Source organism: Pseudidiomarina sp. WS423 (genome assembly GCF_050750165.1).
Taxonomy (GTDB): domain Bacteria; phylum Pseudomonadota; class Gammaproteobacteria; order Enterobacterales; family Alteromonadaceae; genus Pseudidiomarina; species Pseudidiomarina fusca.
Window position 1 is genome coordinate 115,344 of sequence record NZ_JBOJLN010000002.1, and the last position, 57,671, is coordinate 173,014.

Below are 57,671 nucleotides of genomic sequence, written 5' to 3' on the forward strand. Positions count from 1 at the left end.
TAACAATGGTGCGATGGATAACGCCTCAGGCGTTGCTGTGATGTTAGAAACGGCACGAATGTTTGTGGAATCAGGCGTCGCTCCGAAGCGTTCGGTGTTGTTTTTATCGGTGACAGCCGAAGAGCGTGGTCTGTTGGGTGCGGACTATTTTGCGCATCAACCGACAGTGCCTTTGGCAAATATCGTAGCTAACGTGAACCTTGATATGCCGGTGTTGTTGTATGATTTTGCCGACGTCATTGCATTTGGCTCAACCCATTCAACCTTGGGTGAGACAGTGGCCAGCGCAGCCGGCAAGTATGGTATCGAGCTGAGCGAAGATCCGATGCCAGAACAGGCGATTTTTACTCGCTCAGATCACTACCCATTCGTGAAGAAAGGCGTACCAGCGGTATTTTTAATGACTGGCTTTACCGCTAAAAATGAAGATGAAAACGGTGGTGAAGTGTGGGGTAAGTTCTTTGCTGAGCACTATCATCGCCCTAGCGACTCGACCGACTTACCCATTAATTACGATGCCGGCGTGGTCTTTACCAACATCAACTATGCCATTGGCGAAGAAATTGCTAATCAGCAGCAGCGTCCGCGTTGGTTGCCTGAGTCATTTTTTGCCAAGCTCGATTAATGATGTAAGTTTAGCGAGCAAAAAAAGCGCGGGTCTTGGACCTGCGCTTTTTTGTATGTCGCCTTTACATAAGTTATACATATAGCGTAGCAAGCACAAATCAAGCCCGTCGTTAGTCGCTATTTTCCCGCTCTATAGCAAGAATATTCCGTTATTTACTTGTAATTTTATAAAGAAATTGGATACATTGAAGGTCAGTCATTGTTTTGCGACAGTGCTTCTGGCAAAAAGTTTCCTGACTTTTTGTTGATTACAAAAATAAAAAATGATCTGGAGAGATGATGAAAAATAGTCACATCGCCAAATCAGTACGTCTTGCTTTAGCCTTTGGTGCAGCCTCTACGCTGTTATCAGCTGGTGCTTATGCGCAAGATGTCACTGATCAAGATGAGAACGCCGATGCGGAAGAAAAAGCGGAACGTATTACCGTTGTAGGTTCGCGTATTCGTACCGACGGTATGGATAATCCTACCCCGCTTGAAGTTATTTCCACCGAACTAGCCGTTGAACAAGGTTTAAATACCTTGGGTGAATTGCTACGTACCTCTACTGTGGCTTCTGGTTCAAACCAGTTAACTGCAGCTATGTCGGTAGGTAGCGTAACCGAAGGTGGTGCTGGTAACGAGTCTATCTCAATGCGTGGTTTAGGTGCGAACCGTACCCTCGTATTGTTGAACGGTCGCCGTGCAGGGCCTGCCGGTACTCGTGGTCAAGTAGCTGCGTTTGATATGAACTCGATTCCTGTATCTGCCGTTGAACGAGTTGAAATCTTAAAAGACGGTGCGTCGTCTTTATACGGTTCTGACGCGGTAGCTGGTGTTATCAACATTATCACTAAAAAAGGTGATGAATCAGCGATTAACTTCAGTGCTAATCAGCCAACTGAATCAGGTGGTGAAAACTACCGTTTGAATGGTACTTACGGTCAAGCCTTTGATAAAGGTTCATTCCGTGTGGTTGCTGATTACCGTTTACAACAAGAATTGGCCCGCGGAGATCGCGACCACTTTGCTTGTGAACAGCGTTATTTGATCGATCAAGCCACTGGTGAGCGTGCTGATCCGATCGATCCACGTACCGGTAACTATCACTGTAACGATTTACCTTACGGTATGTGGTTATGGGACTACGGCGCAGGTAACTACCTGTCAACCATTCAGAACTACGATTACGATGGTTCTAAAACAGCAGCTGGTTTGCCAACCTACAACCCGGTTAACCCAGGTGACATTGGCGTACCAGAAGGTTGGTATCCAGTGGGCTACGACAAGCTTACTGATGGTTGGTTAGATGCCGATCACCCGTTCCAAGACTTGCAAACCATGGTACCACGTACTGAAGCATGGTCACTGTATGCGCAGGCCGATTATGATTTGTCTGACAACGTGCGTTTCTACTCAGAAATCTTGCACAGTGTGCGTGAAACTAAAATCAACAGCTATCGCCAATTCTGGGAACCCTTCATTCCTGCATGGGCTGGTTTGGTACCTGGTTGGGAAGGTGACGTAGCGTTAGATCCAACGGCTGTTACAGATCACTCTGGTAGTGTTACCACCATCGACTACACCCGTGGTGTGGTAGGTTTGGAAGGTTCACTAGGCTTCTGGAACTGGGATATTTCTTGGCAGCGCAGCTTAAGCAGCGGTACTTATGACACCAAGATTATCCTACAAGACGCGCTAGAAATGGCAGCTAATGCTATCTGGGGTGATCCATGTGAAGGTGAAGTATCACCTATTTCAAAACGCGCTTGTTATGCGATTGATTTCTTTGATCCAGAATACGTTCGCGGTAACTTTGACCAAGGTACCCGTGATTTCTTATTCGGTATGGACCATGGTAAAACCATCTACAAACAAGATACTGTTGATGCTTACATCACCGGTGACTTATTTGATTTACCAGCGGGTACCGTAGCCACTGCAGTTGGTGTGGCTTATCAAACTGACTCGATTGTGGACACTCCCGGAGAGCAAACCTTACAAGGTAACTCATGGGGTATGAGTAGCGCTGGCATCACTGCCGGTCGTCAAACCACCGTAGCTGCTTATGGTGAGATCCAGGTTCCAGTACTACGCGATTTACCAGGTGTGTACTCGTTAGATTTAACCGGTTCTGCCCGTTGGACTGACGTGAACACTTACGGTAGCGACACCACCTTCAAGATCAGTGCAAACTGGGCTATTACTGAAGATTTGCGCGTACGTGCATCACGTGGTACTTCGTTCCGTTCACCGGCGTTGTTTGAATTGTACTTAGGCGACCAATCAGCGTTCTTTGATCAGCGTAGCGACCCATGCTGGGATTGGGCAGCTCGTGAAGATGCTGGTACTATCAACGAGCGTGTGCTAGCTAACTGTCAAGCTGACGGTATCCCTGGCGACTACGCACAAGACTTCGGTTCTGGTACTGCCTACACAGGTGGTGGCGCTGGTACTCTGAAAGCTGAAACCTCAGTATCTGAAGGTGTAGGTATTGTTTGGAGTAGCCCAGAAGGTACGGTTGCAGCGTCAGTTGATTATTACCAAGTGCGTATCGACAACCAAGTGGACGATATCACTGGCGTAAGCATCCTAAACTTATGTTATCGCTCAGATGATTTCGAAAACGAACCGTTCTGTGATCGCTTTACTCGTAACGACGGTACTGAAACTGGTAACTGGGGTATCGATGAAGTTTACGGCGGTTACGTTAACGTTGCTAGCCAGTACGTACGTGGTGTGGATACCGTGTTAAGCTATCAAGACGATACCCCGATGGGTTATTTACGTCTGCGTTTAGACCACACTATCCAAATCGAGCGTACTTACCAGCAGTTTGCTGATAGCCAACCAGAGCAGTACGTAGGCTTGTTAGGTAACCCACGTCATTCAGGTACTATCACTGCGTCATTAGAGCGTGATACTTGGACTTATACTTGGGCCACTCGTTATGCTGGTAAAGTTGACAACTACGGTGAATACGTCAATGGTTCAGCAACTACCTATCGTGGTACTCCAGTGTACTTTAACGCTGAAGCTCCAACGACTTTCTACCATACTGCGTCAGTATCTAAGCAATTTGAAAACGATATTGATTTAACCGTAGGTATTACTAACGTGTTTGATAAGAAGCCACCATTAGGTAGCCCAGCTTACTCATACACTACCGGTAATGCGATGATGTACTCACAGTACGATCAGTTCGGTCGTCAAGTGTTCATCAACTTGAACTACTCGTTCTAATGGTATTAAGCTTGTTATAAGCTCTTGTAAAAGAGGCCAAGTCGGATAACGACTTGGCCTCTTTTTTTATGCCTGCTGGGTAGGTGAGACTCTTTAGATTGGCGAACCCGGTGGTAGGGCGGCAGCAGCCGGCACCGGCCAACGTTGATGCTCTAACAACTGCTCGAGTGCATACACCACATAGGCTTGATGGGCTGAGGCTGGCGCCTGTTGCCATTGCTGTTGCTGCTGTTGTAAAAACTGCCACAGCGGAGCTTTGACGACCGCACTGAGCTGTTGTTGCTGATAGACCTGAGCCACCGCAGTCAGTGTTTCAAAGGCTAACCGTTGCGTCAGGGTATCCGCCGAGGCGGCTTGTGCCGGAGTTAGGGTAGTGTCTGCTAGGGCCGCTAACAGAGTGCTAATGCTAGGGATACTTGGCGTTTTGCTATGCTGTTGCGCGAGGCGCTCAAGGCGTTGTGGCTGTAACAGCAAATCAAGGGTAAAACGGGCACTGCTGGCCGCCATACTATCGGTATCTGGTAATAATCCAGTAAGCCCAGTAAAGCGCTCACGGTCGTAGCCTTCGCCGTAGGCCGGTGCAGTGAGTAGTTCCTGTATTGCGGTGGGTAAACGCAAGGTATCGGCTTGTAGCGTCTTCATTAACACCTGCAGTGCGCGCTGTTGTTGGCTAGCATTGACCGCCCGCACGGGTCGGAAGGGTTCACCTTTTACGCTGTAATCGTAATGCACTCCAGCAAGCATTTTTACGGCGGCTTCTACTTGATAGCGATGCAGTAAATACACCGGGACTAACACATTTTGCAACTGGCTTAAGGGTTGGCCAGGGGCTAAGTTGGCCAGGCCAAATTGCTGCAAAGCGGTGGCGCGTACCGCGAGAATACGCTCTAGTTCGGTGACCGCATCGCTGCCGTTATCCCATAAATGGGCGTCAGGATGAGCGCCACCAGGAGCACGCGCATCACGGTCTGAGATAAAGCTTAAGCCCAACCGACGATTCTGCTCGAGCACCTTGGCTAAATCGCCGTCACCATAGCCGTAAGCCACCACTTGCTTATCCCAAATACCGAGGCCTTCGGTGTAGGCTCCGGCCAAGCTTAAACCTTGCTCATTGGTGCTTAAACTTACTAAAGGATGGGGGTAATCCATCACCGAAGCACGGTCATGGCTGCTGGCGGCAAAATTATGGGCAATCCCCAATGTATGACCGATTTCGTGGGCTGATAGCTGACGAATCCGGGCCAGCGCCATGGCCTCGATATCAGCAAGTAATTGCTGCTGTGAGGCGGTATCGGTGTGGTCTTGATAAGGTGCCAGTAAGCCTTGGGCAATCAGCATATCTTGACGGACGCGGAGAGAGCCGAGCGTGACATGACCTTTGATAATTTCGCCGGTACGGGGGTCGATAATTGACGCGCCGTAAGACCAGCCGCGAGTGGCACGGTGCACCCATTGAATGACGTTGTAGCGCACATCCATAGGATCGGCATCGGCTGGCAACTCGCGTACTTGAAAGCCGTCAGGGTAGCCAATTTCGGCAAAAGCTTCCGCCCACCACTTTGCTCCGTCAAGTAGCGCCGTACGCACCGGTTCGGGTACGCCGGGGTCTAGGTAATAGATGATCGGGTTGGTCGCGCTTAACCGATGGCGTGGAATGTATTGCACCGTGAGTGGTTGTCCTAATGGGGCTGCATAATCTTGGTGAGCCTCGCTCCAAAACCCACTTTGCGGATGAAAATGCCGCGGTTGGTAATTGGCATCAGGTAATCGAATAAAAGAGTGATGTAAATGCAGAGTCAGCTGATTGGCATCTGCGGCCACTTGGTTGACGTAACTGCCACTGGCTTGGCCACTAAAGGTGAGTTTAGCTTCGAGCTCGGTATTGTCGGCAAAAGCTTTACTGCGCGCAGGATAAATCACTGATTGAGCGCTGTTGACCTTATAGTTGCCCTGTTTGCTCTGAGCCAAGCGTTGCACCACGCCATGGGTATCGCTGAGTAAGAACGGCGTATAATCAATCAGCACTGCATCGGCATCGGCAGCGACTACTTTAAAACCCGCAATGACTGAACTAGCAAAGGCTTGCTCGATACTAGCGCGCTCAGCCGCATTGTCGCTATTAGCGCGAAACTTGGTATTATGTTGTTGCAACAACACTTTATCGCCTTCAATTAAAAAGCTTGCTAGCCGAGTAGCTCCTAATTGACCGCGGTCTAAACCTATGTCGTTAGAGCCTAAGCCCCACGGCAAACTGGTTTGAAAAATAAATTGGGTTTGCGCACGTGGCACCTTGAGGTAGATATTGCCTTGGTGCTGATCGTGATAAAAGCTAAAAAAGCCTTGGTGCTGCTGCATCTTTGCCGTAAAAGTAGCAATAGCCGAGTTTTGCTCATTGGTAGCTGACGAAGCTGTTGCCGCAGAAGGAGCCGAGGGCTGAGCGGGAGTTGCGATGGCGGTACTGCTGATCAAGCTCACAGCAATAAAGCCAGCTAAGCTAAGTACGCCTATTGAACGCCGAGATAAAGTTATACATTGCATGATAATCATCCACTGAAAAACGGAATACAAAATGTCAGACACAGGGTATACCAAAGCGCCAGCAGAAACTAACCTAAGCACGACTAACGGGCCAAAAGATGATGCCAATTTCAAGCTTGATGAACGTTTAGCGGCCGATAGCTTTTGGTTAGCAAGCTGGCCGTTGTGTGAGCTGCGACGGTTTGATGATCAACGCTACGCGTGGCTGATGTTGGTGCCGCGGCGGGCTGATATGACCGAGTTTGTTGATTTGCGCGAGGCCGACCAAGTGCAGTTGGCACGTGAGATCAAACGAGCAAGTGAGATGCTGTTACAGGATGCGCGGCAACGCCAGCAAAAGGTTAAGCTCAATGTCGGCGCGCTAGGTAATGTGGTGAGCCAGTTGCATATTCATGTGCTGCTGCGTCAGCCCAATGATCCTGCGTGGCCAGGGCCGGTATGGGGCCACTCAGCCGCGTTACGATTTGCCGCAGCCCAGCAGCAACAAGAGCTCACACGCTGGCAAGCTCTTCTTTAAGTTGCGCGCACCACTGCGCAATACGCTCATCGCTATACTGGTATTGGCTGTCTTCATCTAGCGCTAAGCCGACAAAAAATTCGTCGTTGTTGATGAGGGCTTTTGAGGCGGCAAAGTCATAGCCTTGGTTCGGCCAGAAACCTAATCGAATGCAGCCACGGGTATTGGCGTGGCTGGCGAGCTCATCGTGCAGCATGCCTAGTGCATCTTGAAACCAATCGGTGTAACCCACTTGGTCACCCATACCAAACAGCGCCACTTTTTTATCAGTGAGCTGCAACTGGCCGATATCTTGCCAATGGCTTTCCCAATCTTCTTGAATTTCACCAAAATCCCAAGTTGATAGGCCAAAAATAAGCACCTCGAACTGCTCTGCATGAGCCAGAGATACATCTTTGATATTAAACAGCTCGACTTCGCCCGGGGCAAACTGAGCTTGAATTTTTTCCGCTGCAATTTCGGTAAAACAGGTGGTGGATCCGTAGAATAATCCTATCGGTGTGGTCATTCTTCCTCACAGCATTGCGTTATCTCAATCAAGGTAGCACTAGTGTATCAGAAATGCCTTGGCTTATGGTATTCTTGCGCACTGCAACAGCCACGCCAACAGGTGGCTTAAGTAACGTTTGGGTGAAGGAAAGTAGGTGATGGCATCAGCAGAGTTTCAGCAATACGTGGAACAATTAGAAGAAGTTTTTGAGCGTGCGGTGGTGACAGGCACAGACGACGAACTGTTTGCCAGCGGCTACTTGCGCGGCCATTTTGATTTGGTGGTAGCGCAATTGGAATTGCAAGAGCTGGCCCAAACCACAGCCATTTTGCCGGCGGTGCGTGCTTCAGTAGAGCACGCCAAGCACGAATTAGCACCGGCCGACATGGTTCATATACAGGCTATGCTGGCGCAGCTTGAAGCCGTTGCGGAGCCAACCGCTGCAGCAGCTCAGTAGCCAAGGGCAGGGGTTCTTGCAGCCACTGGCTGACCAATATTTCTGCGGCCAAGGGCGCACTGGTAAACCCACGTGAGCCGAGCCCACCTAAGACTGCTAAGGTGGGAGTGAGCCAGCCGCAGGCGGGCAAATGATCGCGGGTGGTGTTGCGCTCGGCGGCACGGTCAGCGACAGCTTCTAACTGCTCGGCCCAAGCTCTGGCAGCCGGCCCCAGATTATCAATCAGGGTGGCTAAATTTTCCTGCTGATCGGCCGTTTGTGGTTGCTGCGCTAGGCTGGCTGGGTAGTTGCGAGCGTAGGTGGCGCCAACACAATGGCGACCGTCTTCGGCAGGCGTAAAGTAGCCCTTGTAGCAGATCACCGTTGGGCAGCTACTGCTGGTTGCTGTTGCCGCTACCTGAGTGACTTGGCCACGCACATTACTGAATTGCAACTGCCACGGCGCTAGCAACTGCTGCATGCCAGCGCCGGCGGCGACCCACAGCAGATCAGCGCGACCAACTAAGCTATCCCCACTATAGAGGTGCCAACCAGAAGCATGTGGCTTGATGGCGGTAATGGCTTGGTGCCCGCTACTTGGCTCTTTATCCAGTTCTTTTCCTAATTCAATGATGGTTAACAACTCGCCGCATTGCTGCAATAAATCAGCGACGAGTTTGGCCGGACTGACCCAACCGGCGCGCGGATAAAATAAGCTTGGCTGCGCTGGTAATTCCGCCCAATGTTGTTGAGTGGCGGCAGCGCTCAAGCCATGCACGGTTTCTGCATGGTACAGTTGGGCGGCTAAAAGTTTGTGTTGGCGTTGCTGGCGCTCCTGATTAAAGCCGAGCTGCAAGACTCCGCTTGGATGCCAACAGGCGGGTGCATACTGTGCATAAAACTGGCGAGCCTGATGAAAGGCACCGACAAAAAACTGTGCGAGCGGACTGAATTGCGCATGTAACAGAGGGTAGACTGCACCTTGCGCATTGCCTGAGGCGCCGCTAGCGATTCCGGTGGTATACAAGGTCACCGCGTGACCGCGGCGGGTCAGTGACCAAGCCAAGCAAGCTGCCGCGATACCTCCGCCAACAATGGCTAACCGAGGCGCCTCAGCAGTCGCTCTCGCAGCGCCATTTTGCATGGACCCTGTTGGTTCAGAACCTGTTTTCTCGCAAAGAACGCCGCGTAGCATCTCGCGTTTATGGCCAAAGCCTTTAACTTTGAGCACACTAAAGCCAGCTGCTTGTAAACCACGGCGAACGGCACCGGCAGCGGTAAAGGTAGCAAAAGTACAGCCAGCACGAGCATGACTGACCATGGCGTTAAATAATTCAGGTTGCCACATGGCTGGGTTCTTATCCGGGGCAAAGCCATCCAAAAACCAAGCATCTACGCTCTGTTGCGAAGGCCACGCCGGCAGCAGGTCGAGAATGTCACCAAACCACAGATCTAAGGTGACCCGACCTTGGGCAAATTGCAGCCGATGACACCCAGCCTCGGCCGCAGGGTAATGCGCCTGCAGTTGCGCTGCTAACTCTGCTAGCTCTGGAAAGTGGGCTAGCGCCCGCTGCAAATCAGCGCGGGCTAAGGGGTACTTTTCAAATGAGACAAAATGCAGTCGCAGCGAGCTAGGCGCCTGTTGCATAAAAGCATGCCAGCAGGCAAGAAAATTCAAGCCGGTACCAAAACCAGACTCGGCTACTACAAACAGCGGATGCGGATGAGTTTGCCAGCGTTGGGGTAGATCGTTATGCTGCAAGAATACGTAACGACTTTCGGCCAGACCATCGCTGTTGGTAAAATAAATATCATCAAAAGCGGTAGCGACCGGTAAACCATGGTCGTTGTAGCTGATTTGCGCAGGCTGCACCGGCTGAGGGGGAAGTTTACTCACAAAAAAGTCATCCAATCAGGTGGCTAATCTAGCGCATTAGTGTAACAATTTTTAGGTAAAAATACGGAAAGCAGACCACTTTTTTTCAGAAGTGGGCTACCATACAGCAGCGCTCAGCAAGACAGGACATGAGAATGAGAAGAGCAGTGATTACCGGACTTGGCATTGTGTCGAGTATCGGCGTGAACAAACAAGAAGTGTTGGAGTCGTTACAACAAGGACGCTCGGGCATTGAATTTTCTCAAGAATTTGCCGATATGGGGTTACGTTGTCAGGTTTGGGGGCCAGTACGGGCTAACCCAGCTGATCATATTGACCGCAAAGCATTACGCTTTATGGGAGATTCTGCCGCCTATGCCTACATGGCCATGGCGCAAGCGATAGCCGATGCCGGCTTAACCGACGAACAAGTGTCAAACCCACGCACAGGTCTGGTGGTTGGCTCCGGTGGCGCTTCTGGCGAGCACCAGGTTGCCGCTGCTGATATCATGCGTGAAAAAGGCGTGAAACGAGTGGGGCCTTACATGGTGCCTCGTTGCATGGCTTCTACCACGTCGGCATGTTTAGCAACGCCATTTCAGATCAAAGGGGTGAACTACTCCATCAGTTCAGCCTGTGCTACTTCGGCGCACTGTATTGGTCATGCCTTGGAACTGATTCAATTTGGTAAGCAAGACCGTGTGTTTGCTGGTGGTGGTGAAGAATTGCACTGGACCTTAGGCATGGAGTTTGATGCTATGGGTGCACTTAGCACCAAGTACAATGACCAGCCTACCAAAGCGTCGCGTACCTATGACGTGGATCGTGATGGCTTTGTGCCGGCCGGTGGCGGCGGTATTCTGGTGATTGAAGAACTAGAAACAGCGTTGGCACGTGGTGCTCATATTTATGCTGAAATTGTTGGCTATGGTGCCACTTCGGACGGCTACGACATGGTTGCGCCATCAGGCGAGGGTGCCGTGCGTTGTATGCAAATGGCCTTAGAGACTGTTGATACGCCGATTGATTACCTGAACACACACGGTACCTCAACCCCGGTTGGCGACACTAAAGAGCTGGAAGCTATTCGTGAAGTGTTTGGTGACACCACGCCAATGATCAGTGCCACTAAAGCGATGACTGGCCATGCCCTAGGTGCGGCAGGTGTCCACGAAGCTATTTACTCGTTACTGATGATGCAACATGGTTTTGTGGCGCCATCCATCAACGTGGAAAACTTAGATCCAGGTGCTGCTGGGATGAATATTGTCACCAGCCCAACCCCAGCTAACATTACGACGGCGATGTCGAATAGCTTTGGTTTTGGTGGCACCAATGCCACGCTGGTTTTGCGTAAGTATCAGTAACCTAGCTTGCTGCAAGCAGCTATCTTAACGGTAGCTGATGGTTTACAAAAAAGGTGCGCCAAGGCGCACCTTTTTGTTGTAAGCTAGCTCGTCTGTTTTAGTGAGCTATAAGTGGCCCATCTATGATCAATCTTCTCGCCGATGCCAGTATGCCGGCCCTGGCCCAACTAGTACGCGCCTGTCAGCAAGCTGGTATGGCGTTGCAGCTAGAAACTTTTAGTGGACGCCAGCCCGACGCTTTCCAACTAGCGCGAGCCCAAGTACTACTGATCCGCTCGATTACCCAAGTTACCAAGGAACTGTTAGATCAAGCTCCGCATGTGTGTTGGATCGGCACTGCAACCATAGGTACTGAGCATGTTGATGCGTCAGCTTGCCAGGCGCGGGGGATTAAGTTTGTCAGTACCCCCGGTGTGAACGCACAAGCGGTGGGTGACTACGTTGCCAGTGCCGTAGCCGCGTTAACCTTGGCGCAGGATGCAGCCTTAACCGGGCCAGTAGCGATCATTGGTGGTGGGCATACGGGCCAAGCTGCTGGGGCGCGACTGCAAGGTTTGGGCTATCAGGTGCATTATTATGATCCGCCTTTAGTGGCACAGGGGATAAGCCAACGAGATGGCATGCCGATTCATGCCAACTGGCAGCAGGTGTTAGCCAGTGCAGCGATCAGCTGCCATGTGCCACTCACGCGCAGCGGACCTTTCGCTACCTACCATTTGCTGGATGACGCCAGTATCGCTCAGTTACCTGCAAATTGTGTGCTGATTAACGCAAGTCGCGGGCCAGTAGTAGCAGAGTCCGCTTTGCGCGCCGCAGCTAACCGACAACAACCATTGCGAGTGGTACTCGATGTGTGGGAGCATGAGCCACAGATAGCTACGGATTTATTGCCCTGGCTGAGCTTAGCTACCATGCATATTGCTGGGCATAGCATGGCTGGCAAAGTGGCCGGCACCTTGCAATTACTGCAGCAACTGCTGTCTTGGTTGCCAAGTTCCGAGTTAGCCCAAGCCAGTGGCACCGCCATGCCCGTACATGAATTGCCAGACTTAATTGATTTATTGCAAGCTTGGCCGACAAGTGTACAGCCGCAGCTATGGCAGGCAAATGAGGCCCCTGATTGGCGAACACTAGCATCCTGGGTCTTGGCGATTTATGATATACGCCAAGATGATTTAGCGTTACGACAACAGCCTGCTAAACCGGCCGCTTTTGACCAACTGCGGCGTGGTTATGCGCATCGTCCTGAATTAAGTGTTGGACAGGTGCAAGGTGGTTCTTGGCTGGCCACAGAAGAATGGCGTAAGCGCCTAAAACAATTAACTTTTCAATTCAAATAAGGCTGCTAAGGCGGCCCACCAAAGCTAGGAGTGGTTATGTCACGTGCATTTAATGTTGCGGTATTAGGAGCAACCGGACTGGTTGGCCAACAGATGATTGAAATTCTAGAAGCACGTGGCTTTCCTGTGGCTGAACTGTTTCCATTAGCCAGTAGCCGTTCGGCAGGTACCCAGGTGCAGTTTCGTGGCGAAGAGATTACCGTGCAAGATGCCGACACCTTTGATTGGAGCCAAGTTGACATTGGCTTCTTCTCTGCCGGTGGAGCGATTTCTCGCATGTACGCACCACGCGCTGCGGATGCCGGCTGCGTGGTGATTGATAACACCTCTGAATTTCGCTACGAAGCAGATATTCCACTGGTGGTGCCAGAAGTAAATGCCCATGCGTTGGCCGATTTTCGCAATCGCAATATTATTGCGAATCCCAATTGCTCAACCATTCAGATGTTAGTCGCGCTGAAACCTATTTACGATGCGGTAGGCATTGAGCGTATCAACGTGGCGACCTATCAGTCGGTATCCGGCGCAGGTAAAGAGGCTATGGACGAGTTAGCCCAGCAAACGGCAGCGTTATTGAACGGGCGCCCGGTAGAAGTTGAAACCTTTAGCCGTCAAATTGCTTTTAACTGCATTCCACAAATCGATGTGTTTTTAGACAACGACTACACCAAAGAGGAAATGAAAATGGTGTGGGAGACGCAGAAGATTTTTGGTGATGAAAACGTACGCGTGAATGCCACGGCAGTGCGGGTACCCGTTTTCTTTGGCCATGCCGAGGCTGTGCATATAGAAACCATGCAGCCGATAGATGCCGAGCAAGCAAAACAGTTGTTGCGCGCTGCGCCCGGGGTTATCTTATTGGAAAATAATGAAGATTTTCCAACCCAAGTAGGTGATGCGGCAGGTCATGACAGTGTCTTTGTCGGCCGCGTACGTAATGATATTTCTCATCCGCAAGGGCTGAATTTGTGGGTGGTGGCTGATAACGTACGTAAAGGTGCGGCGACCAACAGCATTCAAATTGCGGAATATTTGATTCGCGATTATTTGTAGTCAAACCTCGTAGCATGGCTATCGATAATAATAACAAGAGTAAATGAGGGATCTAGTCAATGAAACGGAACATCAAGCGTAGCTTGTTGAGTAGTGTAGTAGCAGCGTTGGCAATCGCTGGCGTCGCGGCGCAGGCGAGCATCGTGCCAAGCTCTATTGCGCTTGCTGGACAGGCGCAGACCGCCTCTCGTTGGCAAGCTGAGCGCTTTGGCCCTATTGTATCGAGTGATACGCTGTGGACCATTGCTATGTATTACAGCGACAAGCGCGATCTCAATGTGTACGAGATGATGGACCTCATCATTGAAGCTAACCCGCGGGTGTTCCCGAATGGCCTTGCTGACCATATGTTGGATGGGTTTTATCTAACCATTCCCACGGATGGCATGGTTGCCACGACCGAGGTTACAGTCGCTAAGCCAAAGCCGACTGCGGGGGATAACTCAGCTCAGTCGGCAGCAAGCCAAACAAGCCAAGCCGCTGCTGCAGGTGGTTTAGCCCCTAGTGAACTGGCTGGATTACGCAATCAGCTGGCCCAGTCGATAGAGTTAATTGAACAACTGCAGCGCCAAAATCTTGAGTTGCAGGAGCGTTTGTTAGCGGTCACTGAAGAGCTCGGTGAGCTGCGCTTAAAAGTTAATGCAGAGCAACAAGCAGAAGCTGAGTTACAACAGCAAATCAGTGCGGAAGTGACAGCTCAACGACAAGAAAGTGCTACCACTGAAACTCCTGCAGATGCAACTGCAGCAGCGTTGCAAGCGGCGGCATCAGTAGCTGCGGAGCAATCAGAACAGGCCAATCAAGCTGTGCCCATCCAACAACAGCCACCAGCCCCAGCTAAACCAAGTTTATTGGCTTGGTTAATGCAGCCACTGCATCTGTTACTGGTGGTAGGGGTACCATTACTGCTGGTGTTGTTATTTGGCTATCGTTTTTATCGACAACGTCAACAGCAGCAATCGAGTCAGTATAAAGGTGCATTAGATGCTGCTGCCAGAGAGCAGCAATCGGCAGCGGCCGCCGACAGTGCTGCTGCGGCCAGTGCTGTGGCGGGGGGCACTGTTACAGATGCCGCAAGTTCGCAAGTGGCGCCAACCTTGGAAACTGTCCCCAGCGCCTTTGAAGAAGCCGAGCAAGCAGCGTTAGCAGCCGGAGTCACCGCCTTAGCAGCAGATGCAGCTCAAGCTGATGATGCAGCCGAGCCGGCGGCCGAGAGTGCTGATGAGAGTGCAGCTGAGAGTGCAGCTGAGCTGGCCAAAGAGCAGGCTGAAACTGACGCCGCAGAAACTAGCTTAGAACAGTCATTACAAGACTTAGATGCGGAACTAGAATTCACTCCCCAAGCAACCGCAGCGCAAGATTCATCAACAGCTGCCGAGCCTGATGCCGAGCTGGAAACCGAACTTGATGCCGAGCTAGAAACCGAACTCGATGCCGAGTTGGAAACCGAACTCGATGCCGAGCCTGACGATTTGGATGCGGAGCTAGAGGCTTTGTTTGCTGAGCAAGATGCGGTGCTTACGGCTGCGGCAGAGACTCGTGGTGAGGCTGAGCTAACTGCTGAATCTGCTGCGGAAAACCTCATTGAGTTTGAGTTGGAGGATTCAGATCTGTCGGCGACGAAGTCTGCGGAGCAGGAGCCCGATGACGGTAGCTACGTGGATCAAGAATTTGGTGATAGCGCCTATGCCGGAAAAGCTTATGGCGATGAAGCCTATAACGAAAACCAGTATCAACAAGAATACCAACCGGCCTCGCTCGTTGAAAGCGATGATGAGGATCTTGCTGCCTTGCTGGAACAAGCCGAGGATAGCAACGAGCCTAGCAGGCAAGATGACCCAGTAGGCCAAACTGAATACGATTTATCGCAACAAGATTCAGACGATGACTACTTAGCGATCGAGCAGCTCTTGGAAGAAGCGGAAGCCGAGGGTGCCAATGACTTTTCACACACCCTCTATGAGAGCGAAGCCGGCAGCTTGCCCACCGGTGAAGACACCGCACTGAATCACCTGGATTTAGCCCAAACCTATTTAGACATGGGTGATTTTGCTGCTGCGCGGGCTGAGTTATTAGCTATTGATGCCAGTACCGATGAAGATTTGCAGCGTGAAATCGCTATGCTGCAGCAACAGATAGATGAACAGGACGGTGCATGACCGAGCAAGGTAGTAGTAGCGGAACCAGCCGCATAGCCTTAGGGATTGAATACGATGGCAGCGCTTTTTATGGCTGGCAACGACAACGCGAAGTTATCTCAGTACAGCAAGTACTTGAACAAGCGTTAAGCAAAGTGGCTAATCATCCGGTTGAAGTCACCTGTGCCGGACGTACCGATGCAGGGGTGCATGCGACCGGACAAGTGGTGCACTTTGATTGCCAGTTCGAGCGCGCTATGCCGGCCTGGACCATGGGCGTGAATAGCAATCTACCAGCGACCGTGGCCGTGCGTTGGGCGCAACCGGTTGCGGATGATTTTAACGCACGCTTCAGTGCGACCGGACGGCGTTACCGCTATATTATTGCCAATGGCCGTTATCGGCCGGGTATCTTAGGCCAGGGCTTAAGTCATTATCACCAGCCGTTAGATGTAGCTCGTATGCATGACGCCGCGCAAGGGCTGCTAGGCGAGCATGATTTTAGTTCGTTTCGTGCCGCGCAATGCCAATCTCATTCACCGAATCGGTGTGTGACCCACATTCAAGTGCAACGCTTAGGCGACTTTGTCGTGGTCGATATTGCCGCCAATGCGTTCTTGCATCATATGGTACGTAACATCGTTGGCACCTTGCTGGAAGTAGGCAAAGGTAGCCAAGCGGTCGGGTGGCCAGCCCAGGTGTTAGCGCTAAAAGATAGAACCCAAGCTGCGGCTACAGCGAAGGCCGAAGGATTGTATTTGGTGCAGGTAGATTACCCCGCCCACTTTAACTTACCCCAAGTAGAGCCTGGGCCCTTATGGTTACCAAGTGCGGTGGTATGGGGCTGACGGCTAACAGTTAAGACCACTTTTTGCTAAACTAGTAAGCACGAATGTGCTTTAATAGCGCCATTAAATTATTGAGACAAGCGAATTACTATGAGCTGGATTGAGCGAATTCTTGCAAAACCAAAGAGCAGCAAAAAGCGTGAAATTCCCGAGGGAGTTTGGGCCAAATGCAGCAGTTGTGATGCCATTTTGTACAGCGCTGATTTAGAGCGTAGCCTGAATGTCTGCCCTAAGTGTGATCACCACATGCGGGTATCGGCGCGGATGCGGCTTAAGCACTTTTTGGATGAAGGTAAAGTTACCGAGATTGGTGCTGAGCTTGAACCGAAAGATGTGTTGAAGTTTCGAGACTCAAAAAAATACAAAGATCGTATTGCCGCTGCGCAAAAAGCTACGGGTGAGAAAGATGCCTTAGTTGCGCAAAAAGGTACCTTAAAAGGTATGCCGGTGGTGGCTGTCGCGTTTGAATTTGAATTCATGGGTGGTTCTATGGCATCCGTGGTTGGTGCGCGTTTTGCTGAAGCAGCCAAGGTGTGTTTGCAAGAACGGATTCCATTGGTGTGTTTTTCAGCATCAGGTGGCGCTCGTATGCAAGAAGCCTTACTGAGTTTGATGCAGATGGCAAAAACATCAGCGGCGTTAGCGCGCATGAGCGAAGCTGGTTTACCCTACATTTCGGTACTGACAGATCCAACCATGGGTGGCGTATCAGCTAGTTTGGCCATGTTAGGTGATGTGAACATTGCAGAGCCCAAGGCTCTGATTGGTTTTGCTGGGCCACGAGTGATTGAGCAGACGGTACGCGAGACGCTGCCAGAAGGCTTCCAACGCGCCGAGTTCTTACTCGACCATGGGGCTGTTGATATGATTGTTGATCGGCGCCAAATGCGAAATACCATTGCGTCCTTGTTGGCCAAGTTCCAAAACTTACCGGCTGTAGCCGACGAATATTAAGCCTATGACACAGCTTTCTGTTCCATCCACATCAGCCGGGCTTCATGCCTGGCTGACTTATTTAGAGCACTTGCATCATCAAGCCATCGACATGGGCTTAGACCGAGTGAAGCAGGTTGCTGAGCAACTCAATTTATTGCAGCCAAGCGCCAAAGTGATGACCGTTGCTGGTACTAACGGTAAAGGTTCGACGGTGCGTTACCTCGAAACTATCTTACGCGCGGATGGCTATCAAACTGGCGTCTATATTTCTCCGCATTTGCATCGCTATAACGAGCGCGTGCGTATTAATGGCGAACAACTCAGCGATGCTGAGCATGTGGCGGCTTTTGCGGCAGTAGAAGCTGCTCGGGGCGATATTTCGTTAACCTATTTTGAATTTGGCACCTTAGCGGCATTGTGGCTGATGCAGCAACGTAACCTCGATGTTTGGGTGTTAGAAATAGGCTTAGGAGGCCGCTTAGATGCGGTGAATATTATCGACGCGGATGTTGCTTTGCTGACCAGTGTGGGGATCGATCACGTTGGCTTTTTGGGGGCCGACCGGACTGGTATCGCACGAGAAAAAGCAGGTATTTTTAGACCCCATCGTCCGGCTATTTGCGGTGAACCTGATTTGCCAGCGGCCGTAGTAGAACAGGCTCAAGCCCAGCAAGTTCAGCTGCAGCGAGTCGGCTATGAGTTCTTCTACAAACCACAAGATGCGCAGCACTGGCAGTTCCGCAACAGTGAAATACAACTGCTTGATTTGCCGTTACCACAATTGCCTTTACCAAATGCAGCCACGGCAGTAGCTGCTTTAGCAGCGTTGCCGCTACCCGTTACTTTAACCGCCATTAAGCAAGGCTTAGAGCAGGCGCGTGAACCGGGGCGGTTACAGTTTTTAGCAGCCACGGCACAGCGCTCCGCGGATACCTTACTCGATGTGGCTCATAATCCCCATGCTGCCGCCTACTTAGTGGAAGTGCTGCGTCAGCGTTATCCTGAGCGCCCCGTGTTAGCCGTGGTTGGGATGCTGCAAGATAAAGATATTGCCGGCACCCTAGCGACCTTACAGCCGCTGGTTGCCCAGTGGTTCTTTGCCGATTTGAGCGAACCACGTGGTGCGCGAGCTGAGCAACTGCAACAACAGCTGCCGAGCACAGCTAACGTGGCTGGCTGTTTTGCCGATGTGGCAAGTGCCTATGCCGCCGCTCTAGCTGCCGCTGCACCCGCGCCCGAGGGGAGTAACCAACAACAACCGCTGGTATTGGTTTGCGGGTCGTTTTACACTGTGGGCAAAATAGCAGATACGGAGTAACTGATGGCGTCGCAATTGCAAAACCGGTTAGTGGGGAGCGTTATTCTGATTGCGCTTGCGGTAATTATTTTACCTGAATTGCTGGATGGCAAGCCACCGCAGCAACAAGAGCAATTTGAGACGATTCCGTTGCAACCCGAAGTAGCAGTCACCAGTACCCCGGTAGCGGAGATCCCAACGGAGCAATTACCACCCTCGTTGGATGATGTAGCGACCGTTGAGTTAACCGCCGACACGGCACCGACGCTCAACCAATCAGCACCGGCGAGCAGCACTCCAGCAGTGGCTCAACCACCCAGTGCCGCCGCATTAAAAGAGTCCGGTTGGGTTATTCAACTGGGAGCGTTTCGCAATCAGCAGTCCGTTGACCAATTGGTGGCTGAACTACAAGCCGCTGGTTACGCTGCTTATCGCGAGCAAGTGGCCGGCAGCCAAGGGCCTCTACATAAGCTTATGGTAGGCCCGAAGTTAGTGAAAAGTGAACTTGAACAAGATCTACCAAAACTCAAACAAATCACCTCACTCAACGGTAAAGTGGTGCGTTACCAACCCTAAGGCTACCGTTTAATAACAACAATAATGGCGCAAAACCGAATCAAATCTGGTATAATTCGCGCGCCAAAAATAGCTAAGGAATGCAGTTATGAATTGGTTTGATATCACCATTTTAGCCATCATTGGGCTGTCTACGCTAATTAGTCTTAGTCGTGGTTTTATTAAAGAAGCGATGTCGCTGGCAATCTGGATTGCCGCATTTTTCATCGCCAAATTTTTCTATTTAGATTTAGCAGTTTATTTCACTGGTATTGAAGATGAGATGCTGCGCAATGGTGCCGCTGTGGCTGCTTTATTTGTGGCTACGCTGATTGTTGGAGCGATTCTAAACAATCTGCTGGGGCGCTTAGTAGTAGGCACAGGTTTAAGTGGCACTGACCGTTTGCTCGGCGCCGTTTTTGGGGCGCTGCGTGGGGTGTTAGTGGTAGCGGCGTTATTGTTCTTTTTAGATTCCTTTACTGGTTTCGCCCAAGCCCAATGGTGGGTTGAGTCTTCGTTGATTCCTCACTTTGGCATTGTGATTGAATGGTTTTTTGAATACCTAGAGAAAACTTCAAGTTTTCTCCCCTAACTCAATAAATGAGCGCAGTAAATAGGCGCAATCAATGAGGTTGTTATAGCATGTGTGGCATAGTTGGTATTGTTGGTAAAGACCCAGTTAATCAGGCCTTGTACGATGGTTTAACGATGCTACAGCATCGCGGTCAAGATGCCGCCGGCATCATGACGGTAGACAACAACACCTTGCGCTTGCGCAAGGCGAATGGTTTAGTGCGAGATGTGTTTCACACACGCCATATGCACCGGTTAACGGGGCGGATCGGGATTGGTCATGTGCGTTATCCAACCGCAGGTAGCTCCAGCTCGGCCGAGGCTCAACCTTTTTATGTGAACTCGCCGTTTGGTATTGCCATGGCGCATAATGGCAACCTCACCAACGCGCAAGAATTACAACAGCAGTTGTTTGAGAAAGCTCGCCGCCATATTAACACCACCTCTGATTCTGAAATTCTTCTCAATATTTTTGCCCACGAACTGTACCAACAAGAAAGCCTACAACTGACCGCAGAAGATGTGTTTGCCGCGGTAAGCCGAGTGCATCGACAGATTCGTGGCGCTTATGCTGTGGTAGCCATGATTATTGGCCACGGCATGGTCGCGTTTCGTGACCCATGGGGCATTCGACCGCTGGTATTAGGTAAGCGTGATACCGCTAAGGGCCCTGAATATATCGTTGCTTCTGAGAGTGTTGCCGTAGACGGCACTGGCTTTACTTATGTGCGTGATATCGAGCCGGGTGAAGCTGTTTATATCAGCGAAGATGGCCAGTTGACCTCGCGCCAATGTGCGGATAACCCACAGCATTGCCCTTGTATCTTTGAATACGTGTACTTTGCGCGTCCTGATTCTTTTATTGATAAAGTGTCGGTGTATGCCTCACGCGTTAACATGGGTCGCAAGCTAGGTGAAAAAGTGAAACGAGACTATGCTCACTTAGACATCGATGTGGTGATCCCGATCCCTGAAACCAGTTGTGATATTGCGCTAGAGATGGCTAATATTTTGGACCTGCCGTATCGCCAAGGCTTTGTTAAAAACCGCTACATTGGCCGTACTTTTATCATGCCAGGGCAAACCCAACGACGTAAATCAGTGCGCCGCAAGTTGAATGCGATTAGCGCTGAATTTCGTGGGAAAAACGTGCTGTTGGTAGATGATTCAATTGTCCGTGGTACCACATCTGAGCAGATCATTGAGATGGCCCGTGAAGCTGGCGCGAAGAAAGTTTATTTTGCCTCGGCCGCCCCAGAGATCCGCTTCCCGAACGTGTATGGGATTGATATGCCAAGCGCCAATGAACTGATTGGCCATGGTCGTGAAGCTGCGGAGATCAACGATTTAATCAAAGCCGATGGTTTGATCTATCAAGAACTGGACGATTTAATTGCGGCAGTTCAAGAAGAGAATCCTGCCATTGAGCAATTTGAGACCTCGGTCTTTAACGGCAAGTACATCACTGGCGATATCAACCAAAGCTACTTAGATCGTCTTGATGCAGCCCGTAACGATATTGCTCGTGGTGGCGATAATAGTGCTGAAGATGCTAATTTAGAGCTACATAATGAGCTTGATGACGAGTAAGTGCTGATAACAAGTTCGAGAAAAAAGCCATGATGTTTCATCATGGCTTTTTTTATGGCTGCTGCTTAAACAGCTTGGGTTTAAACAGGTGCTACTTAACCAGATAGCCCTTACAACTGGAACGGATACACCGAGCCAAGTTTTAAGATTTGGGTGAGCTCATCTAACGCTGTCCGAGACTCGGTGAGTAACTGTGGATCACTTAAATCAGCCACACTCAGTTCATCGCGATAATGTTTATCGACCCATTGGTTCAGACGGGCAAATAGCTCATCGTTCATCAGTACCGCTGGGTTTACCGCCGCTAGTTCAGTATCATTCAAAGCAACTCGTAAACGCAGACAAGCAGGGCCACCGCCGTTGCGCATGCTTTGTTTTACATCAAAATAATGCACTTGGCGAATCGGGGTATTGCGGGTGACTAATTCTGCCAAATAAGCAGCAACCCGCGGGTTCTCTTGACACTCAGTTGGAGCAATAATAGCCATATGACCGTCTTGCATGGTTAACAGCTGGGTGTTGAATAAATAGGTTTGTACGGCATCTTCAACGGATACTTCATTGGTGCTAACTTCAATGAAATGGACAGGTTCGTCGCCAAATTTGCGCTGAATTTCGGCGAATTTCTGCTCTGTATCCAAAAACGCTTGCTGGTGATAAAAGAGCACGTTCTGGTTGCCCACTGCAATCACGTCATTATGGAACACGCCTTGATCGATAACGGCTGGGTTTTGCTGAATAAAGACCGTATTCTCGTCGCTTAATCCATGCAACCGTGCGATGGCTTGCGACGCCTCAAAGGTTTGCCGCGCCGGATACTTTTGTGGCGCTGGCTTGCTGCTATCAAAGGCGTACCGGCCAAAGGTGAAAATCTCCACTCCAGCATGACCGTAGTTACTGCACAAACGCGTGTGGTTAGCGGCGCCTTCGTCTCCAAAATGCTCGTTATCAGGCAAGTGAGTGTGGTGCTCAAAGTAGCGACCATTGTTAAACATCGCCTGTAAAATACGACCGCTGGTTTGAGGCTCTAAGCTGCGGTGAAATTTATTGGTTAAATTAGCCGGCGTAAAGTGTACCTTGCCATCGGCCGTATCAGCACCCGGCGACACGGTAGCGGCGTTGGCGGTCCACATGCTTGAAGCCGAGCACACCGCTTGGAAAATCTGCGGGGCTTGGCTGGCGGCACGGATTAACACCTCGCCATCTGAACCACTAAAGCCTAAACGTCGTAAGGTAGCAATATCAGGGCGTTCTTGTGGCGCCAGGACACCTTGCACCATACCCATATCGTGCAGCGCTTTCATTTTGGCTAAGCCTTGTTTAGCCGCTGATTTGGGGCTAGAGGTTGCTTTAGCATTGCTCAACGACGCCACGTTACCAAAAGATAACCCAGCGTAATTATGAGTGGGGCCGACGAGGCCATCGAAGTTTACTTCAACGTGTTTCATGCTTAACGAAACCTCCATTGCGGTTGCAAGTGTTCATTTGCGGAGTATTATACCCACTAAATAGCTTAGGTGTAAGTGCTGTAGCCCTTGAATTATCTGGCGTTTCGGGCTGTTTGCATGTTTATACTTAAAAAATGATTGTTTATTTAATTTGCATTCGGTGGTTGTGAAGTGAATGCGAAACGGATATATCTAAAAAAAGAACCCGGTAAATCACCAATACATAGAGAGTCGCATGGCAAAAGCGCTAGTTATTGTCGAGTCCCCCGCGAAGGCCAAGACAATTAATAAATATTTAGGGAATGATTTCATTGTGAAATCGAGTGTAGGTCACGTGCGTGACTTGCCCACTCGCTCGGTAGCCACGGTAAAAACTAAGCCGGCTGCAGAAGTTCGCAAAATGTCGCCTGAAGCAAAAGAAGCTTATCGCCAGCAGCGTGAGTTCGCCAAGTTGGTGGCGCGTATGGGTATTGACCCTGAACACGGCTGGCAAGCACACTATGAAATCTTACCCGGCAAAGAAAAAGTAGTTGCTGAGTTACAGAAGCTTGCCAGCAAAGCCGATGCAATCTATCTCGCAACGGATTTGGACCGCGAGGGAGAAGCCATTGCTTGGCACCTACGTGAGTTAATCGGTGGCGATAAACAGCGGTTTCAGCGGGTGGTGTTTAACGAAATCACCAAAAAAGCCATTCAAGAAGCGTTTTCGAAGCCCGCCGAGGTCAACGAAGATCGCGTGCACGCCCAACAAACCCGTCGCTTTTTAGACCGCGTAGTAGGTTTTATGGTGTCACCCTTACTGTGGAAAAAGATTGCCCGCGGCTTATCGGCCGGACGGGTGCAATCGGTAGCAGTGCGCTTGGTTGTGGAACGTGAGCGCGAAATCAAAGCTTTTATTCCTGAAGAGTATTGGGATATTTACGCTGATTTAAACACAGCTGCACAAGCTGAGCTGCGAATGCAGGTGCAGAAACACCTAGGCAAGGCCTTTAAAGTCGGTGATAAAGCCGCAGCCATGGCGGCAGTTGATGCGCTGCAAGGTGCGCAATATAAAGTGATGGAGCGTGAAGATAAGCCGACCAGCAGTCGTCCATCGGCACCTTTTATCACCTCTACGCTGCAGCAAGCCGCCAGTACTCGGTTGGGCTTTGGCGTGAAGAAAACCATGATGTTGGCGCAACGCTTGTATGAAGCCGGTCACATCACCTACATGCGTACCGACTCAACCAATCTAAGTAGCGAAGCGGTAGCGAGCTGTCGTAGCTATATCGAGAAACAGTTTGGTGGCGACTACTTACCAGCCAAACCTAATATGTACGGCTCCAAACAGAATGCGCAAGAGGCGCATGAAGCTATTCGTCCATCAAGCGTCACGGTTAAATCAGAGCAGTTACGTGATATGGAGCGCGACGCTCAGCGCTTGTATGAACTTATTTGGCGGCAATTTGTTGCCTGTCAAATGACTCCGGCACAATACGATGCGACTACCATTACGGTGGCCGCTGGTGATTATGAATTGAAAGCTCGAGGCCGCGTGATGAGATTTGCGGGCTGGACCAAAGTGCAGCCACCGGCAGCGAGTAAAGCGAATGATGATGCGTCGTTACCTGATGTTAAAAAGGGCGAAGTGTTAGCATTGCAACAGCTAGATCCACAACAACATTTCACCAAACCACCGGCGCGTTTCAGCGAAGCATCCTTGGTGAAAGAACTAGAAAAACGCGGTATAGGTCGTCCATCGACCTACGCTTCAATTATTTCGACCATTCAAGATCGCGGCTACGTACGAGTCGAAAACCGCCGGTTTTACGCTGAGAAAATGGGCGAAATCGTGAATGACCGGTTGGTGGAAAACTTCTCGCGGCTACTCAACTACAATTTCACCGCTGAAATGGAACAGGCGTTAGATGATATCGCTGAAGGCAAGCGCGATTGGACCGAGACGCTCGATAATTTCTACAAAGAATTTAAAGCCAAGTTAGAGCAAGCCGAATTAGATCCAGACGAGGGCGGCATGCGCACCAATCAGATGGTGCTAACGGATATCGACTGTCCAAGCTGTGGCCGCAAGATGGGTATTCGTACGGCGAGTACCGGAGTGTTCTTGGGCTGCTCAGGTTATGACTTACCTCCAGCGGAACGCTGTACGCAAACCTTAAACTTGTTACCAGGTGAAGAAGCAGTCAGTGTCAAAGGCGACGATGACGAAGCCGAATCGCTCGCCTTACGAGCGAAAAAGCGTTGTCCTAAGTGTGGTACTGCCATGGATAGCTACTTGATTGATAAATCACGCAAGCTGCACGTATGCGGTAACAACCCAGCCTGTGATGGGGTGGTAGTTGAGCAGGGTGAATTTAAAATCAAAGGCTACGATGGTCCGGTGTTAGAGTGCGACCGCTGTGGCAGTGAAATGCAGCTCAAAACCGGCCGGTTTGGCAAGTATTTTGATTGTACTAACAGTGAGTGTAAAAATACTCGTAAATTACTGAAAAATGGTCAACCAGCGCCGCCGAAAGAAGATCCGGTGCCATTCCCTGAGTTGCCATGTGAAGACTCAAGCGCTTACTATGTGTTGCGTGACGGTGCTTCTGGGGTATTTCTGTCGGCCAATACCTTCCCTCGTTCACGTGAGACGCGGGCGGTGAAAGTAGCGGAATTACAACGTTTTAAAGATCGTATTCCGAGTAAGTTTCATTATCTTACCGAAGCCCCAGCAAAAGACGATGAGGGGAACGAGGCGATTGTCCGCTACAGCCGTAAGAACAAAGAGCAGTATGTGATTACCGAAGCGGATGGCAAGCCGACTGGCTGGCAAGCCTTTTATCGTGACGGCACGTGGAGCGTACAAGAAGCGAAAAAGCGTAAGAAATAAACCCTAGGTAAATCATATATTTACCACTTGTTGGCAGCAAGCCCCTCAGCTACATTGAGGGGGTATCACAAACGGAGGTGATACGTTGCCGACAAGGAGGTTCCATGGTCTATGTACCATATCGGGCGAAAGTCCAACTGGTCGCCGCTGCATTCAGCATCATTCTGAGCTGTTTGTGGCCGGCGTCAGTAAACGCCAGTAGCTGCCCTAGCTACGCGTTTACGGTGGCACCACCCAATGCAGTTAATCATCCCTATTATCCAGCTCCTACTGGGGTATCCATGGTGTTTGCCGCGGGCCTAGTACGGCCGCAACTCGAGCAATACTTGATGGATTACTTTGCGGTGCGCTGGATTGACTGGCAAATTGCCGCCGATTATCGCTGGGCGGCCCCTTTTCAACTTCATGCTCCCGATCATCCGCAACTGCTTGAACAACTGCTGAGCTCAGCAGCACTGGCGGTTACCATTTTTGCCAATCAAGGAGCCTTGGTCAGCTATCAAACGCCGGCTGCTGCCGCTAATGCAGCGCCCCCGCGCTGGCCGCAACCGGCAGCACCACAACCCCGTCAATATTATGGCCGCACAGGAGTGCTACGATGAAATGGCTGATGTTAGGTTTAACCGCAGTGCTACTAAGTGGGTGTCAACTACCAGAAGATAACTACCAACAGCATAAGCAGCAGGCGTTGCAAGCTTTGGCGGCAATGGATGGACAGCAGTACGGTGGGCGCACCGCAGTTCAATACGGTAATCCCTACTACCCGATTCGTGAGTTGCCAACACCTTACCGGCAAGGACCTGTGGCTTATCCGGGCAATGGCTATCCGATGCCGGCTGGCAATCAACCGCCTCAGCCACCGCCCGGACTTGCTGGGCCTTATGCTGGACCCTATGCCGGGCCTTATGCCGCGTCCTCGGCTGGCTCTTTAATAGGTGCACCACAACAGCTGGTACCGGCGTGGCATAGTGCCCCCGTCACCTTGCGATCCAATGGCTTAACTGCCGCAGCAGTGATGCAGCAGGTGTTAGCTCCCCATCAGATTAGTGCACACTTTTTGGGGCCGGAGCTAGGTCAGCAGGTGGTCAAGCTTAATTATCAGGGCACGTTAGGTGGCTTACTGGAGCAGATGGCAGCGCATACGGGCTGGCATTTACAGCAGCAACCACGGCAAATTTTATGGAGTGAGTTTCAAGTTGAAGAGTTTGATGTTGCCTTTTTGGCGGGCGATACCAATTACTTTCTTGGTAACAAAGATGCTGAGCAAACCAGCACCAATAACCAAACCGCAGGAACCAACAGCAACAATGCCTTTAATGCCAGTGGCGGTAGTCAGCAATACTTGAACTTTAGCAGCCGCCAATTATCCGTTTGGAACGATCTCGAGCAAGCACTTAGCTTATTGCTCTCTGAACAGGGCAGCTTATCTATCAATCAAAGTTCAAGTTCGGTGTTGGTGCGAGATTATCCTCATCATGTTGCGCAAGTGCGGCACTACTTGGCACAGCAAAATGAGCGGCTAACCCGGCAAGTATCGATTGATGTGCAAATTCTGGAAGTGACTTTTAATGATACCGAGCAGTTTTCTGTAGATTGGCAAGCTTTGGTTCAGACCGCTGGTGGCGAAGGTATTTTAGGGCTTTCTAGCGCTAGCTTTGGCGGTGGCAACGGAACTCAATTAATGTGGCAGCAGCAACAGGGCAAAGCGGCAGGGTCGTCGGTACTTATCGAAGCATTAGAGCAGCAGGGCGTGGTGCGCATCAGTAATCATCCGCGCTTGATCAGCTTAAATAATCAAATCGCCAAAATTGTGCTGGAAGATAACGCCAGTTACTTAGCCGCGTCTGGGAGTACCAGCACACCAAACGTTGGAAGCTCACAAGTGTTGCAGCCAGGTTTAGTAACTACTGGCTTTGAGTTATACGTGTTGCCTAGCATCCGTGCCGGCGAGGTGATATTGCAGTTGTCTACCGAACTATCAGATTTAGAACGGATTGATGAAGTACGCTCGGGTGAGCAAATTATCCAAACACCTCATACCAATCGCAAAAAGTTCTTTATGAAAGCCATGATTGAAGATGGCAAAACCCTGTTGATGAGTGGTTTACGAAATGAGCGTAATAGCATTCAGCAGCAACAGAGTTGGTTGAGCCTAATGTTAGGTGGCGCCAATAGTAGCCAGCATCGCCGTAGCGAAACCATTGTGCTGTTAACACCGAATATTGTGCAGCGAGGTTACTAATGTTGGTGAGTGGCTGGCGGCTTGAGCTATGGCGTCGACAATCAACTGAGCAAGCGCGCATTTTACAATGGCTGGGTGAGGCCAGACAGCAGGGCTTTAGTCATTATGGGTTGTATCAAGTGGGGCAGTGCTATTGGTTAAGTTGTACCGGCGAGGCCAACGTAGGCGATGCCGTAGCTCATGTGCATCAGCAGTTAACTAGCACGCAAGACCCCAGTTGGGTGGTGCTGCAGGTGGTGGGTGAGCAGGTTTGGGTGATAGCTTGGCGCGAACAAACCTTACTGTGCGCTTTGGCGATTGATTTAGAAGCCAACCCGAATAGCTTTCTGTTTGAACTTACCGCTACCTGGTTAGCTACTGATGGCATGCAGTGTCAATTGATGTTAGCCGGTGAGATGGCGCAACAACGCTGGTTAACAGCACCCTGGCCGGTAAGCCCGCAGGTGTGCGATGAGTTGTTTAATCAAGCGCCAAGTAAAGGCCAGCAGCTGTTAAATATCCGCAAACCGCCACCTTGGCTACGGCGCAAAGTAGTGGTGCTTAGCGCCACCATAAGCTTGTGCTTAGCGCTGTTGTTGGGTTGGCTGTTATGGCCGACAACGCCGTCCGAAGCTGGCTTGGATAGCCATCCGCAAGCGCAACAGCGGCCGCCGATGGCGGGGGTGCAACTGGCTAGTATGGCAGCCTTGCCCCAGCAATTATTGCGTTGGAGCTATGTGGCTGGCTGGAAAGTACAGCAATGGCAGTTTAGTGAGCAACAGCAGCAACTGCATGTGCAGCAGGGGTATGCCTCGATGGCCGACCTGCGGCAACAGTTACAGCCGATTTGGTTTTATCAATTAGGTGCCGTTGCTGGCAGTGCCCAACCGGGGCTGTTACTGACCGCCAACGTCCCCAGTGCCTGGCAGCAAGAGCCAAGCTTGGCCAAGTTGGCGCCATCGTTGGCTTATCTGGAAAGCAGTTTAAGTGAACTACAGCAATGGTTTCCGCAGGCGCAATTTAAAGTGGCAGCGGTACAAACCGATGGCTGGTATCAGTGGCAGCAGGTACAGGTGCAAGTGTTAGGGTTTGACCCCTTATTGTGGAGCAGTGCCGGTGCTAAGGCGTGGCGGCAACTGCCCAGTGAGCTGAGGTTGGTAGCAGCCTCGGCCAAGGCCGATGGATTATTATGGCAACTGCAATTGGAGTTGCGCGCATACGCTCATGGAGGGCAAGCACATGGTAGGGATTACGATTAGTTTATTGCTGGCGCAACAATTGCTAACAGCACCACCATCGACAGCGACCACCAGCTCCGTTGATGCCGTTCACGTCGTTGAACCCGCTGAACCCACTGAAGCCTTTGATCCGGCTCCAGGCTTGATTGAGCAGTTGCGTTACAGCGAGTTAGAGCAACGGGTGGCCGAAACCGAAGCCAAACGATTGCAAACCCAGTTGCAAATCGAGAAAGCCAAGCATGCCATTGCCGCCTTACAAAAGCCCGCAGCTAACCCGGGTAATCGGGTTACTGAACAACTGAGTAGCATCATTTTGGTGGGCTTTATCGAAGCTGTGGATGGCGTCAAGGTGGTATTGCAAGAGCGTGGTCAGTGGTTGCTGTTAACCCCAGGTGAGCGAGGTGCCCATGATCTACAAGTTGAGGTGCATGAGCAGCAGGTGCGCTTAAAACGTTACGGCCACTATCGCGACATCCCACTACCGCAGGGGTGGTGAGCCATGTTAATGCTACCGGAAGATCAAGTGCTGCAATGTCAGATTTTCTTGCCCAGCTTAACCGAGTGCCTGCGTATCAGTGAGCGTCCGCAGCAACCGGATAACGCAGTGTTAGTTACCAACGAAGGGCTATTGCTATGCAGCCTCGTAGCTTGGCAAGAATCGGCGTTGGAGATCATTAACTTACTTCAATTTACCTATCATCAAGGCTTGCAAGTAAGGCTGCGGATGTTAGCACCGGCGCGAGCCATTCGGGCGGCTTTGCATGATGCCTTGGCGCAAACCCAGCAAACCAGTGCACATGCGAACCAGCCCTTGGATCAAACACGGGCGCAGCAGGCCCTCGAAGATTTAGTGCAACAGGCGTTGGTGATTTCGGCATCTGATATTCATCTGGTATTTACCCCATGCCAAGCTTTACTGGCGTTTCGCGTGCATGGGCGCTTGATTGGCCAGGCCGAACGCAACAGAGAAACCATGGCGGCCGCTATTGCGGCGTCGTTAAACACTCGCTCTGATGACTTTCGTGAACTGTTTGATGAGCAACGTCTATCGGCAGCCAGTATTTCTATTACCGTAGCGCATCAGAATCAGCCCCAACGGATCCGGTTGCGGGTGCAAAAATCGCCCACCCGCGATGGGTTTGCCGTGACCATGCGGTTGCAGAACGAACAGCAACGGGTAGTCGAGCTTGGGCAGTTGGGGCTCACCGCCAAAGTGCATCGACAACTGCTGGAGTTATTGTTGCAACCGGCTGGCATGATTCTGATTGCGGGGCCTACCGGGCAGGGTAAAACCACCACTTTGGCAGCTATCAATTGGGTGATCCCGCGCACGGCTAAGGTGATTTCCCTCGAAGATCCGATTGAGATTATTCAGCCTCACATTGAGCAAAAGCCGGTTATCGCTGACCACGCCGAACTTAACTTTGCCAATATGGTGAAGGTGGCCTTGCGGGAAGATCCAGACGTGATATCGATTAGTGAAATTCGCGACGCCGCAACTGCTAAAGCGGCTTATACCGCAGCACTGACAGGGCATTTAGTTACGGCAACGGTGCACGCCCACGATACCTTTGGAGTGTTGCAACGGTTACTGGATTTGGGCTTAAGTGCTGAGTCGCTGGCGCAAGTAGGGGTATTGCGTGGGATTCTGGCGCAGCGCTTGCAAAGTACCGTGTGTCAGGCATGCGTTGCGCATCCGCAAGCACCCTGTGCAGTGTGTCATGGTGCTAGGGTGAGTGGTCGGCAGCTGTTAACCGAGTTTTTGGTGATTGACGAAAAGGTGCGTTTGGCGCTGCGTCAAGGTGAATTGGAACAGTGTCGCAAACACTTGCTCGAGCTAGGCTGGTTGAGTTTAGAGCAACAGCTGGGCGAGACCCTAGAGGAGCCGTTATGCAACGCTTAAGCAGACCGCGACAGCTGGCTTTTCTCGAAGATTTTGCGTTAGGGCTAGCCGATGGTTTAAGCCCATTGCAAACCTGTATTGGATTAGCGGAAAACGCTAAGCAGCAAGGCCTACGGGCGGAATACCAACTGGTACAGCAAATCATCGCGCAACTGAATGCCGGCCAGCCACTAGGGCCAGCGTTGCAGGGTAGTTTTGCCCAAGATCTAGTGATGCTGATGGCCGTTGGCGAACATAGCGGCGTGTTAGATCAGTTACTGCAACGGCAACAGCAGTTTGAACAACAACGTTATGCCGCCCTACAAGCGTTCTGGAAGCCGCTCCTTTATCCACTAGCAATGTTGGCCTTGGCGCTACTGGCTTGCGTTTTTATTGGGCAGCAAGTGATGCCGAAACTAGCCGCCGCGTTACCCCCTGAGCAGTGGCCGCAACTGAGTGGATTGCTGTTGCAACTTAGTCATGGTCCGGCGGTGCCGTTACTCCTGCTAGCGGTGCTGTTGGTGTTATTGGCCTGTTGGGGCCCAGCGCTGCTGATTGATTTAAGCCGATGGTATTGGCGGGCGTTGGCGCAGAGAGGCTGTTTTGTTATTCGCCGCTATTTTGATGCGGTATTGCTGTTGCAAACCGTCACTGTGCTGTTGAAAGCAGGGATGAATCTGGATCGCGCTATCTTGGCGATGCAAGCCTATAGCAATAGCTCAATGGATTGGCATTTAGGCGTGATTCGGCAGCGCTTAGCCCAAGGTGAGCGACAGTTAGCAGTGCTGTTTGATACCGGACTGTTGTCGGCGCGCATGTTGTTTCGGCTAAGTAATGGCAGTCGCCAGGCCAGCGAACAAGGCACGTTGCTGCGGGTGGCTGAGTATGCCACCCAAGATGCGGTGCGGGCGTTGGGGCGGCTACGAGTACTGCTACTAGGATTTTGCTACGGCATGATTTTTATGGTGTTGGTGGTGGTACTAGGCGGTATGGGAGCCATGCTGATGACAGTATCCCAGCAGCATATCTAAGTTCATTAAGCAGGGTTACAGCGTGAGGAGGATAAGCAACAGGAACGGATAGCAACAACCATGAAACTATCAGATAAGCGCCAAGAACGTCCTTAAGGACCTTTGCGGTTTCGTTGAAAAACAAGGAGCAAGTGATGCGTAAGCAACAACAAGGATTTACTTTTATTGAAGTGTTAACCGTTTTATCCATTATTGCGTTAGCTACGGTGGGCACGCTCGCCTTGCGAGATTGGGCGGTGGGGAACTCACGCATTAGTGAGGCTAAGACTCAGATTATAACCATTCAGGCAGGTGCCCAGCTGTGGCGACCTCGTAGCGGCGATTTAACCGGCATTAGTTTGGCCGCCATGTCCGGTATTGCGGCAGTGCCGCAGCAGTGGGGCAGTGGTACTGCGATTAATCCTTGGGGTGGCGATGTGACAGTTGCTGTTGATGGAACTGATACCTCACGTTATGTGATTACTCTGACAGGAATTGATACGGATGCTGAAGGAGCTCGCCTAGCGCATGATTTTACTGAATATGCAGTTCAATCAACATTTACAAATGGAACATTAATCTTAGGTTTCCAAGGCTAACCCCATGCTAACCAGTCACCTGCGCAGCCATGGTTTTAGCATGATTGAATTGGTGCTGGCGCTAGCCTTGCTGGCGGTGCTTGCTAGTGCGGCAGTGCTGGGGCTGCAGCACTGGCGTCAAGCAGCGTTTAAGCAAGACCCGCCGTGGTCGGATGCGCAGCTGTTGCAGTTACAGCAACAGTTGCGCGCCCATCGCCAGTTTCTACTGGTGCGGGCGGCGTTGGTTGATCCAACCTAATCCCCAAGGAGTGCCACGAATGAAATCAACGGACTTGAACAGCGGCCCCTTAGCAGCGCCAATCCTCGGCGGCGCTGAGGTAATAGTAAGACTACCGCTGCGGGGCAGGTCTAGCCTTGGCTTTGTGCTGTTAGAGGTGATCATTGCGACCGTGTTGCTGGCAGCTAGTTTGCTGGTGTTTGCTCAGTGGCAGCAGGTGCAACAACAGCAACAGCAGCGCCATCAATGGTTAGCTGATACTGAACGCTTACAGCAAGCGGTACGCAGTTACTGGAGTGATACGGGGCAACCGCCGCCATCCTTTGCGCAGTTACAACAGCATGGGCACTTGCAGCAGCTAACCACGCCGTGGCAGCAGCCTTGGTTGCTACAGCCGCAGCAACGTTATGTGCAATTACGCTTAACCGCACCTAGTGCGGCCGCCGCGAGCTGGTTAGCTGGCCAAATCGTGGGTGCCAGCGCCAATGCCGAGCAGGTGCTGGTAACTGTGTGGCAGCCAGCGCAGAGCTACCATCCGGATAGTCCTTACCTTTATCGAGTGGCGATTGCTGATGCTCCGCAACTGAACCAAATGCATACGGATCTCGATCTTCGCCAGCATAACCTGCAGGGGATTGATCAACTGCGCGCCAGCGCTTGGTATGGGCAAAGCCTAAGCGCACCAGAGGCACAACTGGTGCAAGTGCAAAGTGAGCATGGCCATTTCACCATGGTGACAGCAGCGCAAGCGGTGATTGGTGGGATTAGTATGGAGCAGGTCTGGCAACGCATTACTGAGTATCAGCAACTATGGGAGTTGTGTGTGGCCCGCGGTGGCTGTCAGGGTTAGCCAGCGCCGTAACCAACCAGCAAGGAGGTAACAATGCGAACCAAGCAAACGGGGCAAGCCATGCTGGAGGCGCTGTTGGCATTGCCGATTATTCTCGTGGTGTTACTGGGGCTAGTACAACTGATTTGGGTATTCTGGACCATGCACACACTGCAAACCGGCTCTCATTACGTGTTGCGTAGCGGAGTCTTGCAACATGGCAGCCTGGATAAGATGAAGGATACCCTAGCGACGGTGATGGCGACCACTCAAATGCAGTATTTTGACGCGCCGGCTAGCGATAGCGAGGGTGCAGCGCCTGAATTTGACGACAATGACTTACGTTACGCAACCCTTACCGAAACCCTAAAAATGCGTGGCTACCTGGAGTTGGCGGCGCGCATTCAAATTCATAATCCTACTGCGGCGATGCAACGGCAATTGAGTGAACGCCGTTGGGACACGCGCAACTCGCGCTGGGTGCAAGAGATAGCTATTGATCATCCGCAAGTGCGGCTGGCGGAAGCGCGCGATGCGGAAGCTTGGCTGGCAGCGCGGCAGTTACAGATAGAAATTTGGTGGTGCATGCCGCTGGAAGTTCCCATAGTCGGCAGCATGATTGCGGCAACGGCCCAGTGGTTTCGTAGTGACAGCCAAGCCTTCTGTCGCTTACGGGGAATGGCTCTTGATAAGCCGATGTGGGCGTTAAAGGTGATGGCAGAAGGGCCTATGCTAACGGGTTTTCGCACCCGTTAGCAAAGCTGATAGACCCGCCGCTAACAGCGGGCTTTAGACTGTTATGCTGAGGTGGTTACCGGCGCATGCCAAGTGTCACAAGCTTGCAGGGTATTTTGCATCAAGGTTGCGACTGTCATTGGGCCCACGCCACCTGGTACTGGGGTAATGTAAGCAGCGCGAGCCGCGGCCGCAGCAAACTCCACATCGCCCACTAATTGACCGGAAGGTAGCCGGTTAATGCCGACATCAATGACCACCGCCCCTGGTTTAATCCAAGCACCCGGAATAAAGTTAGGACGGCCCACAGCAACCACGAGAATATCAGCGCGTTCAACATGGCTTTGCAAATCAGTGGTGAATCTGTGACAGACAGTGGTGGTGGAGCCGGCTAAGAGCAGTTCTAGGCTCATCGGTCGTCCGACAATGTTTGACGCACCAACCACAACCGCATTCTTACCATAAGTATCCAGTTGGATGGATTCGAGCAGTGTTATCACGCCGCGCGGGGTGCAGGGGCGTAAGGCCGGGTTTCGTTGCGCCAAGCGTCCCATGTTGAAGGGGTGAAAACCATCGACATCTTTAAACGGATTAATGCGCTCTAACAAAGCTTGTGCGTCTAATCCTTCCGGTAACGGCAGCTGTACCAAAATGCCATCCACCGAAGCATCTTCATTAAGTTGATCGATGAGAGCTTCTAACTCGGCTTGAGTGGCGCTAGCTGGTAGGTCATAGGCTTTAGAAATGATGCCTACTTCTTCACAGGCGCGGCGTTTGCTGCCCACATAAACTTCAGATGCTGGGTCGTTACCTACCAACACTACCGCCAGCCCCGGAGCTCGATAGCCAGCGGCTAGACGTGCTTGCACGCCAGCTTTTACTTGGTCACGAACCTGTTGGGCAACTTTTTTACCGTCAATATTTTGCGCTGTCATAGCTGCTGCAAACCCTTCTTTATTCAAGCGTGGAATGGTAAGATGTTTTGGTCATCGTGTTGGGCGGATATTTTCGCACGTTTTGACGTTAGGTTGTAGTAACTTATGTGGGCAGTTTATGTGCTTAAGTTACTGAAGCCAGCGGTTAGTACTTGAAACAGTAGCTAAGCTGGCCGAAACAAACAGAATTGCTGCTTTTGAATACAGATTGTCGGTATTTTCGGCAGTTGAATGCAGAACGCAAAAAAATGTTTGACGACTCTAAGAGCAACAGGTAATATTCGCCCCCGTTGTCAGGCCGCGTCCTGCACGGGTTTTTCAAAGATGTCGGCGAGTAGCGCAGCTTGGTAGCGCACTTGTTTTGGGTACAAGGGGTCGCTGGTTCGAATCCAGTCTCGCCGACCATTCTTTGTCAGGATAGAAATGCGCCCGTAGCTCAGCTGGATAGAGCAACGGCCTTCTAAGCCGTCGGTCGCAGGTTCGAATCCTGCCGGGTGCGCCAATACTGCCCTGGCATCAACAGTTTTGAGAAATGGTGGCTGTAGCTCAGTCGGTAGAGCCCCGGATTGTGATTCCGGTTGTCGTGGGTTCAAGTCCCATCAGCCACCCCATCTCTCCCTCAGTAATATATTCCCTGTTTGGTGTCGGCGAGTAGCGCAGCTTGGTAGCGCACTTGTTTTGGGTACAAGGGGTCGCTGGTTCGAATCCAGTCTCGCCGACCATTCTACTATGTCTATACTTCTTCGCTGAATTCTGCTAATACTCTTACATTGAGTTGACTTAACCGTTCGCGTTTAGCATCAAGTTAATGCTAACAACGGGTTGATGCACAGGAAGGCGCATGGCAGCTTCAGGAATAGCGACACAAAATCTCAGTCAAGCAACGAGTGATATTGCGCAACAGCAGTTCGGTTTGCTGATCTCGCAAATCAGTACGCAACTGATCAATAGTACCTCAGCAGAAACCCAGCAACACATAGAACAAGCTTTGGCTGCACTTGCTAGTGGCGGCCGTAAAGATCGCTGTTATGTGTTTTTGTTTGATGAACAGCTCACCACCATGAGCAACACCCATGAGTGGACTGCTCCAGGTATCACGTCTTTTAAAGCTGAGCTCCAAAATATTGATATTGCCGCCATGCCGTGGTTTTTTGAGCAGATGCGCAACCAGGGTCAAGTGGTGGTCGATGATGTCAAGCAACTACCGCCAGCGGCTATCGGCTTTCAGCAAGAACTCACTCGTGAGGGAATTCAAGCGATGATGGCCGTAGGCATGTATTTAGAGCATCGGCTGATGGGCTTTGTCGGCTGTGACTTAGTGCAGCGTCAGCATCACTGGAGCGCGGAAGATATCCAGCAGATGCAGTTGGTGGCAGACATGATCAGTAACACCATCGCGCGGCATCGCACTGAGACGAGGTTACGGCAAGTTGAAGCCGAGTTGCGACTGGCTAATGAGCAATTATTAGCGTTAGCGCATCAAGATAGTCTAACCCAAGTTGCTAACCGGCGCGCTTTAGATAAAAGCCTGAAAGACGAGCTACAACGTGCCAGCCGCATGGGCCGTGAACTCACTTTATTTATGGTTGATATTGATCATTTTAAGCAGCTTAATGATACCTATGGGCATCGTTTAGGCGATTCTGTGCTGGCTGATGTGGCAGAGATTTTAGCGACCCAGTTTAGGCGTAGTGGCGAGCTTGTAGCCCGTTACGGTGGCGATGAATTTGTTGTCATTAGTCCGTTAGTCGACGCCGCCACTGCCCAGACCCTCGCCGCTGCGGTGCTGTATCGTGTACGCGCCCTAAGCTACCCCGAAGGGGCGCAAATAACCGTGAGCATTGGGGTCTATCAATGTATTCCGCAAGCACCTGTGGGAGCTGATAATTTATTACAAGAAGTAGATGCCGCAGTGTATCAAGCGAAGCTAACAGGGCGTAACCTAGTGGTGTTTGTTGCCAATTAGTAACCATTTATTCTCGACTTGAGTAGATCGCTTCGCTATAATGCGGCGTCATTTTGAAGGGTCCCGAATCGTAGTGGGCTCAGGCCAATAGTGAAGCCGAGGTAAAAAAGCAATGCAGGTTTCTGTAGAGACAACCCAAGGATTAGAACGCCGTGCCACTATCACCGTGCCGGCTGAAACCATCGATAAAGAAGTAAAGCGTCTGCTTAAAGACGAGTACCGTAACCGCCGTATCAACGGTTTCCGTAAAGGGAAGGTACCACCGAATGTATTGCAAAAACTGTTCGGCAAAGAAGCCCGTGCACGTGCTGCATCTAACTTGATGCAAAGCAAATACTTCGAAGCAATGATGCAAGAAAAATTAAACCCAGTGGGTGCGCCTGCAATCGAGCCAAAAGTTAACGAAGAAGGTAAAGACTTCGAATTCGTGGCTACGTTTGAAGTGTATCCAGAAGTTAAGGTTGCTGATTTAGATAAATTAGCCATCGAAAAACCAGAAGTAGAAGTGACTGACGCTGACGTTGACACCATGATGGAAACGTTGCGTAAGCAGCACGCTACTTGGAAAGAAGTGAAGCGTAAATCGAAGAAAGATGACCAAATCACCATCGATTTCACTGGCTCGATTGACGGTGAAGAATTTGAAGGTGGCAAAGCATCTGATTTTGCTTTGGAATTAGGCCAAGGCCGAATGATTCCTGGGTTTGAAGATGACATCATTGGCATGAAAGCCGGTGAAGAAAAAACCATCGAAGTGACTTTCCCTGAGGATTATCACGCAGAAAACTTGAAAGGCAAAAAAGCATCTTTTGTGATCGTTGCCAAGAAAGTTGAGACGCGTGAACTGCCTGAGCTAAACGACGAGTTCGTGGCTCTGTTCGGTGTCAAAGAAGGTGGTGTTGACGCATTGAAAGCTGAAGTGCGTAAAAACATGCAGCGTGAACTGAAAAATACCGTTCAAGCGAAAGTGAAAGAACAGGTATTGAAAGGCTTAGTTGAAAGCAACGAAGTGGACGTTCCAAAAGCTATGTTGAGCCAAGAAGTTGACGTATTACGTCGTCAGGCCATGCAACGCTTTGGTGGTAACCAAGCTCAATTACCACAATTGCCAGCCGAATTGTTTGAAGAACAAGCAAAAGAGCGGGTGAAAGTAGGTTTGTTGTTGGGTGAAGTTATTCGTGGCAACGAATTGAAAGTTGACGAGCAAAAAGTTGAAGAAATCATCGACAACAATGCCTCAGCCTACGAAGATCCAACTGAAGTTGTAGCTTACTACAAAGGTAACGAAGAATTGATGCAACAAGTGCGCAATGTTGCCCTTGAAGAGCAAGCAATTGAGTTCATCCTTGGTCAAGCCAAAGTAACGGCGAAAAAGGCCAGCTTTGACGAGTTGATGAACCCAAAAAAATAAGTAAGTGATAGGAATACCGTTAGAACATCATTGACGGCATCCCTAACAACTTGGTTTAATGGCTCGTATATGCTTATACGAGCCATTTTTATTTCAGGAGTCGTAAAATTATGTCGGATATGGCGCTAGATCCAATGGCCCAATTGGTGCCCATGGTAGTAGAACAAACAGCAAAGGGAGAGCGCTCTTACGATATCTATTCGCGCTTACTTAAAGAGCGCGTGATTTTTTGCTGCGGTCAAGTTGAAGACCATATGGCCAACTTAATTGTGGCTCAGTTGCTGTTCTTGGAGTCAGATAACCCAGACAAAGATATTTATCTGTACATCAACTCACCTGGTGGTGCCGTTACGGCAGGTATGGCGATCTATGACACCATGCGTTTTATTAAGCCAGACGTAAGTACCGTGTGTATGGGCCAAGCGGCCAGCATGGGCGCATTCTTACTTGCTGGTGGTGCCAAAGGTAAACGGTTCTGCTTGCCTAATTCACGGGTGATGATTCACCAGCCGTTAGGTGGGTTCCAAGGGCAGGCGTCGGATTTTGAAATTCACGCGCGGCAAATCTTGGATATCAAAGATAAGCTGAACCGGATGTTGGCAGAAAACACTGGCAAAGACTTAGAGCAGGTCGCTAAAGATACCGACCGTGACTACTTTATGTCGGCTGAAGAAGCTGTTAACTACGGCTTAGTTGATAAAGTACTGACCCAACGAGGCGGAGAATAAGATGACGGATAAAACTGAAGGTAAAGGCGAAAAGCCTTTGTTTTGTACCTTCTGCGGTAAAAGTCAGCACGAAGTTCGTAAGCTTATTGCGGGACCATCGGTATTCATCTGTGATGAGTGTGTGGAGCTGTGTAACGATATTCTGGATGAAGAAATTCAGAACATTGCGCCTAAGGATGCACCTAAGCAGTTGCCTAAGCCCCATGAAATTCGCGCCCACTTAGATGAATATGTGATTGGCCAAGAATTAGCGAAAAAGGTCTTAGCAGTAGCTGTTTACAACCACTACAAGCGCTTACAAAGTGCTGCTGTGGGTAAAGACAAGGATGCGGTTGAGCTAGGTAAAAGTAATATTTTGCTGATTGGCCCAACGGGCTCAGGCAAAACCTATTTAGCTGAAACCTTGGCGCGGTTTTTAGATGTGCCCTTTACGATGGCTGATGCAACCACTCTTACCGAAGCTGGCTATGTTGGTGAAGATGTTGAAAACATCATCCAAAAATTACTGCAGAAGTGTGATTACGATGTCGAAAAGGCTCAACGTGGCATCGTCTACATAGATGAAATCGATAAGATTTCGCGTAAGTCAGATAACCCGTCAATTACCCGTGACGTGTCCGGTGAAGGGGTTCAGCAGGCGTTACTGAAACTGATTGAAGGCACGGTTGCAGCGGTGCCGCCACAAGGTGGGCGTAAGCATCCGCAGCAAGAGTTTGTGCAGGTTGATACGTCGAAGATTCTGTTTATCTGTGGTGGTGCTTTTGCTGGCTTAGATAAAGTGATTGAACAGCGTATTAACGAGCATTCTGGGATTGGTTTTGGGGCGGAAGTAAAAAGTAAGAAGCCCAAAGCGGAAGGCGCGGTGATGGCTAAAGTTGAACCAGAAGATTTGGTGAAATTTGGTTTGATCCCTGAATTTATTGGCCGCTTACCGGTACTAGCAACGCTGACTGAACTGGATGAAGACGCCTTGGTGAAAATTCTGAGCGAGCCGAAGAATGCGCTAACCAAGCAATATTCAGCGTTATTCAATATGGAAGGCGTTGACCTAGAGTTTCGTGAAGATGCGTTACGCTCCATTGCACGTAAAGCCATGCAGCGAAAAACCGGTGCACGTGGTTTGCGCTCGATCGTCGAGGCGGTGCTGTTAGATACTATGTACGATCTACCATCAGTAGATAACGTCGAAAAAGTAGTGATTGATGAGTCGGTGATTAAAGGCGAGTCCGATCCTATTTTTATCTATGCGAACAAAGCCGATGAAAAACAGGCTGCTGGTGAATAAAGTTAACATTTAGTCTGAAAAATATGCAAAAAGGGCCATTTAGGCCCTTTTTTTCTGCAAACCATTGAACTTTCGCTGGAGCACCACATATAAAGGGGTAAGATAGAGTGAACTATCACGAACCGGTTACCTGGAGAAGTTTATGAGTGAAGAACGGGTGGAACGTTTAAGTATTCCTGTGCTGCCGCTGCGCGATGTGGTCGTGTATCCGCACATGGTGATTCCTTTGTTCGTGGGGCGCGAAAAATCAATTCGTTGTTTAGAAGCGGCCATGGAGCAAAACAAGCAGATCTTTCTTGCGGCCCAAAAAGATGCAGCAGTAGATGAGCCAGAGCAAGGCGATATCCACCGCATTGGTACGGTAGCGACTATTTTGCAGTTGTTAAAGCTGCCTGATGGTACCGTTAAAGTGTTGGTTGAAGGTAGCCAGCGGGCAGAGATTGAGAATTTTGAGGGCGAGCAGGACTTCTTCCGTGCGCAGGTTCATTACCTTGACTCTGAGGCGATGGATGACAAAGAAGAAGAAGTGATGATCCGCTCGGCGGTGAATCAGTTTGAGGGCTACGTTAAGCTCAACAAGAAGATCCCACCGGAAGTATTGACCTCGTTGTCTGGTATTGAAGAAGCCGACCGGCTAGCCGATACCATGGCCGCGCATATGCCGTTGAAGCTCAACGACAAACAAAAAGTACTCGAGATTACCGATGTGCGCGAACGCCTGGAATTTCTGATGGCGTTGATGGAAGGCGAGATTGATTTACTCCAAGTTGAAAAACGCATCCGTACGCGGGTGAAAAAACAAATGGAGAAGAGCCAACGCGAGTATTATTTGAATGAGCAAATGAAAGCCATTCAAAAAGAATTGGGCGAAATGGAAGATGGCCCTGATGAATTTGAAGCCTTGCAGCGCAAAATTGAAGAGGCGCAAATGCCAGAAGAAGCCGAGAAGAAAACTCGCGCTGAACTGCAAAAATTAAAAATGATGTCACCCATGTCTGCCGAAGCCACCGTGGTGCGCGGCTATATTGACTGGATGGTATCGGTGCCATGGAAAAAACGTTCGCGGATCAAAAAAGATCTCGCTAATGCAGAGAAGATCCTAGATGCCGACCATTACGGCCTAGAAAAGGTGAAAGAACGCATTCTTGAATACCTCGCGGTGCAACAGCGTACCAACAAGGTTCGCGGCGCGATTTTATGCTTAGTAGGGCCGCCAGGTGTGGGTAAAACCTCGTTAGGGCAGTCCATCGCCAAAGCAACCGGGCGTAAATACATTCGGATGGCCTTAGGTGGCGTGCGTGATGAGGCTGAGATTCGTGGCCATCGCCGCACTTATATTGGCTCTATGCCAGGTAAGCTGATTCAGAAAATGGCGAAAGTAGGTGTGCGTAACCCGCTGTTCTTGTTGGATGAAATCGACAAGATGGCCTCGGATATGCGCGGTGATCCAGCATCTGCATTGCTCGAAGTGTTAGACCCTGAGCAAAACGTTAATTTTAACGACCACTATTTAGAAGTGGATTATGATCTATCGGATGTGATGTTCGTGGCTACCTCAAATAGCATGAATATCCCCGGCCCGCTGTTAGACCGGATGGAAGTGATTCGCCTGTCGGGTTATACCGAAGATGAAAAGCTCAACATTGCTAAACGGCATTTGTTGCCCAAGCAAATTGAACGGGCGGGCCTAAAAGCTAAAGAAATTGAGATCACCGATGCTGCTATTACCGGCATTATTCGGTACTACACCCGTGAAGCTGGGGTTCGTAACTTAGAGCGTGAAATTTCGCGGTTGTGTCGCAAAGCAGTGAAGCAACTGGTGCTAGATAGCAGCATTAAACATGTGGCGATAACCGGTGATAATCTTGCTGATTACTTGGGCGTACAGCGCTTTGACTTTGGTCGCGCCGAAGAGAACAACCAAGTGGGGCAGGTGACTGGTTTGGCTTGGACCGAAGTAGGTGGAGACCTATTGACCATTGAAGCTACCAATGTTGCAGGTAAAGGCAAAATTACCTCAACCGGCTCTTTGGGTGACGTGATGCAAGAATCTATCCAGACCGCTTTAACTGTGGTGCGTAGCCGTGCTAACAAATTAGGCATTCCGGAAGATTTTCATGAGAAACGGGACATCCACGTGCACGTTCCTGAAGGCGCTACGCCGAAGGACGGCCCCAGTGCTGGTATCGCCATGGTAACCGCGTTGGTGAGCTCGTTAACTGAGATTCCGGTACGTGCTGATGTGGCCATGACGGGTGAAATCACATTGCGCGGTGAAGTGTTAGCCATTGGCGGCTTAAAAGAGAAGCTGTTGGCTGCACACCGTGGTGGGATTAAGCATGTGCTAATTCCTAAAGACAATGAGCGTGATTTAAAAGAAATTAGCGATGCGGTGAAAGGCGACTTGCTGATTCAACCGGTACAGTGGATTGATGAAGTCTTGTCAGTAGCTTTGGAGCGAGTACCACAATCGTCATAATTGGCGAATTTATAGCCGATTTACGTAAAGATGCGGGCTAGACGCAGAAAATATGCCAGCAGCCCGCATTCTTTCGTTAAAAAAAACGTGAAAAAGGGTTCTCAATCTAAAATCTTGTGGTAGCCTAGAGTCAAAGTGATTGGTCAGACGCTCACAACCATAGACTCTGACATGCCACTTGGCGATGGGTTAATATGGAAGCAGTCTGCTAACCTATCGCAATAGCTTGAACATTTTGTTCTAGCTTGTTATAACCTTGTGTAGCCCCCAACAAAAATGCACATACAACGCATGGGACGCTAACAAATTTGATAATAACAATCTAAGGGGATGATACTGTGAACAAGTCTCAGTTAGTTGATAAAATTGCAGACGGAGCAGATATTTCAAAAGCGGCAGCTGGACGTGCTCTCGATTCTTTCATCGAAGCAGTTACTGAAGCTTTGAAAGGTGGCGAGCAAGTAGCTCTAGTTGGTTTTGGTACTTTCAGTGTTCGTGAGCGTTCAGCTCGCACTGGTCGTAACCCACAAACTGGCGACACCATTCAGATCGCTGCTGCTAAAGTACCTTCTTTCAAAGCCGGTAAAGCACTGAAAGATTCAGTAAACTAATAAAAGTGGAGCGGTAGTTCAGCTGGTTAGAATACCGGCCTGTCACGCCGGGGGTCGCGGGTTCGAGTCCCGTCCGCTCCGCCAGCTTTAGCTGAAAGTAACCCGAAGCCTGTCTTCGGGTTATTTTTTTTGTGCAAGAGCAGATATAATACCCGCCCAGACACTGGGAAAATTTGAGGTTAAGTGGATTATGTTGGATAGGATTAGAGAAGGCTCGCAAAGTTTTGTAGTGAAAGCCGTCTTAGTGCTGATAGCCTTAACGTTTGCACTTGCAGGTATTGGCGGTTATATCAGTAATGCGCCAGAGCCAAGCGTAGCGACGGTTAATGGTGAGGATATTACTCGGGTTGAGTTTGACCGTGCTTTAGAAAATGAACGTGCGCGCCAACAGCAACAGTTGGGCGATTTCTACGATACGTTAGCCACTGATCCGAGCTTTAATCAGCGCTTACGTAACCAAGTGGTCAACGATTTGGTCAATCAAAAACTGGTTGAGCAATATGCGCGTGACAACGGGTTGCGGGCATCAGACGAGCAGGTGCGTGAAGCTATTCGTGCTATTCCTGCGTTTAACGTCGCCGGTCAGTTTGATAACGACACTTATCGAATCACCCTGAACAGCCTAGGTTATACGCCAGAAGGCTTTGCCGAAGCGTTACGTAAAGATTTAGCACGCTCGCAAGTGTTAGAGGCGGTCGTGAATACCGAATTTGCACTAGCAGCAGAAGCCGTGGCGATTCAAAAGTTAGTGAATCAGCAGCGTAGTGGTGCTTATCGTACCTTTGCACTTGATAGCTATTTAGCTCAAGTTGATGTTTCAGACGACGAAATTCAGCAGTGGTATGACAATAACTCTAATTTATTTGCGGTGCCAGAAAGCGTGCAAGTTGAATTTGTAGCGCTAGATGCCGGCGCCATTGCCGAATCCGTCACTATTGATGAGCAGATGGTGCGTGAATGGTATGAAGGCAATCGCAGTGCTTACGAGTCAGCGGCTCAGTATCGCTTCTCGCACATTCTGATTGAAGGTGATGATGCCGCGGCGCGCAATAAAGCCCAAGAAGTGGTCGATAAGTTGTCTGAGGGTGCCGATTTTGCCGCACTCGCTGGCGAGTATTCGGATGACACTTTCTCGGCTGAAAACGGCGGTGATTTAGATTTCATCCAGCCTGGTACTATGGATCCTGACTTTGAAGAAGCGGCCTTTGCCCTTGCTGAAGTAGGCGACGTTAGTGGTGTGGTCGAAACCAGTTTTGGTTTCCATGTGATCAAGTTAACCGACAAGCAAGAAGGTAGCGTCACGCCATTTGCTGAAGTACGCGACGAGATCATCGCTGACATGCAAGATGAGCGAGTCAAACAAGCTTATTATGAGCAGCAGCAAAAAGTAGCAGAGCTGGCCTTTGAAATGCCTGATACGTTGCAGCCCGTAGCTGATGAAGTGGGTTTGCAGGTACGTAACAGCGATTGGTTTAACCGCCAAACGGCGCCATCAGCCTTGAACCATCCGGCGGTATTACAGCAAGTGTTTGGTGATACTTTGCTGCAGGAACGTCTGAACAGCGACTTGATTGAAGTGAATGATACGCAATCGGTAGTGGTTCGCGTAACTGATTACCGTGCTGCCTCAATTAAGAGTCTGGATGAGGTTCGTGAGCAAGTGGTGAGTAACTTGCAGCAAGAGAAAGCTCAGCAACTGGCGCGCGCCGACGCTGAAGCAGTCATTGCCGCCCTCCGTGCTGGTGAAGCCGTTAGCGGCCTTACTGAGCTAACTGCTATCGATCGTCGTAATGCTGATTTGCCACGTGCTGTTGTGCAGAGCTTATTCGAGCAGGCTGCTCCAGCAGCAGGTGCTGTGCAAGCTGACGTGGTAGAAATGAATAACGGTGGTTTAGCTCTAGTTCAGTTGACTAGTGTAAGCGCCGGCGATGTAGATGAGGCGACTCAGCAACAGATGCAAGAACAGCTGGAAAATAGCTTTGCGCAGCAAAGTTATGAGGCTTTCTTAAGTGCGTTACGCGACCAAGGTGATGTTGAAATTAGCTTAACTAGTAGTAGCAACAACTAAACGGTGCGTTCCCCAATAAAAAGCCTTGAAGTTGATCACTTCAAGGCTTTTTTATTGGGTGGCATATGGCATTATCAAGGTGTTAGTGCTTACTGCGGATAAAGTGCTGGTAAGACGTTCTGCTGTTGCTTGGTTTTGCTGGATTTCACGTGGTTCTTATAAGCCGCTTGTAAACTTCTCAACAGGGCCTTGCCTTCTTGCCAGGATGGTTGGTCAGGAGCCGAGGCGACGCTGTGGTGGCCAAATCGACAGCTTAATAAGTGGTTAATTTGGCTGGTTAGCGGCGGGTGAGCAAAATGCCGGCTAAGCTCGGTCAAATCATGGATAGGCTGGCCCAGTATCGAGTTTGCCCATGCACGCAGAGCTTGGTCTGTCGCCGCGGCTTGATTTGCTTGGCAGGCTTGCTGCAGTTGTTGCCATAAAGCACCACTTAGAGCGTGGCGAACAGAATCGCTGGTAGCGCTGGTGGCGTTAGTTTGCGGCTGGCGTGATTGACGTTGCTGGCGTCGCCAATAGCTAGCAAAAAGGCTAAGGGTTATCACCCAAAGAGCGGCAAATAAAGCTGCTAACCAATACCACAGGCGGTTGTTTGGCGAACTACTCTGGGCAGACGCTGCTGGCCCTTGCTGATTCATCTCGGTAGCGCTTGGGGCTTGGCTGGGGGCCGAACTGACATCAGTAGGATTGCTTGGATACTCATTTGCTGTGGCTGAGCCATTGATGGCCACGTTAAAAGTGAGTTGGTCGGTACTAGCGACCTGCCGCTGCTGGGTGCGCGTGTTAAACCAAGGCAGCGTAAAAGAGGGAAGCTCTAGGGTACCGCCTTGGCGAGGAATAATGGCAATGGTTTGGCTACGCTGAGCTATTAGATTGTCGTTACGCACCGCTTGGTTGAGTTGGGGCGTCTCTGGATAGATGCTCACCCCAGCGATGTCTGGTAACTGCAACGCCGGCAATTGGTCGGGGCTTACTCCCATCGCTGTAGTACGTAGCGTTAAGGTAAGCGGCTGGCCTTGCTGTAACTGCTGTGCTGGGTCTATATCTGTTTCTAGGGTTAAGGTGACCAAATCAGCCGGTAGCCAGTCGCCTTGCCAACTACTCGGGATCGGCTGTACCAGTAGTTCAATAGGTTCCGCACTGGCAGTTACCGGCTCGGTGGTGCTCATGGAAGAAAAAATAGAACGACCACTATCCTTGCTGATCAAACCTTCAAACATAGGCCCATTAAGGGTAAATTGGCCGGAGCGCTGCGGCGTGATCAAATAGGTTCGCTGGTACACCTGATAGCGTTTGCCATCAATAATTTCATAGTTTTCTTGGTCTTGCCCAAATTGAGTGATTTCAGCATCGGCCAGCTCGGGGGCGATGAGATTGCCGCTATGCAAATTAGCCGCTAAGTAGAGTCGCGATATCAGTTTAAATTGTTGCTGCACATAAACCTGAGTGGACTCAACGCTGGTGCGAATAAAGGCTGGCTGGGATTCGCTTAGAGCATCCGCTTGATCACTAGCTAATAGCGTCAGTTCTATGGGTTGGCTGCTAACATCGCCAACACTTAGGGCTGGAATAGTCAGGGTGCCGACCTGTTGTGGTGCCTGTAAACTGAACACGAAGGTGGTGGTGCGACTCATGTCACCATTAATCACTCGGGTACTACGAGAAGAACGCGAATTAACAATTCGAAACTGATTTAACTGTTGCTCGACATTTATTTCATCTTGGTCGATATCATCATTTACCGTAACTGTTAAGTTAAATAGCTGGCCTGCCAACACCGGATTTCTATCCACACTGGCAATCACCTCAGTAGGTTCGGCAAGGGCCTGGGGTAAGCTCAGTAAGCCTACGACCAAGATGCTAGCTAGCATTAAAAGTTGACGAGATATTACCACTCTTGCTGTACTCCTTTGGGTTTTCTATTGCCGCGGCGCTGTTGCGCTTCGCGTAGCATTTTATTGCGCAGTAGCACGGCTGGGTCATCCTCAATGCGATTCAGCCATTGCTCCATTTGCTGCCGCTGTTCGTCGCTGACGTTTTGCTGTTGTTCCGCTGCAGATAAGGCTTGGGATTGCTCCTCGCCTTGTTGCTCAGCCTGCGGTTCGGTCTGTTCTGGCGTCGCCGCGTCTTCTTCTTCTTGGCCTGGCTCGTCGGCTGGAGCTTGGTCCTCAGCGTCGGTACGATCATTTTGCTCAGCTTGTTGACCCTCAGCATCAGTATCGCTGCTGCTGCCCTCACCATCCTTTTGCTGTTGCTGGCCGGTGTTATTATCGCTGGACGGGTTGTCTTGCTGTTGTTCTTGTTGCTGCTGCAGGGTCTCGGCTAGCGCTTTATTTTCCTGTGCCTCTGGCCAGTCTGGGCGGCGTGTCAAAGCCGCAGCATAGCTGTTGGCAGCTTCTTGATAGCGGCCTAACTGCATCAGACTATTGCCTTGATTGTAAAAGCCTTCAGCGCTATCAACTTGGGAGAAATCAACCAAGGCTTGGTCATAATTGCCGGCGCGGTAATTAGCTGTACCCCGTTGCCAAGGGTCGGTCGCAGTCGCCGCCGCTTGTTCATAATCTTGTTGTTGCAGGGCTTGGTCCGCCTGTTGATAGGGCGTTTGCCACAGCTGTTGCCACTGTTGCAGCCATTGCTGTGACGAGGCTGCTGGCGCAGCCGAGTTTTGGTTGGATGAGCTCTGGTTCGATGAACTTTGGTTTGACGAGTTCTGGCCTGACGGGGTTTGGGCCAGCGCCGGGCTACTGGTTAAGCCGCTGAGCAGCACTAGACTGCCAGCTAGCATCAGTGTTTGGCTCACCAGCGCTAACCAGCTGCTGGATAAATTTTTGCCAGGTAAGGCTTGTAGAACCTGAGTTAAAGCTCCAGCTCGAGCGAGCGGCAGTAGCAGCAACGCTGCCACAACTAAGAGCCAGGGGCCGGCTTCTTGCCACTGGTCGCCGGCTTGACCTTCGGTGAGCTCACCGTCACGGCTCAAGGGCGGCTGACTACCTAGGTAATCAAGATCCTGTTGGTCACTGCGGATGATACTGAAGCGTCCCCCGGCACGTTTGGCCAGACTCTCCAAACGGCTGAATTGCACCGTGGGCACAACCACCGAGCCGCTACTATCGCGGTAAAGCTGGCCGGAAGGTAATTGAATAGGGGCGCCGGTTGCGGTGGCAACCGCTAGAACGCTTACGCGATGGCCACTGCTACTGATGAAGTTATAGATATCCTGTTGGTCGGCCGTTTGAATACCGTCGGTGACCCAATAAATGTCACCTTGCGGGTAGCCCGCTGCACGCAACAACTCATCGGCTTGACGCAAGCCGGCCAGCGGATTACTGCCAAGTTCTGGCATGATATCTGGGCTTAAGGCGCGAATTAAGTTCACTAGGTTAGCGCCGTCATTGGTTAACGGACTAATCGTAAAGGCGTCACCAGCATACGCCACTAAACCCACTTCGCCATCCAGCCGTTCGCGCACTAAATCAGTGACTTTAAAGCGCAACTGAGTGAGCCGATTGGGCGGTAAATCCGTGCTGTACATAGATAGCGACATATCTACCACCACCACACTGCCAGCATTCAACTGGTAAACCGGTTGTGGCAGCCGTTGCCAGGTAGGGCCAGCGAGTGCCAAGTTGATGCAGAGGAGGGCGAGTAACGCGCAATACAGCGGCCACACCTGGCGCTGTGCCGCGGCTTTAGGTAACAGCACCGGTTGTAAATGGGCTGGCAGTAACTGGTGCCAGCCACCACTCGCGCTACGCTGGCGCAGCCAAGTCCAAGCCAGTAGTGCCAGCGGAAGCAGTCCTAGTAACCACCAAGGGCGCAGAAGCTGAAATTCACTCATGAGCGACCTCCTGCTGCTGGTCTGAAACGGCGTAGCAGCCAAGGGAGTAGGCCAGCGAGCAGCATCATTGCCCAGGCAAGCCCTAGTGGCCAAAAGAAAAGTGCTGTCTGTGGGCGCCGTTGCTGACTCTCTGCTTGAATGGGCTCGAACTCATCTAAGCGTTGGTAGATTTGCTCCAGCTCGCTGGTAGAGCGGGCGCGGAAATATTCCCCACCGGTGCTATTAGCTAAGTTGCGTAGCATATCTTCATCTAGGTCGCGGCTAGGATTCACGCGGCGTTGACCAAAATAACCCTCCACAATCACTTCTTCAGCACCCACCCCAATGGCATAAATTTTCACCCCATGATACTGCGCCAGTTGTAGCGCTTGCTCTGGTGAGACATTACCCGCGGTATTTTGGCCGTCGGTGAGCAAAATGATGATTTTGTTCGACTGCTCGCGGGCAATAAAGCGTTTCACGCTCAGCGCAATAGCATCACCAATGGCGGTACGTTCACCAATTAAGCGCAGTTCGGCTTCATCTAACAGCTGTTTGATGCTGTCTCTATCGTAGCTCATGGGAGCTTGCACGTAAGCAGTATCAGCAAATAGGATCAAGCCAAGACGGTCGCCCACGCGGCGGGCAATAAAATCCCCCATCACATGCTTAACCATGGTCAGTCGGTCGACTTGTTCACCCGCTATTTCCATGTCGGCAATTTCCATACTGCCGGATAAGTCGATAGCCAAAATCATTTCTCGCCCTTCGTTGCGCGCGCTCACCGGTTCGCCTAACCACTGGGGTTGCATTAACGCCAGTACCAGCAGGGTCCAAATTAACCCGGCCATCCATTTACGCCAGCCCAGCCGCGAGTGGCGTTCAATCCTTGTGGTTGCTGTAACGGGTAGCACCGGCAGCCGCAATGCCACCAACGGTGGATGGGCAGCTGGTAGCAACCGCCACACCAACCACGGCAGCGGCCACAGTAGTGCAGCCCACCACCAAGCAAACTCAATCATGCTGGCCTCCTTGCACTGGTGCCGCTGAGCGCTTCGGCTTCGGTGGCAGGGCATGCTGCACCCAGAGCAGGGCAAAACGCTGATAGTCAGCCAATTGCTGAGGCGTTAACGGGGCTTTTTGGTAGCTTAACAGCGGCCCCTGTTGCAGCAACTCAGCCAGTTGTTGCTGGTGCCGTGGCGGTAATTGCTGGGCTAGAAATTGCCACCACAAAGGGCCCTGTAGAGCACTGATTTGTGAGCGCGGAAAATAACCCAAGGCGGCTTGTTTTAGCTGCAAATTAAGTTGCCCTAAACTGTCTGCTGGGGATTGTTTTAATTGTTTTAAAGCGGCTCGTTGCGGCCGGCGGCGCTGCCACGCTCGCCAGCTCAGCCAGCTCGCGCTAATCAGCACAACTAAGACCAATAAAGTTAGTACCCACCAACCCGGAGCTAAAGGCCACCAATGCGCAGCAGGTGCGGCCACGATGTCGTGCATGGTCTCTAATGGGTTGCCATTATCAAGCCAGGTCATAGGCGTACTCCTGGCCATTGTGACTCCAGCGGTGTGGCGGCAGAAAACTGCCACAGCTCTAGCGCTTGTTGTTGAAACTGTTGGACCAACTGTTGTTGCCATGCGGCGGCAGCGTTAGCGTACTGTTGCTGCTGATGGGCTTGGTGTGGGTCAAACTGCCATTCCACCTGACCATCAGTGAGCGCTAGCTGTTCGGAAATTTGCGCTTGTGCCACGGCTTCTAGACTAAGCTCAAGGGGGTCGACTAACTGCATCGGAACTAACTGACAGTGGCGTTGCAGTGCCAACAAAGCTTGCACAGCCGCAGTATCTGCCGGCTGCTGACTATTCGTTAGTAAGCCTCGCCAGTCGCTGATCACATACACCAAGGTGCCGGGTTTGGCGACCTGCAGGGTACGTTGCAGCAAATAGGGTAATACACTGGCGCGCTCTTGATGGGGTTGCTGCCAGTTCTGTAGCGCCTGATTTTGTGCGGTTACGAGCTGCTGGATGATGCGGGTCACTGCGTGCTCGCGAGCTTGCGGTCGCAATTCAATATGCTGGGGTTGGCTCTGTGCCGACGGAGTGCTTGCCAATAGGGCGCCGACGCGATCGCCACGGGCAACGGCTAGCCATGCTAAGGCACTGGCTAGATGGCAAGCTTGTACCGATTTGAGTAACAGTTGCGAGCCAAATTGCATGCTGTCACTAAAATCGACCACCAGCAACACCGGGCGTTCTCGTTCCTCACGAAACAACTTGGTGTGTGGCGTACCAGTGCGAGCGGTGACGCGCCAATCAATCGCTCGAATATCATCGCCAGCTTGGTAATGACGAAACTCGTCAAACTCCATCCCGCGCCCTTTGACTTTGCTCAGTAAGGCGCCACTACGACCTGGCTTCAGGCGTGGCCGCAAGCGCGCTAGGGCTGCAGCTTTACTGCGGTAGTACATCAGCTCGTGGGCTGCTACCTTAACCCCGTCGCTGTGCCATTGTGCTAACCAAGTAGCGGCCGTTTCATGCATGCTGTTAGCCATTAAGGTGCTGGGACTAGCTCAATAATTTTGCTCAATACAGTATCAGCATCGATACCATCAGCTTCCGCTTGATAACTCAAAATGATGCGGTGCCTTAACACGTGAGCAAACACATAATGAATATCATCAGGGGTCACAAAGTCACGTTGGTTTAACCAAGCTCTAGCTCTTGCACAGCGGTCGAGGGCAATGGTGGCCCGCGGACTAGCGCCGTAACTCAACCAGCGGGCTAAATCCGCTGAATAAAAATCTGGGGTGCGGGTGGCAATAATCAGTTGTACTAAATATTCTTCAACGCTGTCGTCCATATAAATTTCTAGGACTTCACGACGGGCCGCAAAAATATCCGCTTGCGTGACGGGGCTTGGCATGCTTGCTTGCCCCTCGAGTTCTTCGCCGCGCGTCAGGCGCAAAATATCACGCTCGACTGCAGCATTGGGATAATCCAAGTTGAGTTGCATCAAAAAGCGATCCAACTGCGCCTCTGGCAGCGGGTAAGTGCCTTCTTGTTCAAGCGGGTTCTGGGTAGCCAGCACCATAAACAACGGCGGCAGCTTGTAGGTGGTTTGACCCACGGTGATTTGCCGCTCGGCCATAGCCTCTAATAAAGCTGATTGTACTTTCGCTGGGGCGCGGTTAATTTCATCTGCTAGAATGATGTTATGAAACAGCGGCCCCTGCTGAAACTCAAAGCTACCGGTTTCGGCGCGATAGATGTCGGTTCCAGTTAAATCCGCAGGCAACAAATCAGGCGTGAACTGCACCCGGTGAAAGCTGCCTTCAATCCCTGTGGCTAAGGCATTAACCGCACGGGTCTTGGCCAGCCCAGGTGGGCCTTCAACCAATAGGTGGCCATCAGCTAAAATGGCAATGAGTAGGCCCTCAGTAAATTCGGGCTGGCCGATAACTTGACTATTAAGATAGGCGTGCAAGGCTTGGAACTGTTCGGCTGCCATTCTGATCCTCTTCTGTTACTCGAGCTGTTGTAGCAAGAACTGGGCTGTATGGTCGCTGTGATACCGCGGTGACGATTGATAGCTACTATGCATGATACTATCAGTTACTAGTGTAAGTTGAGACTTTACCTAAAACAACGGTTTAAATCTCGAGCAAGACCCGCTAAAATTTGTAACCATCTATGAGGTCAGACCAGCTTGGGTTATGACCATGATACAGCAACAGAGGAATAACACATGGTCGCACGTCAGAATCTGACCACGGCACAGGGCGAACGGATTGCTATCGTAGCAGGTCTACGGACGCCATTTGCTAAGCAAGCCACCTATTTCCATGGCGTTCCGGCGCTGGATATGGGCAAAATGGTGGTGCAAGAATTACTCAATAAATACAGCTTAGATCCGCGTGAAGTTGAACTTTTAGTGTACGGCCAAGTGGTGCAAATGCCTAAGGCGCCGAACATCGCGCGAGAAATAGTGTTAGGCACCAGTTTGCCGGTAACCACCGATGCTTACAGCGTGTCACGGGCTTGTGCGACCAGTTTCCAAACCACCGTTAATGTTTTAGAAAGTATGATGGCCGGCAATACCACCGTGGGGATCGCCGGCGGCGCGGATTCGTCATCCGTACTGCCGATTGGCGCCTCACGGGCGTTAGCCCATGCGCTGGTTGATTTAAACAAAGCGCGCAGCCTTGGTCAGCGCCTTGCTATTTTGCGCAAGCTACGATTGAAGGATTTACTCCCAGTACCACCTGCGATTGCTGAGTACAGCACTAACCTAAGCATGGGTGAGACGGCCGAGCAGATGGCTAAGACCCATGGCATCAGCCGTGCCGATCAAGATGCGTTAGCTCATCGTTCGCATACTTTGGCGCATCAAGCGTGGCAGTCAGGTGTGTTAGATAACGAAGTGATGACCGCTTATGCTGAGCCATACAAAGACTTCTTAAAGCGCGATAACACCATTCGCTCAGACTCTAAACTAGAAGGCTATGCCAAACTTCGGCCGGTGTTTGATAAAAAGCACGGGTCAGTCACAGCGGCCAACAGTACCGCTTTAACCGATGGTGCTAGCGCTATTTTGATGATGACAGAAAGCAAAGCCAAGGCGTTAGGCTATGACATCCTTGGTTACATTCGTAGTTATGCCTTCAGCGCCATAGATGTTTGGCAAGACATGCTGATGGGGCCGTCTTACGCTACTCCTATCGCCCTTGATAGAGCTGGCATGAAGTTGTCGGATCTGACCCTGATTGAAATGCATGAAGCTTTTGCGGCGCAGACGTTAGCAAACATGAAGATGTTTGCCAGCACCAAGTTTGCCCAAGAAAAGCTGGGCCGCAGTGAAGCCATCGGCGAGATTGATATGGATAAGTTTAATGTGTTGGGTGGCTCCCTGGCTTATGGCCATCCGTTTGCGGCAACGGGCACGCGCTTGATTACGCAAACTTTAAATGAATTAAAACGTCGTGGTGGCGGGGTTGGTTTAACCACCGCATGTGCTGCTGGTGGCTTAGGTGCTGCGATGATTGTGGAGACCGAATAATGACAACAGATAACAACCGAGCTTTTACTTTAGAGCTACGCGACGACCATGTGGCGGTTATCCATATCGATGTTCCTGGCGAATCGATGAACACCTTAAAAGCTTCTTTTGCTGATGAGGTAGCTCATGTTCTGAATCAGTTGGAGCAGCACCAAGATTTACGTGGGGTGGTGCTGATCAGTGATAAGCCAGGCTCCTTTGTGGCCGGTGCTGATATCAGCATGATTGATGCCTGCACCAATGCTGCCGATGCGGAAAGTTTAGCGCGCCAAGGGCAGGCTATGTTCGATAGAATCGAACAGTTGGCGGTGCCGGTGGTGGCAGCCATTGATGGTGCTTGTTTAGGTGGTGGGTTAGAACTTGCGTTAGCCTGTCATTATCGGATTGCGACGGACAATAACCGCACTGTGATTGGCTTACCTGAAGTGCAGTTAGGGCTGTTGCCAGGCTCAGGTGGGACCCAACGGTTACCACGTCTGATTGGGATTCAAAAAGCCCTACCATTAATTTTGGCTGGCAAGCAATTACGTGCCAAACAAGCCCGTAAACTCGGGATTGTTGATGATGTCGTGCCTGCGAGTATCTTATTGGATGCAGCGGTCGAGAAGGCACTGGCGAGCAAGGCAAAAGTGCGCAAAGTTAAGCTAAAAGGTGTCAGCAAAGTGCTGGAAGGCACCTCGTTTGGGCGTAATTTCATGTTTAAAAAGGCGCGCGAACAAGCTCAAGCAAAAGCAAAAGGTAACTACCCGGCGCTCGATAAAATCATTGATACCTTAGCCTGTGGTGCCAGCAAGGGCTTTCAAGCTGGCTTAGCCTATGAGGCCAAGCAATTTGGTGAACTGGCAATGACGCCGGAATCCAAAGAGCTACGGCAGATTTTTTTCGCCACCACGGCGATGAAGAAAGAAACCGGTGCGGGCGATACTAAGCCACGTGCTATTCAGCGCGTTGGCGTGCTTGGCGGTGGGTTGATGGGCGGCGGTATTGCTTATGTCACGGCTGCTAAAGCGAAACTACCGGCACGCATTAAAGACATCAACGAACAAGGCATTGTGCATGCGTTGAAGTACAGCTACGACCTGCTTCATAGTAAAGTAAAGCGCAAGCACATGACCCGGACAGAATTAGAAGCGACCATGCTGAGCCTGAGCGGTACCCTTGATTACAGCGGCTTTGACAAGGTTGATGTGGTGATTGAGGCGGTCTTTGAAGATCTTGGCTTAAAGCAACAGATGGTGGCCGATGTAGAAGCAGCAGGCAATCCGCACACTATTTTTGCAACCAATACCTCAAGCTTACCTATTACGCAAATCGCTGCCAAAGCAGAGCGCCCAGAAAATGTGATTGGTCTGCATTATTTCTCGCCGGTAGATAAGATGCCGTTGGCAGAAATTATTACCCATGAGCGTACCTCAGCAGAAACCATTGCGACCACGGTGGCCTTGGCTAAAAAGCAAGGAAAAACCCCGATTGTGGTCAAAGATGGTGCTGGCTTTTACGTCAATCGTATTTTAGCCCCGTACATGAACGAAGCTGCGCGCCTGGTGTTAGCGGGTGAGCCGATCGACGTGGTAGATAAAGCGCTGGTTAAGTTTGGCTTCCCGGTCGGGCCGATGAAACTGATGGACGAAGTAGGGATTGATGTGGCTGCCAAAGTCGCACCTATTTTGGCAAATGAACTTGGCGATCGATTCCAAGCGCCAGAAGCATTTGGCAAATTGCTGGACGATGAGCGCAAGGGTAAGAAAAACAAAAAGGGCTTTTACGACTACCAAGGTAAGCAAGCGGGCAAACAGGTTGATAGCTCGGTGTATAGCTTGTTAGGCGTAACCGCAGCAAGCCAACTGAGTGCTGACGAGATTGCCCAGCGCACCGTGTTGCTGATGCTCAATGAGGCCGCGTACTGTTTAGACGAAGGCATCATAAGCTGTGCTCGTGATGGTGATATTGGTGCCATTTTTGGTATCGGTTTCCCGCCTTTCCGTGGCGGACCGTTCCGTTATATGGACGCGCTAGGCATTGCTGAGGTGGTGAGTCGTTTGCAAGCTTACCAACAGCAGCATGGTGAACGCTATCAACCAGCGCCATTATTGGTTAAAATGGCAACAAATAACGAGCGCTTTTATTAAGCGCTCGTAGACTTGTAGTAGGGGGTTGTTATGTTAGTGGCGCTGTGTTGTTTAGGGTCGGCGTTAACTTTGTATGTGCAAGCATTAACGCACGCGATGGGAGCGAAACGTTGGGGCCTGCTAGGGTTGCTGTTCGGGCCCTTGATAGTGCCGATGTTTATCACTCACAAGCGGCTGCGTCTGCGCCAAGCACGTGGTGATGCTAATGTATTGATGCAGGTACGCTGATATGGGCGGCAAAGGCATCACGGCTAAGCGGCTCGGCAAATAAAAACCCCTGTGCATATTCGCAGCTTAAGTGGCTTAACGTGGCTGCTTGAGCTGCGTCTACAACGCCTTCGGCAACCACATCTAAACCTAAGTTGTGAGCCATGGCGACAATGGAGGCGACCATATTGCGATCGCGCTCGGCACCATTGATGTCATCCACAAAAGCTTTATCAATCTTTAACGTTTGAATGGGGAAGCGCTTTAAATAAGCCAGCGATGAATAGCCGGTACCAAAATCATCGAGGGCGAGGTGAATCCCCTGTTGATGTAACTCGGTCATGATGGCAATGGCGCGCTCTGGATCCTCCATCACCACTCCTTCGGTAATTTCTAACTCCAGATGCTGTGGTGCTAAACCTTCTTCTTTGAGAATGGTCATGATGGTCTCGGTAAGATTAGGTTGCACAAATTGCTTGGCAGATAAATTCACCGCTACTCGGCCTTGCACCAAGCCTTGTTCTACCCACA

47 protein-coding genes and 5 tRNA genes (2 of these 52 cut by a window edge) are annotated in these 57,671 nt (G+C 50.8%); 40 read left to right on the forward strand and 12 right to left on the reverse strand.

The features are described from left to right. Together ACQ661_RS03565 and ACQ661_RS03570 are read left to right on the forward strand one after the other, a co-directional pair. Positions 1 to 625 carry the final stretch of a M28 family metallopeptidase gene (locus tag ACQ661_RS03565; protein WP_431667655.1) on the forward strand. It extends 1,025 nt beyond the left edge of the window, so only the last 625 of its 1,650 coding nucleotides appear in the window; its start codon lies off the left edge, out of view; it ends in the stop codon at positions 623 to 625. Between the two features lie 278 nt (positions 626 to 903). Then, a complete protein-coding gene (locus tag ACQ661_RS03570; protein WP_431667656.1) occupies positions 904 to 3,849 on the forward strand; it encodes a TonB-dependent receptor domain-containing protein in 2,946 nt (981 codons plus the stop codon). A gap of 93 nt (positions 3,850 to 3,942) precedes the next feature. Here the strand turns inward: ACQ661_RS03570 and ACQ661_RS03575 are convergent, their stop codons facing one another. Next, entirely contained in the window at positions 3,943 to 6,387 is a 2,445-nt protein-coding gene (locus ACQ661_RS03575) for a zinc-dependent metalloprotease (protein ID WP_431667657.1), read from the reverse strand. Positions 6,388 to 6,418: 31 nt separating this feature from the next. Here ACQ661_RS03575 and ACQ661_RS03580 point away from each other — a divergent pair, with 31 nt between their 5' ends. Further along, a complete protein-coding gene (locus tag ACQ661_RS03580) occupies positions 6,419 to 6,904 on the forward strand; it encodes an HIT domain-containing protein (RefSeq protein ID WP_431667658.1) in 486 nt (161 codons plus the stop codon). Here ACQ661_RS03580 and fldB read toward each other — a convergent pair. Beyond that, the gene (gene fldB / locus ACQ661_RS03585; RefSeq protein WP_153825824.1) at positions 6,879 to 7,412 is read right to left on the reverse strand and encodes a flavodoxin FldB; all 534 of its coding nucleotides are present in this window, start codon (positions 7,410 to 7,412) and stop codon (positions 6,879 to 6,881) included. The genes ACQ661_RS03580 and fldB overlap by 26 nt on opposite strands. A gap of 139 nt (positions 7,413 to 7,551) precedes the next feature. Here fldB and ACQ661_RS03590 point away from each other — a divergent pair, with 139 nt between their 5' ends. Then, entirely contained in the window at positions 7,552 to 7,851 is a 300-nt protein-coding gene (locus ACQ661_RS03590; RefSeq protein WP_110074855.1) for a YfcL family protein, read from the forward strand. Here ACQ661_RS03590 and mnmC read toward each other — a convergent pair. Then, positions 7,796 to 9,727, reverse strand: coding sequence for a bifunctional tRNA (5-methylaminomethyl-2-thiouridine)(34)-methyltransferase MnmD/FAD-dependent 5-carboxymethylaminomethyl-2-thiouridine(34) oxidoreductase MnmC (gene mnmC, locus ACQ661_RS03595; RefSeq protein WP_431667659.1), 1,932 nt, complete (start codon positions 9,725 to 9,727; stop codon positions 7,796 to 7,798). The two genes, ACQ661_RS03590 and mnmC, sit on opposite strands and share 56 nt — an antisense overlap. A gap of 134 nt (positions 9,728 to 9,861) precedes the next feature. On the opposite strand from mnmC, the gene fabB reads away from it, so the two are divergent. From fabB to purF, 10 genes are all read left to right on the forward strand, one after another. Further along, entirely contained in the window at positions 9,862 to 11,073 is a 1,212-nt protein-coding gene (gene fabB / locus ACQ661_RS03600) for a beta-ketoacyl-ACP synthase I (RefSeq protein WP_431667660.1), read from the forward strand. A gap of 122 nt (positions 11,074 to 11,195) precedes the next feature. Continuing rightward, the gene (locus ACQ661_RS03605) at positions 11,196 to 12,413 is read left to right on the forward strand and encodes a 4-phosphoerythronate dehydrogenase (protein ID WP_431667661.1); all 1,218 of its coding nucleotides are present in this window, start codon (positions 11,196 to 11,198) and stop codon (positions 12,411 to 12,413) included. A 36-nt stretch (positions 12,414 to 12,449) separates the two neighbouring features. Beyond that, positions 12,450 to 13,466: an aspartate-semialdehyde dehydrogenase gene (locus ACQ661_RS03610; RefSeq protein ID WP_431667662.1), complete on the forward strand. Its 1,017-nt coding sequence runs from the start codon at positions 12,450 to 12,452 to the stop codon at positions 13,464 to 13,466. Positions 13,467 to 13,525: 59 nt separating this feature from the next. Then, the gene (locus tag ACQ661_RS03615) at positions 13,526 to 15,625 is read left to right on the forward strand and encodes a hypothetical protein (RefSeq protein ID WP_431667663.1); all 2,100 of its coding nucleotides are present in this window, start codon (positions 13,526 to 13,528) and stop codon (positions 15,623 to 15,625) included. After that, positions 15,622 to 16,452: a tRNA pseudouridine(38-40) synthase TruA gene (gene truA, locus ACQ661_RS03620; RefSeq protein WP_110074849.1), complete on the forward strand. Its 831-nt coding sequence runs from the start codon at positions 15,622 to 15,624 to the stop codon at positions 16,450 to 16,452. Before ACQ661_RS03615 ends, truA begins: the two co-directional genes overlap by 4 nt. Positions 16,453 to 16,542: 90 nt before the next feature. Beyond that, on the forward strand, positions 16,543 to 17,406 hold the full coding sequence (gene accD, locus ACQ661_RS03625) for an acetyl-CoA carboxylase, carboxyltransferase subunit beta (RefSeq protein ID WP_110074848.1): 864 nt from the start codon (positions 16,543 to 16,545) through the stop codon (positions 17,404 to 17,406). A gap of 4 nt (positions 17,407 to 17,410) precedes the next feature. Continuing rightward, positions 17,411 to 18,706 (forward strand): bifunctional tetrahydrofolate synthase/dihydrofolate synthase, encoded by a 1,296-nt coding sequence (gene folC / locus ACQ661_RS03630; RefSeq protein WP_431667665.1) that lies wholly within the window; start codon positions 17,411 to 17,413, stop codon positions 18,704 to 18,706. A 3-nt stretch (positions 18,707 to 18,709) separates the two neighbouring features. Next, positions 18,710 to 19,261: an SPOR domain-containing protein gene (locus ACQ661_RS03635; RefSeq protein WP_431667666.1), complete on the forward strand. Its 552-nt coding sequence runs from the start codon at positions 18,710 to 18,712 to the stop codon at positions 19,259 to 19,261. An 88-nt stretch (positions 19,262 to 19,349) separates the two neighbouring features. Further along, entirely contained in the window at positions 19,350 to 19,832 is a 483-nt protein-coding gene (locus ACQ661_RS03640) for a CvpA family protein (protein ID WP_313932459.1), read from the forward strand. Positions 19,833 to 19,882: 50 nt separating this feature from the next. Further along, the gene (purF, locus tag ACQ661_RS03645; RefSeq protein ID WP_110074844.1) at positions 19,883 to 21,403 is read left to right on the forward strand and encodes an amidophosphoribosyltransferase; all 1,521 of its coding nucleotides are present in this window, start codon (positions 19,883 to 19,885) and stop codon (positions 21,401 to 21,403) included. Positions 21,404 to 21,513: 110 nt separating this feature from the next. On the opposite strand, the gene astB is transcribed toward purF, so the two are convergent. Beyond that, complete coding sequence (astB, locus tag ACQ661_RS03650; RefSeq protein WP_110074843.1) at positions 21,514 to 22,851, reverse strand: N-succinylarginine dihydrolase; 1,338 nt, start codon at positions 22,849 to 22,851, stop codon at positions 21,514 to 21,516. Positions 22,852 to 23,086: 235 nt separating this feature from the next. Here astB and topA point away from each other — a divergent pair, with 235 nt between their 5' ends. From topA to ACQ661_RS03705, 11 genes are all read left to right on the forward strand, one after another. Further along, complete coding sequence (gene topA / locus ACQ661_RS03655) at positions 23,087 to 25,723, forward strand: type I DNA topoisomerase (protein ID WP_431667667.1); 2,637 nt, start codon at positions 23,087 to 23,089, stop codon at positions 25,721 to 25,723. 104 nt (positions 25,724 to 25,827) lie between these two features. Continuing rightward, entirely contained in the window at positions 25,828 to 26,325 is a 498-nt protein-coding gene (locus ACQ661_RS03660) for a hypothetical protein (protein ID WP_110074841.1), read from the forward strand. Beyond that, a complete protein-coding gene (locus ACQ661_RS03665) occupies positions 26,322 to 27,965 on the forward strand; it encodes a hypothetical protein (protein WP_431667668.1) in 1,644 nt (547 codons plus the stop codon). Before ACQ661_RS03660 ends, ACQ661_RS03665 begins: the two co-directional genes overlap by 4 nt. Continuing rightward, positions 27,965 to 29,203, forward strand: a complete 1,239-nt coding sequence (locus ACQ661_RS03670; protein ID WP_110074839.1) for a hypothetical protein — start codon at positions 27,965 to 27,967, stop codon at positions 29,201 to 29,203. The genes ACQ661_RS03665 and ACQ661_RS03670 overlap by 1 nt, the downstream gene beginning before the upstream one ends. Continuing rightward, positions 29,184 to 29,678, forward strand: a complete 495-nt coding sequence (locus ACQ661_RS03675; protein ID WP_110074838.1) for a hypothetical protein — start codon at positions 29,184 to 29,186, stop codon at positions 29,676 to 29,678. The genes ACQ661_RS03670 and ACQ661_RS03675 overlap by 20 nt, the downstream gene beginning before the upstream one ends. Before the next feature lie 3 nt (positions 29,679 to 29,681). Next, positions 29,682 to 31,085, forward strand: coding sequence for a GspE/PulE family protein (locus ACQ661_RS03680; RefSeq protein ID WP_431667669.1), 1,404 nt, complete (start codon positions 29,682 to 29,684; stop codon positions 31,083 to 31,085). Then, positions 31,073 to 32,095, forward strand: a complete 1,023-nt coding sequence (locus tag ACQ661_RS03685) for a type II secretion system F family protein (protein ID WP_153825810.1) — start codon at positions 31,073 to 31,075, stop codon at positions 32,093 to 32,095. The genes ACQ661_RS03680 and ACQ661_RS03685 overlap by 13 nt, the downstream gene beginning before the upstream one ends. A 134-nt stretch (positions 32,096 to 32,229) precedes the next feature. Then, positions 32,230 to 32,673: a type II secretion system protein gene (locus ACQ661_RS03690; protein ID WP_431667670.1), complete on the forward strand. Its 444-nt coding sequence runs from the start codon at positions 32,230 to 32,232 to the stop codon at positions 32,671 to 32,673. A gap of 4 nt (positions 32,674 to 32,677) precedes the next feature. After that, positions 32,678 to 32,911, forward strand: coding sequence for a prepilin-type N-terminal cleavage/methylation domain-containing protein (locus ACQ661_RS03695; protein ID WP_110074834.1), 234 nt, complete (start codon positions 32,678 to 32,680; stop codon positions 32,909 to 32,911). 19 nt (positions 32,912 to 32,930) lie between these two features. Next, positions 32,931 to 33,740 (forward strand): hypothetical protein, encoded by an 810-nt coding sequence (locus ACQ661_RS03700; protein WP_431667671.1) that lies wholly within the window; start codon positions 32,931 to 32,933, stop codon positions 33,738 to 33,740. A 33-nt stretch (positions 33,741 to 33,773) separates the two neighbouring features. Beyond that, entirely contained in the window at positions 33,774 to 34,475 is a 702-nt protein-coding gene (locus ACQ661_RS03705) for a TadE/TadG family type IV pilus assembly protein (protein ID WP_110074832.1), read from the forward strand. Between the two features lie 41 nt (positions 34,476 to 34,516). Here ACQ661_RS03705 and folD read toward each other — a convergent pair whose 3' ends face one another. Further along, entirely contained in the window at positions 34,517 to 35,389 is an 873-nt protein-coding gene (gene folD / locus ACQ661_RS03710) for a bifunctional methylenetetrahydrofolate dehydrogenase/methenyltetrahydrofolate cyclohydrolase FolD (RefSeq protein WP_153825807.1), read from the reverse strand. A 328-nt stretch (positions 35,390 to 35,717) separates the two neighbouring features. Here folD and ACQ661_RS03715 point away from each other — a divergent pair. The 12 genes from ACQ661_RS03715 to ppiD all read left to right on the forward strand — a co-directional run bounded on the left by ACQ661_RS03715 (position 35,718) and on the right by ppiD (position 45,937). Then, positions 35,718 to 35,794, forward strand: a tRNA-Pro gene (locus ACQ661_RS03715). 20 nt (positions 35,795 to 35,814) lie between these two features. Beyond that, positions 35,815 to 35,891: transfer RNA gene (locus tag ACQ661_RS03720), tRNA-Arg, on the forward strand. Between the two features lie 33 nt (positions 35,892 to 35,924). Beyond that, positions 35,925 to 36,000, forward strand: a tRNA-His gene (locus ACQ661_RS03725). Positions 36,001 to 36,034: 34 nt separating this feature from the next. Next, a tRNA-Pro gene (locus ACQ661_RS03730) sits at positions 36,035 to 36,111 on the forward strand. Positions 36,112 to 36,230: 119 nt separating this feature from the next. Beyond that, on the forward strand, positions 36,231 to 37,355 hold the full coding sequence (locus ACQ661_RS03735) for a GGDEF domain-containing protein (RefSeq protein ID WP_313932452.1): 1,125 nt from the start codon (positions 36,231 to 36,233) through the stop codon (positions 37,353 to 37,355). 112 nt (positions 37,356 to 37,467) lie between these two features. Continuing rightward, complete coding sequence (gene tig / locus ACQ661_RS03740) at positions 37,468 to 38,766, forward strand: trigger factor (protein WP_313932451.1); 1,299 nt, start codon at positions 37,468 to 37,470, stop codon at positions 38,764 to 38,766. 110 nt (positions 38,767 to 38,876) lie between these two features. Continuing rightward, positions 38,877 to 39,494 (forward strand): ATP-dependent Clp endopeptidase proteolytic subunit ClpP, encoded by a 618-nt coding sequence (gene clpP / locus ACQ661_RS03745; protein WP_092855810.1) that lies wholly within the window; start codon positions 38,877 to 38,879, stop codon positions 39,492 to 39,494. Position 39,495: 1 nt separating this feature from the next. Next, entirely contained in the window at positions 39,496 to 40,779 is a 1,284-nt protein-coding gene (clpX, locus tag ACQ661_RS03750) for an ATP-dependent protease ATP-binding subunit ClpX (protein WP_110074828.1), read from the forward strand. Between the two features lie 142 nt (positions 40,780 to 40,921). After that, positions 40,922 to 43,258 carry an endopeptidase La gene (gene lon, locus ACQ661_RS03755; RefSeq protein WP_110074827.1) on the forward strand — a complete coding sequence of 779 codons (2,337 nt, stop codon included), beginning with the start codon at positions 40,922 to 40,924 and terminating at the stop codon, positions 43,256 to 43,258. A gap of 338 nt (positions 43,259 to 43,596) precedes the next feature. Next, on the forward strand, positions 43,597 to 43,869 hold the full coding sequence (gene hupB / locus ACQ661_RS03760) for a nucleoid-associated protein HU-beta (protein ID WP_110074826.1): 273 nt from the start codon (positions 43,597 to 43,599) through the stop codon (positions 43,867 to 43,869). Positions 43,870 to 43,876: 7 nt separating this feature from the next. Continuing rightward, positions 43,877 to 43,953, forward strand: a tRNA-Asp gene (locus ACQ661_RS03765). Positions 43,954 to 44,059: 106 nt separating this feature from the next. Continuing rightward, positions 44,060 to 45,937 carry a peptidylprolyl isomerase gene (ppiD, locus tag ACQ661_RS03770; RefSeq protein WP_431667672.1) on the forward strand — a complete coding sequence of 626 codons (1,878 nt, stop codon included), beginning with the start codon at positions 44,060 to 44,062 and terminating at the stop codon, positions 45,935 to 45,937. An 89-nt stretch (positions 45,938 to 46,026) separates the two neighbouring features. Here the strand turns inward: ppiD and ACQ661_RS03775 are convergent, their stop codons facing one another. From ACQ661_RS03775 to ACQ661_RS03800, 6 genes are read right to left on the reverse strand one after another with little or no spacing between them, the layout of a single operon-like run. Beyond that, the gene (locus ACQ661_RS03775) at positions 46,027 to 47,829 is read right to left on the reverse strand and encodes a BatD family protein (RefSeq protein WP_313932448.1); all 1,803 of its coding nucleotides are present in this window, start codon (positions 47,827 to 47,829) and stop codon (positions 46,027 to 46,029) included. Beyond that, positions 47,823 to 49,772, reverse strand: coding sequence for a VWA domain-containing protein (locus tag ACQ661_RS03780; RefSeq protein WP_313932447.1), 1,950 nt, complete (start codon positions 49,770 to 49,772; stop codon positions 47,823 to 47,825). The genes ACQ661_RS03775 and ACQ661_RS03780 overlap by 7 nt, the downstream gene beginning before the upstream one ends. Continuing rightward, complete coding sequence (locus ACQ661_RS03785) at positions 49,769 to 50,773, reverse strand: vWA domain-containing protein (protein WP_431667673.1); 1,005 nt, start codon at positions 50,771 to 50,773, stop codon at positions 49,769 to 49,771. Before ACQ661_RS03785 ends, ACQ661_RS03780 begins: the two co-directional genes overlap by 4 nt. Next, positions 50,766 to 51,284: a DUF4381 domain-containing protein gene (locus tag ACQ661_RS03790; RefSeq protein WP_431667674.1), complete on the reverse strand. Its 519-nt coding sequence runs from the start codon at positions 51,282 to 51,284 to the stop codon at positions 50,766 to 50,768. The genes ACQ661_RS03785 and ACQ661_RS03790 overlap by 8 nt, the downstream gene beginning before the upstream one ends. Further along, positions 51,281 to 52,288: a DUF58 domain-containing protein gene (locus ACQ661_RS03795; protein ID WP_431667675.1), complete on the reverse strand. Its 1,008-nt coding sequence runs from the start codon at positions 52,286 to 52,288 to the stop codon at positions 51,281 to 51,283. Before ACQ661_RS03795 ends, ACQ661_RS03790 begins: the two co-directional genes overlap by 4 nt. An 11-nt stretch (positions 52,289 to 52,299) precedes the next feature. Further along, complete coding sequence (locus tag ACQ661_RS03800; RefSeq protein ID WP_110074820.1) at positions 52,300 to 53,256, reverse strand: AAA family ATPase; 957 nt, start codon at positions 53,254 to 53,256, stop codon at positions 52,300 to 52,302. A 237-nt stretch (positions 53,257 to 53,493) separates the two neighbouring features. Between ACQ661_RS03800 and fadI the strand changes: the two genes are divergently transcribed. From fadI to ACQ661_RS03815, 3 genes are read left to right on the forward strand one after another with little or no spacing between them, the layout of a single operon-like run. Beyond that, positions 53,494 to 54,804: an acetyl-CoA C-acyltransferase FadI gene (fadI, locus tag ACQ661_RS03805; protein WP_153825797.1), complete on the forward strand. Its 1,311-nt coding sequence runs from the start codon at positions 53,494 to 53,496 to the stop codon at positions 54,802 to 54,804. Further along, positions 54,804 to 56,933, forward strand: a complete 2,130-nt coding sequence (gene fadJ / locus ACQ661_RS03810; RefSeq protein ID WP_431667676.1) for a fatty acid oxidation complex subunit alpha FadJ — start codon at positions 54,804 to 54,806, stop codon at positions 56,931 to 56,933. Before fadI ends, fadJ begins: the two co-directional genes overlap by 1 nt. A gap of 30 nt (positions 56,934 to 56,963) precedes the next feature. After that, a complete protein-coding gene (locus ACQ661_RS03815; RefSeq protein ID WP_110074817.1) occupies positions 56,964 to 57,161 on the forward strand; it encodes a hypothetical protein in 198 nt (65 codons plus the stop codon). Here ACQ661_RS03815 and ACQ661_RS03820 read toward each other — a convergent pair. Beyond that, positions 57,136 to 57,671, reverse strand: the 3' end of a protein-coding gene (locus ACQ661_RS03820) for an EAL domain-containing protein (protein ID WP_431667677.1). 2,125 nt of this gene lie beyond the right edge of the window; the window shows 536 of its 2,661 coding nt (coding positions 2,126-2,661); its start codon lies beyond the right edge, outside the window — the gene reads right to left on this strand; it ends in the stop codon at positions 57,136 to 57,138. The two genes, ACQ661_RS03815 and ACQ661_RS03820, sit on opposite strands and share 26 nt — an antisense overlap.

Excerpts from the sequence above, each read along its gene's own strand:
- ACQ661_RS03570 (WP_431667656.1), top strand. The coding sequence starts at position 904 with ATGATGAAAAATAGTCACATCGCCAAATCAGTACGTCTTGCTTTAGCC.
- ACQ661_RS03575 (WP_431667657.1), bottom strand. The coding sequence starts at position 6,387 with ATGCAATGTATAACTTTATCTCGGCGTTCAATAGGCGTACTTAGCTTA.
- ACQ661_RS03580 (WP_431667658.1), top strand. The coding sequence starts at position 6,419 with ATGTCAGACACAGGGTATACCAAAGCGCCAGCAGAAACTAACCTAAGC.
- fldB (WP_153825824.1), bottom strand. The coding sequence starts at position 7,412 with ATGACCACACCGATAGGATTATTCTACGGATCCACCACCTGTTTTACC.
- ACQ661_RS03590 (WP_110074855.1), top strand. The coding sequence starts at position 7,552 with ATGGCATCAGCAGAGTTTCAGCAATACGTGGAACAATTAGAAGAAGTT.
- fabB (WP_431667660.1), top strand. The coding sequence starts at position 9,862 with ATGAGAAGAGCAGTGATTACCGGACTTGGCATTGTGTCGAGTATCGGC.
- ACQ661_RS03605 (WP_431667661.1), top strand. The coding sequence starts at position 11,196 with ATGATCAATCTTCTCGCCGATGCCAGTATGCCGGCCCTGGCCCAACTA.
- ACQ661_RS03610 (WP_431667662.1), top strand. The coding sequence starts at position 12,450 with ATGTCACGTGCATTTAATGTTGCGGTATTAGGAGCAACCGGACTGGTT.
- ACQ661_RS03615 (WP_431667663.1), top strand. The coding sequence starts at position 13,526 with ATGAAACGGAACATCAAGCGTAGCTTGTTGAGTAGTGTAGTAGCAGCG.
- truA (WP_110074849.1), top strand. The coding sequence starts at position 15,622 with ATGACCGAGCAAGGTAGTAGTAGCGGAACCAGCCGCATAGCCTTAGGG.
- accD (WP_110074848.1), top strand. The coding sequence starts at position 16,543 with ATGAGCTGGATTGAGCGAATTCTTGCAAAACCAAAGAGCAGCAAAAAG.
- folC (WP_431667665.1), top strand. The coding sequence starts at position 17,411 with ATGACACAGCTTTCTGTTCCATCCACATCAGCCGGGCTTCATGCCTGG.
- ACQ661_RS03635 (WP_431667666.1), top strand. The coding sequence starts at position 18,710 with ATGGCGTCGCAATTGCAAAACCGGTTAGTGGGGAGCGTTATTCTGATT.
- ACQ661_RS03640 (WP_313932459.1), top strand. The coding sequence starts at position 19,350 with ATGAATTGGTTTGATATCACCATTTTAGCCATCATTGGGCTGTCTACG.
- purF (WP_110074844.1), top strand. The coding sequence starts at position 19,883 with ATGTGTGGCATAGTTGGTATTGTTGGTAAAGACCCAGTTAATCAGGCC.
- astB (WP_110074843.1), bottom strand. The coding sequence starts at position 22,851 with ATGAAACACGTTGAAGTAAACTTCGATGGCCTCGTCGGCCCCACTCAT.
- topA (WP_431667667.1), top strand. The coding sequence starts at position 23,087 with ATGGCAAAAGCGCTAGTTATTGTCGAGTCCCCCGCGAAGGCCAAGACA.
- ACQ661_RS03660 (WP_110074841.1), top strand. The coding sequence starts at position 25,828 with ATGGTCTATGTACCATATCGGGCGAAAGTCCAACTGGTCGCCGCTGCA.
- ACQ661_RS03665 (WP_431667668.1), top strand. The coding sequence starts at position 26,322 with ATGAAATGGCTGATGTTAGGTTTAACCGCAGTGCTACTAAGTGGGTGT.
- ACQ661_RS03670 (WP_110074839.1), top strand. The coding sequence starts at position 27,965 with ATGTTGGTGAGTGGCTGGCGGCTTGAGCTATGGCGTCGACAATCAACT.
- ACQ661_RS03675 (WP_110074838.1), top strand. The coding sequence starts at position 29,184 with ATGGTAGGGATTACGATTAGTTTATTGCTGGCGCAACAATTGCTAACA.
- ACQ661_RS03680 (WP_431667669.1), top strand. The coding sequence starts at position 29,682 with ATGTTAATGCTACCGGAAGATCAAGTGCTGCAATGTCAGATTTTCTTG.
- ACQ661_RS03685 (WP_153825810.1), top strand. The coding sequence starts at position 31,073 with ATGCAACGCTTAAGCAGACCGCGACAGCTGGCTTTTCTCGAAGATTTT.
- ACQ661_RS03690 (WP_431667670.1), top strand. The coding sequence starts at position 32,230 with ATGCGTAAGCAACAACAAGGATTTACTTTTATTGAAGTGTTAACCGTT.
- ACQ661_RS03695 (WP_110074834.1), top strand. The coding sequence starts at position 32,678 with ATGCTAACCAGTCACCTGCGCAGCCATGGTTTTAGCATGATTGAATTG.
- ACQ661_RS03700 (WP_431667671.1), top strand. The coding sequence starts at position 32,931 with ATGAAATCAACGGACTTGAACAGCGGCCCCTTAGCAGCGCCAATCCTC.
- ACQ661_RS03705 (WP_110074832.1), top strand. The coding sequence starts at position 33,774 with ATGCGAACCAAGCAAACGGGGCAAGCCATGCTGGAGGCGCTGTTGGCA.
- folD (WP_153825807.1), bottom strand. The coding sequence starts at position 35,389 with ATGACAGCGCAAAATATTGACGGTAAAAAAGTTGCCCAACAGGTTCGT.
- ACQ661_RS03735 (WP_313932452.1), top strand. The coding sequence starts at position 36,231 with ATGGCAGCTTCAGGAATAGCGACACAAAATCTCAGTCAAGCAACGAGT.
- tig (WP_313932451.1), top strand. The coding sequence starts at position 37,468 with ATGCAGGTTTCTGTAGAGACAACCCAAGGATTAGAACGCCGTGCCACT.
- clpP (WP_092855810.1), top strand. The coding sequence starts at position 38,877 with ATGTCGGATATGGCGCTAGATCCAATGGCCCAATTGGTGCCCATGGTA.
- clpX (WP_110074828.1), top strand. The coding sequence starts at position 39,496 with ATGACGGATAAAACTGAAGGTAAAGGCGAAAAGCCTTTGTTTTGTACC.
- lon (WP_110074827.1), top strand. The coding sequence starts at position 40,922 with ATGAGTGAAGAACGGGTGGAACGTTTAAGTATTCCTGTGCTGCCGCTG.
- ppiD (WP_431667672.1), top strand. The coding sequence starts at position 44,060 with ATGTTGGATAGGATTAGAGAAGGCTCGCAAAGTTTTGTAGTGAAAGCC.
- ACQ661_RS03780 (WP_313932447.1), bottom strand. The coding sequence starts at position 49,772 with ATGAGTGAATTTCAGCTTCTGCGCCCTTGGTGGTTACTAGGACTGCTT.
- ACQ661_RS03785 (WP_431667673.1), bottom strand. The coding sequence starts at position 50,773 with ATGATTGAGTTTGCTTGGTGGTGGGCTGCACTACTGTGGCCGCTGCCG.
- ACQ661_RS03790 (WP_431667674.1), bottom strand. The coding sequence starts at position 51,284 with ATGACCTGGCTTGATAATGGCAACCCATTAGAGACCATGCACGACATC.
- ACQ661_RS03795 (WP_431667675.1), bottom strand. The coding sequence starts at position 52,288 with ATGCATGAAACGGCCGCTACTTGGTTAGCACAATGGCACAGCGACGGG.
- ACQ661_RS03800 (WP_110074820.1), bottom strand. The coding sequence starts at position 53,256 with ATGGCAGCCGAACAGTTCCAAGCCTTGCACGCCTATCTTAATAGTCAA.
- fadI (WP_153825797.1), top strand. The coding sequence starts at position 53,494 with ATGGTCGCACGTCAGAATCTGACCACGGCACAGGGCGAACGGATTGCT.
- fadJ (WP_431667676.1), top strand. The coding sequence starts at position 54,804 with ATGACAACAGATAACAACCGAGCTTTTACTTTAGAGCTACGCGACGAC.
- ACQ661_RS03815 (WP_110074817.1), top strand. The coding sequence starts at position 56,964 with ATGTTAGTGGCGCTGTGTTGTTTAGGGTCGGCGTTAACTTTGTATGTG.